General features: G+C 67.8%; 54 protein-coding genes (1 of these 54 running past the window's edge). 21 read left to right on the forward strand and 33 right to left on the reverse strand.

The window, feature by feature from the left end; all coding sequences use genetic code 11:
* Positions 1–73: 73 nt before the first annotated feature.
* Positions 74–982: a DMT family transporter gene (locus ACIIOY_RS11295; protein WP_411034765.1), complete on the reverse strand. Its 909-nt coding sequence runs from the start codon at positions 980–982 to the stop codon at positions 74–76.
* A gap of 164 nt (positions 983–1,146) precedes the next feature.
* Between ACIIOY_RS11295 and ACIIOY_RS11300 the strand changes: the two genes are divergently transcribed.
* Complete coding sequence (locus tag ACIIOY_RS11300; RefSeq protein WP_411034766.1) at positions 1,147–2,931, forward strand: IlvD/Edd family dehydratase; 1,785 nt, start codon at positions 1,147–1,149, stop codon at positions 2,929–2,931.
* A gap of 6 nt (positions 2,932–2,937) precedes the next feature.
* On the opposite strand, the gene ACIIOY_RS11305 is transcribed toward ACIIOY_RS11300, so the two are convergent.
* From ACIIOY_RS11305 to ACIIOY_RS11335, 7 genes are all read right to left on the reverse strand, one after another.
* Entirely contained in the window at positions 2,938–3,816 is an 879-nt protein-coding gene (locus ACIIOY_RS11305) for a DMT family transporter (protein ID WP_411034767.1), read from the reverse strand.
* Between the two features lie 263 nt (positions 3,817–4,079).
* On the reverse strand, positions 4,080–5,513 hold the full coding sequence (locus tag ACIIOY_RS11310; protein WP_411034768.1) for an aldehyde dehydrogenase family protein: 1,434 nt from the start codon (positions 5,511–5,513) through the stop codon (positions 4,080–4,082).
* A 12-nt stretch (positions 5,514–5,525) separates the two neighbouring features.
* A complete protein-coding gene (locus tag ACIIOY_RS11315) occupies positions 5,526–6,257 on the reverse strand; it encodes an MBL fold metallo-hydrolase (protein ID WP_411034769.1) in 732 nt (243 codons plus the stop codon).
* 1 nt (position 6,258) lies between these two features.
* Positions 6,259–7,350, reverse strand: a complete 1,092-nt coding sequence (locus ACIIOY_RS11320; protein ID WP_411034770.1) for an ABC transporter ATP-binding protein — start codon at positions 7,348–7,350, stop codon at positions 6,259–6,261.
* On the reverse strand, positions 7,351–8,136 hold the full coding sequence (locus tag ACIIOY_RS11325) for an ABC transporter permease (protein WP_411034771.1): 786 nt from the start codon (positions 8,134–8,136) through the stop codon (positions 7,351–7,353).
* 2 nt (positions 8,137–8,138) lie between these two features.
* On the reverse strand, positions 8,139–9,002 hold the full coding sequence (locus tag ACIIOY_RS11330; RefSeq protein ID WP_411034772.1) for an ABC transporter permease: 864 nt from the start codon (positions 9,000–9,002) through the stop codon (positions 8,139–8,141).
* 212 nt (positions 9,003–9,214) lie between these two features.
* Positions 9,215–10,291 carry an ABC transporter substrate-binding protein gene (locus tag ACIIOY_RS11335; protein WP_411034968.1) on the reverse strand — a complete coding sequence of 359 codons (1,077 nt, stop codon included), beginning with the start codon at positions 10,289–10,291 and terminating at the stop codon, positions 9,215–9,217.
* 131 nt (positions 10,292–10,422) lie between these two features.
* On the opposite strand from ACIIOY_RS11335, the gene ACIIOY_RS11340 reads away from it, so the two are divergent.
* The 3 genes from ACIIOY_RS11340 (at position 10,423) to ACIIOY_RS11350 (ending at position 11,758) form a co-directional block, all read left to right on the forward strand.
* A complete protein-coding gene (locus ACIIOY_RS11340) occupies positions 10,423–11,049 on the forward strand; it encodes a TetR/AcrR family transcriptional regulator (RefSeq protein ID WP_411034773.1) in 627 nt (208 codons plus the stop codon).
* Positions 11,050–11,120: 71 nt separating this feature from the next.
* The gene (locus tag ACIIOY_RS11345) at positions 11,121–11,357 is read left to right on the forward strand and encodes an antitoxin (RefSeq protein WP_411034774.1); all 237 of its coding nucleotides are present in this window, start codon (positions 11,121–11,123) and stop codon (positions 11,355–11,357) included.
* Positions 11,357–11,758 (forward strand): type II toxin-antitoxin system VapC family toxin, encoded by a 402-nt coding sequence (locus tag ACIIOY_RS11350; protein ID WP_411034775.1) that lies wholly within the window; start codon positions 11,357–11,359, stop codon positions 11,756–11,758. The genes ACIIOY_RS11345 and ACIIOY_RS11350 overlap by 1 nt, the downstream gene beginning before the upstream one ends.
* A gap of 2 nt (positions 11,759–11,760) precedes the next feature.
* On the opposite strand, the gene cueR is transcribed toward ACIIOY_RS11350, so the two are convergent.
* The 6 genes from cueR to ACIIOY_RS11380 form a co-directional block, all read right to left on the reverse strand.
* Positions 11,761–12,168 (reverse strand): Cu(I)-responsive transcriptional regulator, encoded by a 408-nt coding sequence (cueR, locus tag ACIIOY_RS11355; RefSeq protein ID WP_411034776.1) that lies wholly within the window; start codon positions 12,166–12,168, stop codon positions 11,761–11,763.
* Positions 12,165–14,648, reverse strand: coding sequence for a heavy metal translocating P-type ATPase (locus tag ACIIOY_RS11360; RefSeq protein ID WP_411034777.1), 2,484 nt, complete (start codon positions 14,646–14,648; stop codon positions 12,165–12,167). Before ACIIOY_RS11360 ends, cueR begins: the two co-directional genes overlap by 4 nt.
* A gap of 74 nt (positions 14,649–14,722) precedes the next feature.
* A complete protein-coding gene (locus tag ACIIOY_RS11365; RefSeq protein WP_411034778.1) occupies positions 14,723–14,938 on the reverse strand; it encodes a heavy-metal-associated domain-containing protein in 216 nt (71 codons plus the stop codon).
* Positions 14,939–15,011: 73 nt separating this feature from the next.
* Entirely contained in the window at positions 15,012–15,479 is a 468-nt protein-coding gene (locus ACIIOY_RS11370) for a MarR family winged helix-turn-helix transcriptional regulator (protein WP_411034779.1), read from the reverse strand.
* A 220-nt stretch (positions 15,480–15,699) separates the two neighbouring features.
* Positions 15,700–16,872, reverse strand: a complete 1,173-nt coding sequence (locus ACIIOY_RS11375; protein WP_411034780.1) for an aminotransferase — start codon at positions 16,870–16,872, stop codon at positions 15,700–15,702.
* An 18-nt stretch (positions 16,873–16,890) separates the two neighbouring features.
* Positions 16,891–17,904 (reverse strand): LysR substrate-binding domain-containing protein, encoded by a 1,014-nt coding sequence (locus tag ACIIOY_RS11380; RefSeq protein WP_411034781.1) that lies wholly within the window; start codon positions 17,902–17,904, stop codon positions 16,891–16,893.
* Positions 17,905–18,083: 179 nt separating this feature from the next.
* On the opposite strand from ACIIOY_RS11380, the gene speB reads away from it, so the two are divergent.
* From speB to ACIIOY_RS11410, 6 genes are all read left to right on the forward strand, one after another.
* Positions 18,084–19,136, forward strand: coding sequence for an agmatinase (gene speB / locus ACIIOY_RS11385; RefSeq protein ID WP_411034782.1), 1,053 nt, complete (start codon positions 18,084–18,086; stop codon positions 19,134–19,136).
* Between the two features lie 66 nt (positions 19,137–19,202).
* The gene (locus ACIIOY_RS11390) at positions 19,203–20,291 is read left to right on the forward strand and encodes an ABC transporter substrate-binding protein (protein ID WP_411034783.1); all 1,089 of its coding nucleotides are present in this window, start codon (positions 19,203–19,205) and stop codon (positions 20,289–20,291) included.
* An 81-nt stretch (positions 20,292–20,372) separates the two neighbouring features.
* Positions 20,373–21,407: an ABC transporter ATP-binding protein gene (locus ACIIOY_RS11395; RefSeq protein WP_411034784.1), complete on the forward strand. Its 1,035-nt coding sequence runs from the start codon at positions 20,373–20,375 to the stop codon at positions 21,405–21,407.
* Positions 21,404–22,258 (forward strand): ABC transporter permease, encoded by an 855-nt coding sequence (locus ACIIOY_RS11400; protein WP_411034785.1) that lies wholly within the window; start codon positions 21,404–21,406, stop codon positions 22,256–22,258. Before ACIIOY_RS11395 ends, ACIIOY_RS11400 begins: the two co-directional genes overlap by 4 nt.
* On the forward strand, positions 22,255–23,052 hold the full coding sequence (locus ACIIOY_RS11405; RefSeq protein WP_411034786.1) for an ABC transporter permease: 798 nt from the start codon (positions 22,255–22,257) through the stop codon (positions 23,050–23,052). The genes ACIIOY_RS11400 and ACIIOY_RS11405 overlap by 4 nt, the downstream gene beginning before the upstream one ends.
* 12 nt (positions 23,053–23,064) lie before the next feature.
* Positions 23,065–23,847, forward strand: coding sequence for a carbon-nitrogen hydrolase family protein (locus tag ACIIOY_RS11410; RefSeq protein ID WP_411034787.1), 783 nt, complete (start codon positions 23,065–23,067; stop codon positions 23,845–23,847).
* A 147-nt stretch (positions 23,848–23,994) separates the two neighbouring features.
* Here ACIIOY_RS11410 and ACIIOY_RS11415 read toward each other — a convergent pair whose 3' ends face one another.
* The 6 genes from ACIIOY_RS11415 to ACIIOY_RS11440 form a co-directional block, all read right to left on the reverse strand.
* Positions 23,995–25,665: an amidohydrolase gene (locus ACIIOY_RS11415; RefSeq protein WP_411034788.1), complete on the reverse strand. Its 1,671-nt coding sequence runs from the start codon at positions 25,663–25,665 to the stop codon at positions 23,995–23,997.
* A gap of 20 nt (positions 25,666–25,685) precedes the next feature.
* Positions 25,686–26,867, reverse strand: coding sequence for a serine hydrolase domain-containing protein (locus tag ACIIOY_RS11420; protein ID WP_411034789.1), 1,182 nt, complete (start codon positions 26,865–26,867; stop codon positions 25,686–25,688).
* A 75-nt stretch (positions 26,868–26,942) separates the two neighbouring features.
* Positions 26,943–27,977: an extracellular solute-binding protein gene (locus tag ACIIOY_RS11425; protein WP_411034790.1), complete on the reverse strand. Its 1,035-nt coding sequence runs from the start codon at positions 27,975–27,977 to the stop codon at positions 26,943–26,945.
* A 17-nt stretch (positions 27,978–27,994) separates the two neighbouring features.
* The gene (locus tag ACIIOY_RS11430; protein ID WP_411034791.1) at positions 27,995–28,807 is read right to left on the reverse strand and encodes an ABC transporter permease; all 813 of its coding nucleotides are present in this window, start codon (positions 28,805–28,807) and stop codon (positions 27,995–27,997) included.
* Positions 28,800–29,726: an ABC transporter permease gene (locus ACIIOY_RS11435; RefSeq protein WP_411034792.1), complete on the reverse strand. Its 927-nt coding sequence runs from the start codon at positions 29,724–29,726 to the stop codon at positions 28,800–28,802. Before ACIIOY_RS11435 ends, ACIIOY_RS11430 begins: the two co-directional genes overlap by 8 nt.
* Before the next feature lie 2 nt (positions 29,727–29,728).
* Positions 29,729–30,826 (reverse strand): ABC transporter ATP-binding protein, encoded by a 1,098-nt coding sequence (locus ACIIOY_RS11440; RefSeq protein ID WP_411034793.1) that lies wholly within the window; start codon positions 30,824–30,826, stop codon positions 29,729–29,731.
* A gap of 257 nt (positions 30,827–31,083) precedes the next feature.
* Here ACIIOY_RS11440 and ACIIOY_RS11445 point away from each other — a divergent pair, with 257 nt between their 5' ends.
* The 5 genes from ACIIOY_RS11445 (at position 31,084) to ACIIOY_RS11465 (ending at position 35,410) form a co-directional block, all read left to right on the forward strand.
* The gene (locus tag ACIIOY_RS11445; protein WP_411034794.1) at positions 31,084–31,770 is read left to right on the forward strand and encodes a GntR family transcriptional regulator; all 687 of its coding nucleotides are present in this window, start codon (positions 31,084–31,086) and stop codon (positions 31,768–31,770) included.
* A gap of 214 nt (positions 31,771–31,984) precedes the next feature.
* Positions 31,985–32,833 carry a MetQ/NlpA family ABC transporter substrate-binding protein gene (locus ACIIOY_RS11450; protein ID WP_411034795.1) on the forward strand — a complete coding sequence of 283 codons (849 nt, stop codon included), beginning with the start codon at positions 31,985–31,987 and terminating at the stop codon, positions 32,831–32,833.
* 86 nt (positions 32,834–32,919) lie between these two features.
* A complete protein-coding gene (locus ACIIOY_RS11455; protein WP_411034796.1) occupies positions 32,920–33,987 on the forward strand; it encodes a methionine ABC transporter ATP-binding protein in 1,068 nt (355 codons plus the stop codon).
* Positions 33,968–34,624, forward strand: coding sequence for a methionine ABC transporter permease (locus ACIIOY_RS11460; protein WP_411034797.1), 657 nt, complete (start codon positions 33,968–33,970; stop codon positions 34,622–34,624). Before ACIIOY_RS11455 ends, ACIIOY_RS11460 begins: the two co-directional genes overlap by 20 nt.
* A 159-nt stretch (positions 34,625–34,783) precedes the next feature.
* Entirely contained in the window at positions 34,784–35,410 is a 627-nt protein-coding gene (locus tag ACIIOY_RS11465; RefSeq protein WP_411034798.1) for an RBBP9/YdeN family alpha/beta hydrolase, read from the forward strand.
* Here ACIIOY_RS11465 and ACIIOY_RS11470 read toward each other — a convergent pair.
* Complete coding sequence (locus tag ACIIOY_RS11470) at positions 35,403–36,449, reverse strand: AraC family transcriptional regulator (RefSeq protein WP_411034799.1); 1,047 nt, start codon at positions 36,447–36,449, stop codon at positions 35,403–35,405. The two genes, ACIIOY_RS11465 and ACIIOY_RS11470, sit on opposite strands and share 8 nt — an antisense overlap.
* 130 nt (positions 36,450–36,579) lie before the next feature.
* Between ACIIOY_RS11470 and ACIIOY_RS11475 the strand changes: the two genes are divergently transcribed.
* From ACIIOY_RS11475 to ACIIOY_RS11495, 5 genes are read left to right on the forward strand one after another with little or no spacing between them, the layout of a single operon-like run.
* The gene (locus ACIIOY_RS11475) at positions 36,580–37,440 is read left to right on the forward strand and encodes a sugar phosphate isomerase/epimerase family protein (RefSeq protein ID WP_411034800.1); all 861 of its coding nucleotides are present in this window, start codon (positions 36,580–36,582) and stop codon (positions 37,438–37,440) included.
* Positions 37,437–38,954 carry a sugar ABC transporter ATP-binding protein gene (locus ACIIOY_RS11480; RefSeq protein ID WP_411034801.1) on the forward strand — a complete coding sequence of 506 codons (1,518 nt, stop codon included), beginning with the start codon at positions 37,437–37,439 and terminating at the stop codon, positions 38,952–38,954. Before ACIIOY_RS11475 ends, ACIIOY_RS11480 begins: the two co-directional genes overlap by 4 nt.
* Entirely contained in the window at positions 38,951–39,928 is a 978-nt protein-coding gene (locus ACIIOY_RS11485) for an ABC transporter permease (protein ID WP_411034802.1), read from the forward strand. The genes ACIIOY_RS11480 and ACIIOY_RS11485 overlap by 4 nt, the downstream gene beginning before the upstream one ends.
* Positions 39,925–40,908 (forward strand): ABC transporter permease, encoded by a 984-nt coding sequence (locus ACIIOY_RS11490; RefSeq protein ID WP_411034803.1) that lies wholly within the window; start codon positions 39,925–39,927, stop codon positions 40,906–40,908. The genes ACIIOY_RS11485 and ACIIOY_RS11490 overlap by 4 nt, the downstream gene beginning before the upstream one ends.
* Positions 40,909–40,961: 53 nt before the next feature.
* Positions 40,962–42,092, forward strand: coding sequence for an ABC transporter substrate-binding protein (locus ACIIOY_RS11495; protein ID WP_411034804.1), 1,131 nt, complete (start codon positions 40,962–40,964; stop codon positions 42,090–42,092).
* A gap of 40 nt (positions 42,093–42,132) precedes the next feature.
* Here the strand turns inward: ACIIOY_RS11495 and ACIIOY_RS11500 are convergent, their stop codons facing one another.
* From ACIIOY_RS11500 to ACIIOY_RS11510, 3 genes are all read right to left on the reverse strand, one after another.
* Positions 42,133–43,221 carry a tyrosine-type recombinase/integrase gene (locus ACIIOY_RS11500; protein ID WP_411034805.1) on the reverse strand — a complete coding sequence of 363 codons (1,089 nt, stop codon included), beginning with the start codon at positions 43,219–43,221 and terminating at the stop codon, positions 42,133–42,135.
* Positions 43,222–43,303: 82 nt separating this feature from the next.
* Complete coding sequence (locus ACIIOY_RS11505) at positions 43,304–44,725, reverse strand: MFS transporter (RefSeq protein WP_411034806.1); 1,422 nt, start codon at positions 44,723–44,725, stop codon at positions 43,304–43,306.
* A 22-nt stretch (positions 44,726–44,747) separates the two neighbouring features.
* The gene (locus ACIIOY_RS11510) at positions 44,748–45,095 is read right to left on the reverse strand and encodes a DoxX family protein (RefSeq protein ID WP_411034807.1); all 348 of its coding nucleotides are present in this window, start codon (positions 45,093–45,095) and stop codon (positions 44,748–44,750) included.
* Between the two features lie 160 nt (positions 45,096–45,255).
* Here ACIIOY_RS11510 and ACIIOY_RS11515 point away from each other — a divergent pair, with 160 nt between their 5' ends.
* The gene (locus tag ACIIOY_RS11515; protein WP_411034808.1) at positions 45,256–45,855 is read left to right on the forward strand and encodes a TetR/AcrR family transcriptional regulator; all 600 of its coding nucleotides are present in this window, start codon (positions 45,256–45,258) and stop codon (positions 45,853–45,855) included.
* Between the two features lie 52 nt (positions 45,856–45,907).
* On the opposite strand, the gene ACIIOY_RS11520 is transcribed toward ACIIOY_RS11515, so the two are convergent.
* The 9 genes in view from ACIIOY_RS11520 to ACIIOY_RS11560 are tightly spaced (at most 27 nt apart) and all read right to left on the reverse strand, a layout consistent with a single transcriptional unit that may run on beyond the window.
* On the reverse strand, positions 45,908–47,011 hold the full coding sequence (locus tag ACIIOY_RS11520; protein WP_411034809.1) for a M24 family metallopeptidase: 1,104 nt from the start codon (positions 47,009–47,011) through the stop codon (positions 45,908–45,910).
* 15 nt (positions 47,012–47,026) lie between these two features.
* Entirely contained in the window at positions 47,027–47,839 is an 813-nt protein-coding gene (locus ACIIOY_RS11525) for an aspartate/glutamate racemase family protein (RefSeq protein WP_411034810.1), read from the reverse strand.
* A 27-nt stretch (positions 47,840–47,866) separates the two neighbouring features.
* Positions 47,867–49,531: a hydantoinase B/oxoprolinase family protein gene (locus ACIIOY_RS11530; RefSeq protein WP_411034811.1), complete on the reverse strand. Its 1,665-nt coding sequence runs from the start codon at positions 49,529–49,531 to the stop codon at positions 47,867–47,869.
* Between the two features lie 12 nt (positions 49,532–49,543).
* Positions 49,544–51,616 (reverse strand): hydantoinase/oxoprolinase family protein, encoded by a 2,073-nt coding sequence (locus ACIIOY_RS11535; RefSeq protein WP_411034812.1) that lies wholly within the window; start codon positions 51,614–51,616, stop codon positions 49,544–49,546.
* On the reverse strand, positions 51,613–52,110 hold the full coding sequence (locus ACIIOY_RS11540) for a GAF domain-containing protein (RefSeq protein ID WP_411034813.1): 498 nt from the start codon (positions 52,108–52,110) through the stop codon (positions 51,613–51,615). Before ACIIOY_RS11540 ends, ACIIOY_RS11535 begins: the two co-directional genes overlap by 4 nt.
* Entirely contained in the window at positions 52,103–52,915 is an 813-nt protein-coding gene (locus ACIIOY_RS11545) for an ATP-binding cassette domain-containing protein (RefSeq protein ID WP_411034814.1), read from the reverse strand. The genes ACIIOY_RS11540 and ACIIOY_RS11545 overlap by 8 nt, the downstream gene beginning before the upstream one ends.
* Complete coding sequence (locus tag ACIIOY_RS11550) at positions 52,912–53,802, reverse strand: ABC transporter ATP-binding protein (protein WP_411034815.1); 891 nt, start codon at positions 53,800–53,802, stop codon at positions 52,912–52,914. The genes ACIIOY_RS11545 and ACIIOY_RS11550 overlap by 4 nt, the downstream gene beginning before the upstream one ends.
* A complete protein-coding gene (locus ACIIOY_RS11555) occupies positions 53,799–54,632 on the reverse strand; it encodes an ABC transporter permease (RefSeq protein WP_411034816.1) in 834 nt (277 codons plus the stop codon). The genes ACIIOY_RS11550 and ACIIOY_RS11555 overlap by 4 nt, the downstream gene beginning before the upstream one ends.
* Positions 54,629–55,112 carry the final stretch of an ABC transporter permease gene (locus ACIIOY_RS11560; RefSeq protein WP_411034817.1) on the reverse strand. Its footprint extends 542 nt past the window's final position, so 484 of the gene's 1,026 nt are visible here — the last part of the coding sequence; its start codon lies beyond the right edge, outside the window — the gene reads right to left on this strand; it ends in the stop codon at positions 54,629–54,631. The genes ACIIOY_RS11555 and ACIIOY_RS11560 overlap by 4 nt, the downstream gene beginning before the upstream one ends.

Here is a 55,112-nt window from a genome sequence, read left to right on the forward strand (position 1 = left end):
CTAGCAACAAACTATCTCGCAGCCATCGCTCTCGTTTCAGCAGTCATCGCATGGGTTTGAATGAGTCCTCATCCTAGGTATTCCGGCTGCGCCGCTTCAGCTGCTGCTCGCGGAAGAAGATGAAGAGGCCGGAGGCGACGATGAAGCCGGCGCCCACCAGCATGGCGGGGCGTGGCGCATCGCCGAAGAAGATCCAGCCGAAGATCACCGCCCAGAGCAGCAGCGTGTATTGCAGCGGCACGACCGTCGCCGCGTCCGCCAGCTTCAGCGAGCGGTTGACCAGCATGTGCGCGCTCATCGCGACGATGCCGAGCAGGCTGAGCAGGCCGAAATCGACGCCGCTCACCGGTGCCCAGCCGGCGGGGTCGGCAAGGCACCAGATGCCGGCGAAGACCGCCGCGCCCGCCACCTGCCAGAAGACCAGCGTCGTGTCCGGCGCCGCGCGCAGCGACCGGCCGAGCACCATGGCAAGGCTGAAGGCGAGGCTGCCGGCGAGCGCGATGAGGGCGGGCAGCGTGAACGTGTCCTTCGAGGGCTCCAGCGCGATGAGCACGCCGACGAAGCCGACGACGATCGCCGTCCAGCGCCGCCAGCCGACCTTCTCGCCGAGCATGAGCGGGGAAAGCGCGGCGACGTAGATCGGCGCGGCGAGCCAGTAGGTCATGGCGTCTGCGAGCGGCATGTAGGCGACGGCGAAATAGAAGCCGGACGCCTCGAAGGCGAAGAGGGCGGAGCGCAGCAGGTGCAGCTTCGGCCGCTCGACATCGACCAGCCGGCGCCAGCCGACCCGCCAGAAGAACGGCGCGAGCACCACCATCGCCGCGACGCTGCGGATCAGCATGAGCTGGCCGACGGAATAGGTCGCCACCAGCCATTTGCCGAGCACATCGTTCAGCGAGAACATGACCATGCCGAGCAGCATCAGCAGAACGCCGAGGCGGGCGGAGCCGGAAACGGACGGGGAGGCGGCGATGTGGGTCATGGCGGAAACTCGGCTCAGGATACGGGAGGCTGTGACACATTCCATCCGGCCGATCCAGTCAGCAATTTTGATAGCTGCATAAAGCGGAACACTGGGTATCTGACCGGTTGAACCCGGGCGGCAGCGGTGAAAGAGTGGCCCGGACATCTTGCGAGGCATATTCGATGACCAACGGAAAGACAGGCAGGCGGCGGCTGCGCTCCCAGGACTGGTTCGACAACCGCGACCATATCGACATGGCCGCGCTCTACCTCGAGCGCTTCATGAACTACGGCATTACGCCGGAGGAGCTGCGCTCCGGCAAGCCGGTGATCGGCATCGCCCAGAGCGGCAGCGACCTGACGCCCTGCAACCGCCATCACGTCGACCTGGCGAAACGGGTGCGCGACGGCATCCGCGATGCGGGCGGCATCCCGATCGAGTTCCCGACCCATCCGATCTTCGAGAACTGCAAGCGGCCGACCGCCGCGCTCGACCGCAACCTCGCCTATCTCGGCCTCGTCGAGATCCTCTACGGCTATCCGCTCGACGGCGTCGTGCTGACGACGGGCTGCGACAAGACCACGCCGTCCGCGCTGATGGCCGCCTCCACCGTCGACATCCCGGCGATCGTGCTTTCCGGCGGGCCGATGCTCGACGGCTGGCACGAGGGCGATCTTGCCGGCTCCGGCACGGTCATCTGGCGCTCGCGCCGCAAGCTCGCGGCCGGGGCGATCGACGAGGAGGAGTTCCTGCAGGCCGCGATGGATTCCGCGCCCTCCATCGGCCATTGCAACACGATGGGAACCGCCTCGACCATGAACGCGCTGGCCGAAGCGCTCGGCATGTCGCTGACGGGCTGCGCGACGATCCCCGCGGCCTATCGCGAGCGCGGCCAGATGGCCTACCGCACCGGCCGGCGCGCGGTGGAGCTGGTGCTGGAGGACATCCGCCCCTCGTACATCCTGACGCGGCAGGCCTTCCTCAACGCCATCCGCGTCAACTCGGCCATCGGCGGCTCGACCAATGCGCAGCCGCACCTGATGGCCATGGCGAAGCACGCGGGCATGGAGCTCGCGCCGGAGGACTGGCAGGTGCACGGCTACGACATCCCGCTCCTCGCCGACGTGCAGCCGGCCGGCCGTTTCCTCGGCGAGCGCTTCCACCGGGCGGGCGGCGTGCCGGCGATCATGCGCGAGCTGCTCGATGCGGGAAAGCTCGACGGCACCTGTCCCACCGTCACGGGCCGCACCGTCGCGGAGAACCTCAAGGGGCGCGGAGCGACCGACCGCGAGGTCATCCGGCCCTACGGCGAGCCGCTGAAGGAGCGGGCGGGCTTCCTCGTGCTCAAGGGCAACCTCTTCGATTTCGCCATCATGAAGACGTCGGTGATCTCGCCGGAATTCCGCCTGCGGTATCTCAGCGAGCCGGGCCGCGAGGGCGTCTTCGAGGGCAGGGCCGTCGTCTTCGACGGTTCGGAGGACTACCACCGCCGCATCAACGATCCGGCGCTCGGCATCGACGAGCGCACCATCCTTGTCATCCGCGGGGCCGGCCCGCTCGGCTGGCCGGGCTCGGCGGAGGTCGTCAACATGCAGCCGCCGGACCACCTCCTGAAGCGCGGCATCGCCAGCCTGCCGACGATCGGCGACGGGCGGCAGTCCGGCACGGCCGACAGCCCGTCGATTCTCAACGCCTCGCCGGAAAGCGCGGCCGGCGGCGGGCTCGCCTGGCTCCGCACCGGCGACACGATCCGCATCGACCTCAACACGGGGCGCTGCGACATGCTGGTGGACGAGGCGGAGATCGAAAGGCGAAAGGCGGACGGCATTCCGCCGGTGCCGGCGGATGCGACGCCGTGGCAGCGGCTCTACCGCCGGACGGTCACCCAGCTTTCGGACGGCGCCGTCATCGACGGCGCGGCCGATTTCCGCAGGATCGCGGAAACGCCGCCCCGGCACAATCACTGAGGGCGGTCAGCCCCGCCGGGCGACGAGGATGCCGAGTAGCACGATCGCCCCGCCGACCGCCTGCATCATGCCGACAGGCTCGGACAGGAGGAGCCAGGCGAGGATGGCGGCGACGACCGGCTGGAGAAGCAGCGTCAGCGAGGAGAAGGCGGTGGGCAGATAGGCGAGCGCATAGGTGACGAGCCCCTGGCCTCCGACATGGCTGATGAAGGCGAGGCCCAGCACCATCGCCCAGCCGAAGAGCGTCGCCGGCACCATGCCGCCCTCGAAGAAGAAGGCGAGCGGCAGCATGCAGACCGCGGCCGAAAGGGTCGTCCAGACCATGATGCGCAAGGTCGAGAAACGCGCGCGCACATGGCCGAGCGACAGCATGTAGCAGGCATAGAAGATCGCTGCGACCACGGCCGTCGCGTCCCCCGCAAGCTGCCCGCCGCCGATGGCCGCCGGCCCGCCCTTCAGCACGACGACGCCGAGGAGGGCGAGCGTCAGGCCCGTCAGGAAGACCGGCGTGATGCGCGTGCGGAAGATGAGCCAGGAGCCGAGCGTCACGAAGACCGGCGCGAGGTTGGCGAGCAGCGTCGCGTTGGCGACGGAGGTCATGTGCAGCGAGATGTGCCATGCCGCGAGGTCGACCGCCAGGAACACGCCCGGCAGCAGCAGGAAGAGATGGTCGCGCAGGCCGGAAGGCGTTTCGTCGCCCTGCTTCGCCACGCGCGAGATCAGGAGAAACGGCAGCAGGGCCAGCGAGACGCGCCAGAAGGCGGTCGCCATCGGCCCCACCTCCGAAAGGCGCACGAAGATCGGCGATCCGCCGATGGCGGCGCCTCCGACCAGGAGGGCGATCAGGGCAAGGCGGGCATGGCGGGAGGCGGCGATCGGCGACAAGGGAGCGGTCCGGAGAAGGCAAACGCCAGCCAGCTATCAGACCGCGCCGCTTTGAACCAGACGGGCGCCGCTAAATTAGAGGAAAACTTTGCGTGCTTTCGGCTGCAAGCGCCCGAGGGTGACGGCGGGGAGGAGAGGCGGCCTGCCTATCGGACGGTAAGGCACGCGGCAACGCCATTGCCGCTTGCCCGCTCCTCTCTTCTTTCGTCATCCTCGGGCTTGCCCCGAGGAGCCCACCCACACCCGGAACGCCGGCAGCGTCCTTACGCCGCCTCGGGCCGGTGGACGGTCTTCACCTCCAGGAAATCCTCCAGCCCGAAGATGCCGCCCTCGCGGCCGTTGCCGGACTGCTTGTAGCCGCCGAAGGGGCTGCCGTAGCGGTGCGGCCCGCCGTTGATGTGCACCATGCCGGCGCGAAGGCGCGCGGCGACGCGCTCGGCCCGCTCCGGGTCGCCGGTCTGGACATAGGCGGCAAGGCCGTAATTGGTGTCGTTGGCGATGGCGATCGCCTCCTCCTCCGTGTCGAAGGGGATGATCGAGAGAACCGGCCCGAACACCTCCTCGCGGGCGATGCGCATGTCGTTCTTGACGTCGGCGAAGATCGTCGGCTTGACGAAATAGCCGGTCTCGAAGCCCTCCGGCTTGCCGGGGCCGCCGACGAGAAGGCGCGCGCCCTCGGTGACGCCCGCCTCGATCAGCGCCTGCACGCGGCCGAACTGGATGTGCGAGACGAGCGGGCCGATGTGCCCGCCCTCCTCCTCCGGATTGCCGACCTTCGCCTCCCGGCCGACCCGCTCGGCGATCTCCAGCACCTTGCCGTAGACGGAGCGCTCGACGAGCATGCGGGTCGGCGCGTCGCAGGACTGGCCGGAATTGTTGAAGCATTCGCGGATCGAGCCGGCGACGCGGTCCTCGAGGTCCGCATCGGCGAAGACGATGTTCGGCGACTTGCCGCCGAGCTCGAGCGTCACGCGCTTGACCGTGTCGGCGGCGTCCTTGCTGACGGCGATGCCGGCGCGGGTGGAGCCGGTGAAGGACATCATGTCGACGTCCCTGTGCCTGGAGAGCGCTGCGCCGCATTCGGCGCCGTCGCCGTTGACGAGGTTGAAGGTGCCCGCAGGGAAGCCGGCCTCGTCCACCATCTCCGCATAGAGCATGGCGTTGAGCGGCGTGAACTCGGAGGGTTTCAGCACGCAGGTGCAGCCCGTCGCCAGCGCCGGCACGACCTTGAGCGCGATCTGGTTGATCGGCCAGTTCCAGGGCGTGATGAGGCCGCACACGCCGATCGGCTCGCGGCGCACGACGTCGCCGTTCGGCAGCACCTCGCGGCTCTTCAGGCGCTTCAGCGCGTCGATGAAGCCCTGGAGGTGGCCGACGCCGACATCGGCCTGCTGCTCGGTGCTCATGGTGATCGGCGCGCCGAGCTCCTGCGTGATGGTGCGGGCCATCTCGTCATAGCGGCGCTTGTAGATTTCGAGCAGCTTTTCGAGCAGCGCCAGGCGTTCCTCCACGCTGGTCTGGCTGTAGGTCGCAAACGCCTTCCTGGCGGCGGCCACGGCGCGGTCGATGTCGGCGGCGGTGCCCATGGAGATGACCGCGATCGGCTTTTCCGTCGCCGGGTTGAGCACGGAAAGGTCGTTGGGCTTCAGCGGGTCGACCCACTGGCCGTCGATGTAGAACTTGCGCTTGTCGAGCATGCTTTTCTCCCGTCACTTCTTCTGTTTTTCATCGAGCCAGCTGCGGATGAGCTGGCGGTAGCGTTCCCCGCCGAAGCTTGGAAAATGGCCGCCATGCACCAGCCGCACCGGCAGGGTCATGAGCCGCTCCATCGAGGCGATATAGTCCGCCGCATCGGAATGGTAGGTGTCCTCGATCAGCGGGCCATCGTAGAGGATGTCGCCCGAGAAGAGAATTTCGGTCGCCTTCTCGTAGAGTGCAATACCCCCCGGGGAGTGGCCCGGCGTATGGACGACCTCGAAATGCCGGTCGCCGAGGTCGATCACGTCGCCGTCTTGAAGGATGCGCGTCGCCGGCGCCCCCTTCACCGCATAGCACTTCGAGCAGTAGGGCTCCGGCGGCGGCGCGTCGAAGATCTCGTCGGTGACGTAAGGGTCGGCGAGCGTGTTCTGCCGCGTCGGGTTGGCGAGGAGGTCGGCCTCGGCCGCATGTACCGCCCGGCACTCGAATTCGTGGTGGCAGCCGATATGGTCGAAATGGGTGTGGCTCGCCACCGCGATCAGGTCGCGCTCCGTCACGAGCGGCACCCATTGCCTCAGCGAGACGACGCCCATGCCGCTGTCCACCAGCATGTCGCGGTCGCGCCCGCGCACGTGCCAGATGTTGCAGCGGTAGAATTCCTGGATATAGGGCTCGGAAATGAAGGTCACGTCGTCGTCGAGGCGACGCACGCTGTACCAGTCCTGCGGGCGGATGCGCTCCATCTTACCCTACCGTTCCCGCTCCGTCCTGAAGCACGACGATGCTATCCGCCTTCAGCCGCAGGTCAAGCTCGGCGCCGGCCTGCGGATCGTCCGTCTGCGGCAGGTGCGCGGTCAGCACCGTTTCCCCCGCCGCCACATGGCAGCGGTGGTGCGTGCCGAAGAAGGCACTGCCCGTGATGCGCCCGCGGCCGAGCGAGACGGTCGGCACGGCGGCGCTGGCGCTGCGGAAATGCTCCGGCCGGATGCAGAGCGTGACGCCGGACCCCGCCGCCGGCAGGCCGGAAACGAAGGCGGAGGCGGGCAGGGCGACCCGGCCGAGCGCGGTCTCGACCTCCGTCTCGCCGCCCGCCGTGCCAAGCACCCTGGCCGGCAGGAAATTGGCCTCGCCCATGAAACCGGCGGAGAAGAGCGAGCGCGGCCGCATGTAGATCGAGGCCGGCGTGCCGACGTCCTCGATGCGCCCCCCGTTCATCACGACGATGCGGTCGGCGATCGCCATCGCCTCCTCCTGGTCGTGGGTGACATGCACGAAGGTGGTGCCGACGCGCTTCTGGATGGCTTTCAGTTCGTCCTGCATCTGCCGGCGAAGCTTCAGGTCGAGGGCGCCGAGCGGCTCGTCGAGCAGCAGCACGTCCGGATCGACGGCGAGCGCGCGGGCGAGTGCCACGCGCTGGCGCTGGCCGCCGGAAAGCTCGTGCGGTTTCTTGGCGGACGAGGCCCTGAGGCCGACGAGGTCGAGATAGGAGAACGCCTTCTCGTAGCGCTCCGCCTTGCCCATGTCGCGCATCCTGAGGCCGAAGCCGACATTGTCGCGCAGGCACATGTGCGGGAAGAGCGCATAGTCCTGGAACATGGTGGTCGTCGGCCGCTTCGCCGGCGGCACATGCGTCATGTCCCGCCCGCCGATCGAGACCGTGCCGGAGGTCGGCTCGATGAAGCCGCCGAGGATGGAGAGCAGGGTCGTCTTGCCGCAGCCCGACGGGCCGAGCAGCACGATGAACTCGCCGGCGGCGATGTCGAGCGAGACGTCGTCGAGCGCCCGGAACGAGCCGAACACCTTGGTGGCATTGCGGATGGAGACATCGGCGGTCATCTAGGATTTCCCGGTTTTTCGGAAGACGGCGAGCTCCATCACGACGAGGAACGCGACCGAGACGAGGAAGACGACGCTGCCGATGGCGTTGGTCCTGGGGTCGAGGCCGGAGCGCAGCATGCTCCAGATCTCCACCGGCAGCGTCACGTCGAAGCGCGACAGCAGGAAGGCGACGATGAACTCGTCCCAGCTGAAGGTGACGGAGAGGAAGAAAGCGGCAAGGATCGACGGCATCAGCATGGGCGCGGTGACGAGCAGCATCACCTGCCAGTCCTTCGCCCCGAGGTCGCGCGCCGCCCGCTCGATGTTCACCTGGTGCCCGCCCATCGAGGCGTAGATGACGGCGAAGCAGAGCGGCAGGTTGATCACTACATGGCCGATGCCGACCGTCCACAGCGAAAGCCGCATGCCGGTGACGTTGAGCATGGAGAGCAGGCCGAGGCCGATGATCAGCGTGCTCACCGTCATCGGCGCGACGAGGAGGCCGCGCAGCAGGCCCGAGGCGGGCAGCGTGTAGCGCGCGAAGGCATAGGCCGCGAGGAAGCCGAGGAGGCAGGCGACGGCGGAGGAGAGAATGGCGACGACGAGCGAATTGCCGAGCGCGGCCATCAGCTTGCCGTCGGAAAAGACCGCCGCGTACCAGCGCAGCGTCAGCCCGTTCAGCGGCGGCACCGGCAGCGTGCCGTCCTGGAAGGAGAACAGCACCAGCACGACGACCGGCAGGAAGATGAAGAGATAGAGGAGGCCCGCATAGAGCACGGCAAGCGCGGTGGAAAAATGCCGCATGGTCACGTCCTCTCCATCTTCAGCCAGCGCGCGCAGGCGATGTAGGCGAGCGTGACGACGGCCATCAGCACCAGCGAGAGCGCCGCCGCCATCGGGAAATCCGCCCGCCGTCCGAGCTGCAGCATGATGACCTGCGGCAGCACCAGCTCGTTGTTGCCGCCGAGGATCTGCGGCGTAATGTAGTCGCCGATGCACAGCACGAAGGTCAGGAACGCGCCGACCATGATGCCCGGCAGCGTCAGCGGCAGCACGACGTGCCGGAAGGTCTGGAAGGCGTTCGCCCCGAGGTCCGCAGCCGCGCGGCGGTAGTTCGGCGAAAGCTGGATGAGGTTGGCATAGATCGTCAGCGTCAGGAGCATGACGAAGAAGTGCACGAAGCCGATGATCGTGCCGGCGCGGTTGGCCGAAAGCTCCAGCGGCTCAGAAATCACGCCGAGCCAGAGCAGCGCCTGGTTGACCACGCCGCCCTTGGAAAGCACCAGCAGCCAGGAATAGGAGCGCACCACATAGGAGGTCCAGAAGGGCAGGATCGCCATGACGAGGGCGAAGCGCTGCCACTTCCTCGGCACCCGCTCGGCGATGATCCAGGCGAGCGGATAGGCGAGCAGCACGGAGATAATTGTCACGGCCGCCGTGATCTCCAGCGAGACGACGAGCCCCTTGAAGAAATGCGCCTTCGTGAAGAAGGCGACGTAGTTGTCCAGCGTCCAGGTCGCGACGATCTCGCGCCCCTGCCGCGTCCAGAAGCTGATCGCCGCCATGTAGGCGAAGGGCACGAGGAAGAACAGCGCGGTCCAGATGAGCCCCGGCAGGGCAAAGGCCCAGGCCTTGCGGCGTTCGGCGCGTTCGAGGGCGGTGGCGGTCATGGGGGGTGATCTCCGTTCGCGCTTCATGCTGGTGCCGCCCCTCATCCCCCTGCCGGGACCTTCTCCCCGCAAGCGGGGAGAAGGGGTATGCCGCACTCTTTTCCCCGATCGTGACCGGTTGGCAGGGCAGGTCCCCTCTGTCTGCTTGCGGGGAGAGGGTTAGGGTGAGGGGCAAATCCTTGGCGCAAATCCCTGAATGGCGGACTGAAGCTCTACTGCTGCAGCATCTCCGTCCACACGTCCTGCATCGCCGCGTCCATCTCGGCATCCGCCACCGGGTAGAGCTGCGAGTTCTTCAGGTATTCCGGCTGCCTGTCCCAGCGCAGCGCCGTCTTCTGCTGGTCGGTCAGGTGCTCGCCCGCCTTGGCGTTCGCCGGCATCGCCCAGTAGCAGGACGAGGTGGCGAGCCGCGCCTGCCCCTCGGGGCTGACGATATACTGCACGAATTTCAGCGCGAGGTCCTGCTTTTCCGAATCCTTGAAGACGCCGATCGACTGGGCCCAGCGCAGCGCGCCCTGTTTCGGGATCGTCCAGTCGAGGTTCGGCTTTTCCGCCGAAAGCCCGGCCGTCAGCCATTCGCCGCCGCCCACCACGATGTCGACCTCGCCGGTCGCCAGCGCGGTCTGCGAGGCCACCACGTCGCTGACCTGGCGGGAGACCTTCTTCATCTCGAAGAGCTTTTCCTTGATCGCCGGCAGGTCGTCCCTGGTGAGGTCCGCCGTCTTCTTGCCGATGCCGATCCCCGTCAGGCCGACCATCGGCAGGTAGTAGTCGTAGAGCGCGATGCGGCCCTTGTACTTCTCCGACCAGATGACGGAGAGGTCCTCCATGTCGGCGGGGTCGACCTTCGTCTTGTCGTAGGAGATCGTGTTGTAGCCGAATTTCTCCGTGACGGCGTAGACCTTGCCGTCCTTGGTCGTCGTCTCCTCCATGCGCACTTCCGGGAAGAGGTCGGCGAGCGGCAGCTGGTTGGCGGGCATCTCGCCGAGGATGTCCATGTCGATGGCGCGCGGCACGTCCACCGCGTCGATCACCAGCACGTCCCAGTCGCCGGGGCGGGACTGCTCGATGATCGAGATCGCCGCGCCCGTGCCCTCGTATTCCTTGAGGTTGACCTTGACGTCGTTGGCCTTCTCGAAGGGCTCGACCAGCGCCGGGTCGGTGTGGTCGCACCAGACGAGCGCGTTCAGTTCCTCCTGCGCCGCCGCGCCGGCGGGCGAAAGGGCGAAGGTGGCGGCGGTGGCAAGCAGCATGCGGCGGAAGAGGCCGCCGGAAACGGTGTTCTTCATCATCTTTCCCTCTGGCTGAAGGCTTTCGGCCTTGGCATATGGCACTCGTTCGCGGTGCCTTGAGAAAAAGATTGAACGAGTTCATTTTTTAAGTCAATCTCATTTTTGAGGGGATTCCAATGGAGGTGCCGATGGCCGGATTGCGGGCGAAACAGAAGGCGGACAGGACCCGCCGCATCCTCGAAGCCGCCACGACGCTGTTCCGCACGGAAGGCTACGACAGCGCCCGCATCGAGGACATCGCCGAGATGGCCGAGGTCTCGGTCGGCACGCTCTACAACTACTACCAGAACAAGGGCGACATCCTCGTCGCCACGGTCGCGATGGAGGTGACGGAGGTGCTGGAGGGCGGCGCGCGCATCGTCGCCAACCCGCCGCTCAACGTCGCCGAGGCGCTGCGCACGCTGATCGAGCAATATTACGACCACTCGCTCGTCTATCTCTCCAAGGAGATGTGGCGCGCGGCGATGGCGATCTCCATCCAGCAGCCGGAAACGCCGCTCTCGCGCCGCTACACCGAGCTCGACGGCCAGCTCTGCGCCCAGGTCGTGCGCCTCGTCGAGACGCTGAAGGTGCGCGGCGCGGTCCACGCGAACGTCGACGCGAAGGCCATGGGCGAGGTGTTCTTCAACAACCTCAACATGATGTTCATCGAGTTCTGCAAGGTGGAGGCCATGCCGCTCGAAGAGCTGAAGGCGCGCGTCAACGCCCAGCACGAGCCCATCGCCGCCCTCATCAGCACCGTCAAGGCCGTTTGACGCCCGAGGTACACACTGTGTGTGTACATTTGACCGCCCGTGTGCTATCCTCCCGTCGAAGGAGTATGCCCATGCACAGGACGCGTGTCTTCAGGAACGGCAATTCGCAGGCGGTCCGCATCCCGTCGGACCTTGCCTACGAGCGCACCGACATCGAGGTCGAGATCGAGCGCATCGGCGAGGAACTGCGCATCCGCCCGGCGCGGCGCTCGCTCGCAGGCGTCCTCGAGCGGTTCGCCCGCTTCGCGCCCGATTTCATGGCGGAAGGCCGGGGCGGGCAGGAGCAGGCGGAGCGGGACCCGCTCTGATGCCGCGCTACATGCTCGACACGAACATGTGCATCTACCTCATGAAGAACCAGCCGGAAGAGGTCGCCCGCCGGTTCGCCGCTTGCGAGGTCGGCGACGTGGTGATGTCCGCGATCACCCATGCGGAGCTGCAATACGGCGTCGCCGCCGCGCGGGACCCGGCGCGCGAGCGGGACAACCTTTCCGGCCTGGTCGAGCTGATCCCGGTCCTGCCGTTCGACACGGCGGCAGGCATCGCCTACGGGCCGGTGCGCATGGCGACGCGCGAGTGCAAGGCCGACCATCTCGACAAGCTCATCGCCGCGCAGGCGATCGCCGCCGACGTCGTGCTCGTCACCAACAACGTCCGCGACTTCGCCGCCTATTCCGGCCTCGTCATCGAGAACTGGCTCGACCCCTGAGGTCAGCAGCACGCCTCCGTCCCGCCGGTTGCGAGCCGTTCGAGGATCGGGCAGTTCGGCCGGTCGTCGCCGTGGCAGTGGGCGGAAAGGTGCTCCAGCGTGTGCACCATGTCTTCGAGCAGGCGCATCTTCGCCCTCATCTCGTCGATATGCTCGCTGGCGATGCGCTTGACGTCCGCCGAGGCGCGGGCGCGGTCCTGCCAGAGGGCGAGCAGGTCGCGGATCTGGGCGATGGAGAAGCCGAGGTCGCGCGCTCTGCGAATGAAGGAGAGCGTCGCAAGGTCCTTCGGCCCGTAGACGCGGTAGCCGGAGCCCGTGCGCCCGGCCTCGGGGATGAGGCCGATCTGCTCGTAGTGCCGGATCATCTTGGCGGTGACGCCCGTCGCCTCCGCCGCTTCGCCGATGTTCATGTCCTTTCTCCCTTGAAGGCCGGGCGGAAGCGCTTCAGCCTGAGCGCGTTCGAGACGACGAAGACGCTGGAGAGCGCCATGGCGCCGGCCGCCAGCGCCGGCGAGAGCTGGATGCCGAAGGCGGGATAGAGCAGGCCCGCGGCGACCGGGATGAGCGCGACGTTGTAGCCGAAGGCCCAGAACAGGTTTTCGCGGATGTTGCGCATGGTCGCCCGCGAGAGCGCGATGCCGGTCGCCACCCCCCGCATGTCGCCCGCCATCAGCACCACGTCGGCGCTTTCGATGGCGACGTCCGTGCCCGTGCCGATGGCGATGCCCGTATCGGCGGCGGCGAGCGCCGGCGCGTCGTTGATGCCGTCGCCGACGAAGGCGACCTTCTTGGTGCCGTCCGCAGAAAGCTCGCGCACCGCGGCGACCTTGCCGTCCGGCAGCACCTCGGCCATCACCCGGTCGATGCCGAGCTTCTCCGCCACCGCCTCGGCCGTGCGGCGGTTGTCGCCGGTGATCATCGCCACCTTGATGCCGAGCGCCTGGAGGGCGGCGACCGCTTCCTTCGTCGTCGGCTTGACCGGGTCGGTGACGGCGAAGAGCGCGGCGAGCCGCCCGTCGACGGCGGCATAGAGGGGCGAGGCGCCCTCTGCCGCCAGCCGCCCGGCATGGGCGGCGAAGGGCGTGACGTCGAGGCCGCGCGCCGCCATGAAGCCGGCCGAGCCGGCCTCCACCTTCCGGCCGGAAACCTCCGCGGAAATGCCCTGGCCGGTGGCCGTGACGAAACCCGTCGCTGCCGGAAGGTCGATACCTTCGGCCACCGCCGCCTCATGGATGGCGGCGGCGATCGGATGCTCGGAATGCACCTCCGCCGCGGCGACCAGCGCCAGCACCTCGCCGCGCGCAAACCCCTCCGCCGGCACGATCTCGGTCAGCGTCGGGTGGCCGAGCGTCAGCGTGCCGGTCTTGTCGACGGCGACGATGTCGGTGCCTTCCAGCGTCTGGAGCGCCGTGCCCTGGCGGAAGAGCACGCCGAGCTCGGCCGCCCGTCCCGTCCCGGTGATGATCGAGGTGGGCGTCGCAAGGCCCATGGCGCAGGGGCAGGCGATGATCAGAACGGCGACGGCGTTGACCAGCGCATGGGCGAGCACCGGGCTCGGCCCCAGCGCCAGCCACAGGCCGAAGGTGAGGAGCGCGACCGCGATGACCGCCGGCACGAACCATTGCGTCACGCGGTCGACCAGCGCCTGGATCGGCAGCTTCGCCGCCTGCGCGTCCTCGACCATGCGGATGATCTGCGAGAGCACCGTGTCGGCCCCGACGCGGGTGGCGCGGAAGGTCAGCGAGCCGGTCGTGTTGACGGTGCCGCCCGTCACCGTGTCGCCCGCCTTGCGCGCGACGGGCATCGGCTCGCCGGTGATCATCGATTCGTCGACATAGGAGCTGCCCTCCGTCACCTCGCCGTCGACCGGCACCTTCTCGCCCGGCCGCACCAGCACGATGTCGCCCGGCACGACGCTTTCCAGCGGCACGTCCTCCGCTTTCCCGTCCTTCAGCACGCGGGCGGACTTCGCCCTCAGCCCGGCGAGATGCCGGATCGCCTCGCCGGTGCGGCCCTTGGCGCGCGCCTCCAGGTAGCGTCCGGCGAGGATCAGCGTCACGATAACGGCCGCCGCCTCGAAATAGACGTTCGCCGTGCCTCCCGGCAGGAGGCCGGGCGCGAAGGTCGCGACGGTGGAAAAGCTCCAGGCGGCGAGCGTGCCGATGACGACCAGCGAGTTCATGTCCGGCGCAAGGCGCGCGAGGGCCGGAATGCCCTTGCGGAAGAAGCGCAGGCCCGGCCCGGCGAGCACCAGCGTCGCCAGCACGAACTGGACGATCCGGCTCGCCTGCATGCCGAGCGTCTCGTGGATGTAGTGGCCGAAGGCGGGGAAGGCGTGCGCGCCCATCTCCATCACGAAGAGCGGCGCCGTCAGCACCGCGGCGATCGCGAGGTCGCGGCGCAGCGTCCTTGCCTCGGCGGCCCGCCGGTCCTCCTCGGGCGCGCCGGCACTCTCGCGGATGGCCTTGTAGCCCGTGCGCTCGATGGCGGCGGCGAAGTCCTCGAAGGAGGCCGCGCCCTTGAGGAAGCGCACGCGGGCGCGCTCCTGCGCAAGGTTGGCCGTCGCGTCGAGCACGCCCGAAACCGCCTTCAGCGCCTTCTCGACCCGCCCGATGCAGGAGGCGCAGGTCATGCCCTCGACGGGAAATTCCAGGACCTCCTCCGAAACCCCGTAGCCGGCCTTGCGCACCGCCTCGGCGACGGCCGCGGCATCCGGCGCGCCGGCGAAGGTCACGTCGGCCTTCTCCGTCGCCAGGTTGACCGCCGCGCCGGCAACCCCCGGCACTTTCTCGATGGCCTTCTCCACCCGGCGCACGCAGGAGGCGCAGGTCATGTCGGAGATGGAAAGCTTGATGGTCTGCCGGTCCTTCGGCTCTGTGGTGGTGAGCATGGTGCACCTTTCGTCCTATGTCGGACAGATCGTGCACCTTCCCACCATGTCAAGGTCAAGCGGCTTTTTGCCGCTCACGCCGCATCGACCGGCGAATAGCCTTCCGCCTCGATGATGGAGGCGACGGCCGCGCGGTCGCCGGCGTTTTCGATCGAAACCCGCTTGGCGGCGAGGTCGATGTCCACCTTCGCATCCGGATAGGCGGCGAGCACCGCGCCGGTGATCGTCCTGACGCAATGGCCGCAGGTCATGTCGGGAACGGTGAAGGCAAGGGGCTTGTCGTTGCTCATGGGGCAGTCTCCTGATCGATGCCTTCTTCCTGAAGCCTTCCCCCGTGGCAAGGTCAAGGGCCGAAACGAAAGCTCACGCGGAGAGGCGTCCGAGCAGGGTGAGGAACTGGTCGCGTGCCCGCGCGCCGCCAAGCCGCTCCAGGCAGTCCGCCTCGAAATCCGCCTCGGCGCGGCGCGCCTCCGCAAGCAGGCTTTCCCCGGCGGGCGTCAGGTAGAGCGCGTGCGACCGCCTGTCGTTCGGCGGCCTGCGGCGCTCGGTCAGACATCGCCGTTCGAGATCGTTCATCAGCGCCACGAAATTCGCCCGCTGGATGCCGAGCGCCGCCGCAATCTCCGATTGTTTGCGGCCCGGGTTCTCCGCGATCAGCACCAGGGTGCTGAACTCGGCGGGCCGCAGGTTCACCCGGGAAAAGTGCAGGAGGAAACGCTGGAGGAACTGGCCGTGCGCCCGCCGGAGCTGATGGGCGAGACTGTGCGACACGGCAGAGGCGTCGAGATTGCCCGCCGCGGCGGTTCCGTGCGTTTCGTTTGTCTTTCCCATGCCTTGGCCATCCCTCCCGGCATCTAAGTAGGGTCCGATGCGCGGCTTGCCGGCGGACGATAAGAACGGAAGGAATGCGCGCAAGAGCGGATTCGCACGATTGCAACAATTTTCCACACGCAATTATGAGGTGAGGAATGATTTCGCTGGATTGCGTGTCGGGCTCGATCCCTGAAGTTTATTTCAGGACAGCTTCACTCAATCAAGGTTTGTGGCCTGCTCAGTCGAGCGCGAATCGGCCGAGGCGGTCCGCCAGCTGCGATATGGTCGCGGCGTCGGCATTGGCGAAGGCGAAGCGCAGGTAGCTCTCCTGCCGCGCGCCGAAATAGCTGCCGGGCAGGCAGAGGATGCCGGCTTCCCTGGCGAGCTTCTCCGCCACGCGGGCCGAGGGGGCACCGCCGAACGGATGGCCGATGAAGGCGAAATAGGCGCCGACCGCGCCGACCCGCCAGGCGGGAACGCCTGCCATGGTCGCACGCAGGGCCTCGACGCGTCGGGCGATCTCGCGGCGGTTCTCCTCGCGCCAGCCGGCCAGCAGCGGCAGGGCGGCCGCCACGGCCGCCTGGGCCGAACGCGGCGGGCAGATCTGCAGGTTGTCCATGATCTTCGCCACCTGCTCCACCACGGCCGCGCCCGCCGTGATCGCGCCGAGGCGATGGCCGGGAATGCAGAAGGACTTGGAGAAGCTGTAAAGGCCGATCAGCGTGTCTTCCCAGCCCTTCCGGCCGAACAGGTCGTGCGGCCGGCCGGCGCCTTCCGGCAGGAAGTCGCGGTAGGTCTCGTCGAGGATGAGCCAGATGCCGCGCGCGGCGCAGAGATCGTAGACCGCCGACAGCAGGTCCGGCGGGTAGACGGCGCCGGTCGGGTTGTTCGGCGAGACGAGCGCGACAGCCCGCACGTCCGGCGTGATCGCGGCGGCGAGCGCCGCCACGTCCGGCAGGAAGCCGTTCGCCGGATCGCAGGGGGCGAACCGCGTCCCGACGCCCAGCATGGCGAGCGTCGTTTCCTGGTTGAAGTAATAGGGATCGGTCATCAGCACGGTGTCGCCCGCGCCCGCCACCGCCATGGCGGCGCAGATGAAGGCCTGGTTGCAGCCCGCCGTCACATGGACGTTGCCGCCCTGAAGCGGAGTGCCGTAGACCTCGGACAGGTGCGCCGCATAGGCCGTGCGCAACACGTCCTCGCCCTCGATCGGCCCGTAGCCGGTATAGGCGCGGGATGCGGCATATTCCCCGAGCAGCCGCAGCATCTCCGGGTGCGGCGGATAGCCCGGCACGGCCTGCGACAGGTCGATCATCGGCCCGCTGCGGCCGTCATAGGCCGCGCCCCAGGCGAAGACGGAAGGGATCGGCGGGGCGGCGAGGGTTTCGACGAGCGGGTTGAAGCGGGGCATGGTCGTTTCCGTGGAGGGTCAGGCGCGGGACTTGCGCTGCGGGGCGGGGGTGGTGCGGCGCTCGGCGGGGGCCGAGACCGGACGGAAGGCGTCCGCCGTGCGGCCGCGCCCGCGCAGCAGCATGCGGGCGGAGGCCTGCGGGTCGGGAAGGGTCTCCTCCAGCGCGGCGAAGAGCCAGTCGATGAACACCTTGACGATCGGCGTCTGGCGCGCCGCCTGCCGGCAGGCGACATAGAAGGCGTCGTTCGCTGGCACCGTCAGGTCGAAGGGTACGACGAGCTCGCCGCGGGCGATCAGGTTGCTGGCGGTGATCGTGTCGCCGAGCGCGATCCCCTGGCCGTGCAGGGCCGCCTCGGTGGAAAGGCGCGCGTCGCTCATGAAGTGCTGGCGGCCGCGCACCATGTCGAGCGCGTCCGCCGCGGCAAGCCAGGTGTTCCATTCGCGCCCGTCGTCGCCGTGGAACAGCGTGTGATCGCAAAGGTCCCGCACGGAGCGCAGCGGCCGGCTGTTGAGCAGCGTCGGGCTGGCGACCGGGAAGAGCTTGAGGCGCGACCACAGGCGCGTCCAGTAGTCCGGCCAGTTGCCGTCGCCGTAGAGCACGCAGACATCCGCCTCGAGCGAGCGCAGGTGGTCCGGATCGTTGGAGGGGATCAGCGTCACGCGCACGCCGGGATACTGGTCGGTGAAGGTGTTGAGGCGCGGGATCAGCCAGAGCGAGAGCAGGGCCGGCACGCAGGTCACGATGAGGTCGCCGCGCGTCTCCGGCTGCTTCATCAGCGCGGTCGCGGCCGCGATCTCGTTGAAGGCGCTGGTCACGGCCGGCAGCAGCAGCGCGCCCTGCGCCGTCAGCTTCAGCCGCTTGCCGCCGCGCTCGAACAGCGCCGTGCCGAGCGATTCCTCCAGCGCGCGGATCTGGTGGCTCACCGCGCCGTGCGTGACGTTCAATTCGCGCGCGGCGGCCGAGACGGCGCCCCGGCGGGCGGTCGCCTCGAAGGCGCGGAGCGGATTGAGCGGCGGCAGGCGCGACGTCATGCGGCGGAACCGGGATTGTGAATTTTTCTCACGGCGAGTGCTATAACAATGCCAATTGATTTTCCAGACCGTTTGCAACGATACTGCGAAAAACGAGGGCGGAGCCCCGGGGGAACCTATCGACATGCTTTTGCACCGGCCCCCGGTCCGCCCGCATTTCCAACGGATGAGGCAGGACGATGGGCAGCAGCAAGCTCGATGAACTGAGGGCGAAATACGGCGAAAGCCGCGGCGGCGAGATGTTCGACCCGGCCTTCCGCAAGGTCGCCGACAAGATCTTCACGAAGAACGGGACGCGCGTCGCGCCTTATGCCGGCGTGCCGACCTTCCTGTCCGCGCCCTACAGGCCCGTCGAGGCGGAGAACCCGGATTTCGGCGACCTCCAGGTGGCGATCACCGGCGTTCCGATGGACCTCGGCGTCACCAACCGGCCGGGCTCGCGCTTCGGGCCGCGCGCCCTGCGCTCGATCGAGCGCATCGGCCCCTACAACCACGTGCTGGGCTGCGCGCCGGTGCAGGAGCTGCGCGTGGCCGACATCGGCGACGTGCCGTTCCAGAGCCGCTACCGCCTGGAGCTCAGCCATGAGGACATCGAGAAGCGCTTCGGCCAGATCGTCGATGCCGGCATCGTCCCGCTCGCCGTCGGCGGCGACCATTCGATCACCCATCCGATCATGAAGGCGGTCGGCAGGAAGCAGCCGGTCGGCATGATCCACATCGACGCCCATTGCGATACGGGCGGCCTGTTCGACCAGACGAAGTTCCACCACGGCGGCCCGTTCCGCAACGCGGTGCTCGACGGCGTGCTCGACCCCGCCCGCACGATCCAGATCGGCATCCGCGGCTCGTCGGAATACCTCTGGGAATTCTCCTACGATTCCGGCATGACCGTCATCCACGCCGAGGAGGTGAGCGGCCTCGGCATCCCGGCGATCATCGAGAAGGCGAAGGCCGTCGTCGGCGACGGGCCGACCTACCTCTCCTTCGACATCGACAGCCTCGACCCGAGCTTCGCGCCCGGCACCGGCACGCCGGAGATCGGCGGGCTGACCACCCGCGAGGTGCTGGAGCTCATCCGCGGCCTCAAGGGCGTCAACCTCGTCGGCGGCGACGTCGTGGAGGTCGCCCCGCAATACGATGCTACCACCAACACCGCGCAGGCGGGCGCCCAGGTGCTCTTCGAAATTCTGAGCCTCATGGTATTCAGCCCTTCCGTGGCGCGGACGGCCTGACGTAGAATACACCAAAGGGAACGAACCGGCCCGGATCGACCGGCCGGCAAAAAGGAGAAAATGACGATGCGTGACATCCTCAAGACCAATGTCAGCCGCCGCGCCGTACTCGGCGCGGGCGTCGCCGGCGCCTCGCTGCTTGCCATGCCGGCCGTGCTGCGCGCACAGGACAAGTCGCTGAAGGTCGGCGTCTACGGCGGCTACTTCAAGGATTCCTTCGACAAGAACATCTTCGCGGACTTCACCAAGGCGACCGGCATCGCGGTGGAATCGGTCGCCGAGCCCACCGGCGAGGCCTGGCTCGTCCAGCTCGAGCAGGCGGCAAGGGCCGGCCAGGCGCCGGCAGACGTCTCCATGATGTCGCAGGTCGCCATGCTGAAAGGCCAGTCGACCGAGCTCTGGGCGCCGCTCGACGTCGCCAAGATCCCGAACGCCTCGAACCTCATCGACCACTTCGTCAACAAGTATCCGGACGGCCGCGTCGCCGGCATCGGCGCCGTCGCCTGGTACATCACGCTCGTCACCAACACCAATGTCTACAAGGAGGCCCCGACCTCCTGGAGCGCGCTGTGGGACCCGGCGAACGCCGACAAGCTCGGCCTTCTGGCGCTCGTCTCCAACTCCTTCCTGCTGGAAGTGACCGCCAAGACCCATTTCGGCGGCACCAACGCGCTCGACACCGAGGAAGGCCTCCTCAAGGCCTTCGAGAAGCTCGCCGAGGTCAAGCCGAACGTGCGGCTGTGGTACCGCGATGAGGCGCAGTTCGAGCAGTCGCTGAAGTCGGGCGAGATCCCGATGGGCCAGTATTACCACGACGTGACGGGCCTTGCCGCGGCCGACGGCCAGCCTGTGCGCTCCACCTTCCCCAAGGAGGGCGGTATCCTGGATTCGGGCTGCTGGGCGCTGTCGCGCGCATCGCAGAAGGTCGAGGAGGCCCACACCTTCATCAACTACATGAGCCAGCCGCCGATCCAGGCGACGCTGTCGCGCAAGGTGGGCACCGCGCCGACCGTCAAGCGCGACCTGCTCGACCTCACCGCCGAGGAGTTCGCCGCCGTCTCCTCCGACATCGAGCCGATCATCCCGCGCTACGATCTCTACACCTCGAAGGCCGACTGGCTGAACCAGAAGTGGACGGAGATGATCGCGGGCTGATAAAAGCCCGATACGACCTCCGGCCGCCCGCTGATCCGGGCGGCCGGAGCCGAAACGTGAAGCGCGCCGAGCGGAGACCCGATGTCCGGACTGACCCTTGAGAACGTCACCAAGCAATTCGGCACGTTTACGGCCGTCAGGGATGTCCGGCTGACCGTGCCGCACGGCACCTTCGTCTGCCTGCTCGGCCCTTCCGGCTGCGGCAAGACCACGCTGATGCGCATGGTCGCCGGCCTCGACCTGCCGACCAGCGGCGCGATCCGGCTCGACGGCAGGGACATCACCAACGTCCCGACCCACAAGCGCGACCTCGGCATGGTCTTCCAGTCGCTTGCCCTGTTCCCCCATCTCACCGTCGGCGAGAACATCGCCTATTCGCTGCGCATCCGCGGCGTCGGCAGGGAGGAACAGAAGAAGCGCGTCGACGAACTGCTGGCGATGGTCCACCTGACGGGCTATGCCGACCGCCCCGTATCAAAGCTCTCCGGCGGCCAGCGCCAGCGCGTCGCCATCGCCCGCGCGCTCGCCATCTCGCCGAAGCTCTTCCTGCTCGACGAGCCGCTCTCCGCCCTCGACGCGAAGCTGCGCGAGGCCATGCAGGTCGAGCTGCGCCAGCTCCAGCAGCGCCTCGGCATCACCACCATCGTCGTCACCCACGACCAGCGCGAGGCCATGACCATGGCCGACACGGTCGTCGTCATGAACGGCGGCGAGATCCGCCAGGCCGCCCCGCCGGTCGAGATCTACCGCCGCCCGGCCGACACCTTCGTCGCCGACTTCATCGGCATGACCAACCTCATCGACTTCAAGGCGGAGGGCGCGGGCGCGAGCGTGCTCGGCGCGTCGGTCCCGGGCCTTCCCGTCCCGGCCGGCCTCGCCTCCGGCGTCCTCTCCGTCCGCCCGGAGGACGTGCACCTTGCCGCCCCCGGCGAGGGCGCGATCACCGGCACCGTCACCTTCATCCGCGACCTCGGCGGCACGATCGAGACCTTCGTGGAGGCGGGCGGCAAGCAGATCGTCGCCGTCTCGATGCCGAACGCCCGGCCGGACGTCTCCGTCGGGCAGTCCGTCGGCATCCGGCTCGACCCGGCCGATTGCGTGGTGCTGAAGTCATGAGGCGCGAGGCCCCGCAGAAGCTTTCCGACTACGGCCCGCTCGTCTTCCCGGCGGGCATGCTGACCGTCTTCTTCGTCGTGCCCTTCGCCACGATGATCGCCGTCTCCTTCTTCCGGCGCGATCCGGCCGGCTTCTACTCGGCCGATTTCGTCTTCGACAACTATGCGCGCTTCCTCAGCCTCTTCTTCGGCAAGGTGCTCGGCTTCTCGCTGTTCCTCGCCGTCGCGGTCGCCATCGCGTGCGTCGTCATCGCCGTGCCCTTCACCTACCTGCTCTCGCGGGCGAGGCGCCGCACGCAGGTGCTCTGGCTGGTGGCGCTGCTCTCCATCCTGTCGCTCTCGGAGGTCATCATCGGCTTTGCCTGGTCGACGCTCTTCTCGCGCACCGCCGGCATCACCAACCTCCTCGTCACGCTCGGCCTGATGAACGAGGCCGTGGCGCTCAACCCGAGCCTCGGCGCGGTGCTGACCGCCATGGTCTACCAGGCGCTGCCCTATACCGTGCTCGTGCTCTACCCCGCCCTCGTGCGGCTCGATCCGACCCTGACGGAGGCGGCGCGCACGCTCGGCGCCTCTCCGGTGAAATCCTTCTTCACCGTCGTCGTGCCGGCGCTGAGGAACACCATCGTCGCCACGCTGATCATGGTCTTCATCTTCGCGCTCGGCTCCTACCTCCTGCCGCAGATCCTCGGCCGGCCGCAGCACTGGACGCTCTCCGTGCTCATCACCGACCAGGCCATCTACCAGTCCAACATGCCGTTCGCCGCCGCCATGGCCGTGTTCCTCGTGCTGGTCACGCTCGGCCTCGTCGCGCTCACCGTCTATGCCGGCCGCAAGGGAGAAGCCGCATGAACACGCTGCTGCAACGGCTCTATCTCGGCCTCGTCGGCCTATTCCTTTCCCTGCCGATCATCGTGGTGGCCGGCGTTTCGGTGAACGAGAAGCAGACCCTCGCCTTCCCGCCGCAGGGCTTCTCGCTCGGCTGGTACGGCGAGATCTTCACCAATGCCGAATGGCGCAATGCCCTCGTCGCCTCGGTGACGCTCGCGGCGCTGTCGGCGGCCGTGGCGCTTGCCATCGCCCTGCCGCTCGCCTGGTTCCTCTGGCGGCGCCACGCGCCCTGGGCGAACGTCTTCCAGGTGCTCGGCATCGCGCCCTTCACGCTGCCGCCGGTCATCACCGCGCTCGGCCTGCTCACCTTCTGGGCGACGACCGGCTTCTACGGCCAGCCGGCGACGGCGGTCGTCAGCCACGCCATCTTCTTCGTCACGCTGCCGCTGGTGACGCTCTCGCTCGGCTTCTCCTCCATCGACCGCTCGCTGGTGGAAGCCGCTGCGACGATGGGCGCGGACGACCGTACCGTCTTCCGCACCGTGGTCCTGCCGCTCATCCTGCCCTATCTCGTCTCCGGCTATGCGTTCGCCTTCGTGCTGTCGCTCAACGAGTACATCGTCGCCTACATGACGGTCGGCTTCACGATGGAGACGCTGCCGATCAAGATCTTCAACGCGCTGCGCTACGGCTACACGCCGACGATGGCCTCGGTCACGGTCCTGTTCGTCGGCATCGCCGCCGTGGTCTTCGGCCTCGTCGCGCGCTTCGGCGACCTGCCGAAGCTGCTCGGCGCCATGTCGTCGCGGGATTAGGAAAGACAGACCATGCGGATCGCCGCCCTCCAGATGCATGCGATCGCCGGCGACGGCGAGGCCAATATCGAGCGTATCGCCGCCGCTGCCGCCGATGCGGCGGCGGGCGGGGCAAGGCTCCTCATCGTGCCGGAGCTCGCCGTCACCGGCTACGGGGCGGGGGAGGCGGCCTTCGGCCGGCTCGCCTCGCCCGCGACGGGTCCGGTGGCGGAACGGCTCAGCGCCATCGCGCGGGAACATGCGCTCGCCATCATCGCCGGCTTCGCCGAGAAGGAGGGCACGCATATCTATAACAGCGCGCTCTTCACGGACGGCATCGGCACCAACGCCGTCTACCGCAAGTCCCATCTTTACGGCGATTACGAGCGCGACGCCTTCCATCCCGGCGTTCCGGCCTCCGTCATGGTGGAGCTCGGCGGCATCCGCCTCGGCATGCTGATCTGCTACGACGTGGAGTTTCCGGAAAACGTGCGCCGCCTGGCGCTCGCCGGGGCCGATCTCGTCGTCGTGCCCACGGCCCTGCCGAAAGGCCCGTCCGGCACCTTCATCGCCAGCCACATGATCCAGGTCCGCGCCTTCGAGAACCAGGTCTTCGTCGCCTACATCAACCATTGCGGCGCCGACGACCGCTTCACCTATGCCGGCCTCTCGCGCATCGCCGCCCCGGATGGCAAGCTCCTGGCCGAAGCGCCAGCCGAGGGCGAAACCCTCCTCTTCGCCGAAATCCGCCCCGAGGACTACGCCAGGTCCCGCGCCGAAAACACCTACCTCGTCGACCTCGGCCGCCAAGCTTGAGACGCGCCGCGGTTGTGGGGATCCTCGGGTCAAGCCCGAGGATGACGGGGGGAGGAGGTTTCGGGCCTATCGAACGGCGCGGCGCGCGCAACCGCCGCGTGGGTGGTGGTGTTGCCGGATCCGGCGGGCGGCGCTCGCCGCACCGCCTCACGCCTGGTAGGTGATGCGCCCGTCGCACATGGTCACGACCGGGCGGATGGCGGAAAGGTTCGCGAAGTCCGCCGCCTCCACGTCGTCGGAGAGCACGACGATATCCGCGAGATAGCCGGGCTTCAGCACGCCCTTGCGGTCCTCCATGAATTCGACCCAGGCGCCGTTCCTCGTATAGGCGGCCAGCGTCTCGTGCAGGGAAAGCCGCTCATCCTTCATGCCCTCCTTCCAGACCGTGCGCGTCATGGCGCACTCGATGCAGTGCATCGGGTCGAGCGGGGAGACCGGCCAGTCGGTGGCGAAGACGATCGGCACGCCCGCGTCGACCAGCGTGCGCCAGGCGAAGGCATAGGGCCAGCGCTCTTCGCCGATATAGGAGAGGTAGGGCTCGGTCGGCAGGCCGGCGCTGCCCGGCGGATGGGTCGGCTGCATCGAGGCGACGGTGCCGAGCTCTTTGAAGCGGGGAATGTCGTCCGGGTGCACGACCTCGATATGCTCGATGCGGTTGCGGCTGTCGCGCTTGCCGTTCGCCCTGATGGCCGCCTCGTAGCCGTTCAGCACCATGCGCACCGCGCCGTCGCCGATGGCATGGACCGCGACCGGCAGGCCGAGCCTGTCGGCGGCGATGGCGATCTCGTCGAAGTGCGCCTGCGAGAACAGCGGCTCGCCCTTCCAGCCCGGCTGGTGGCAATAGTCGTCGACGAAGACCGCCGTGCCCGATTCCGTCACGCCGTCCATGAAGAGCTTGACGAAATCGCAGCGCAGGCGATCCGAATTGAAGCGTGCGCGCCAGGCCGCCGCCTTGGTCTCGAGGTCCGACAGCGGCATGAAGTTCTTCATGTGGAAGGGCATGCGCACGCGCACCGGCAGGCCGTCCGTCCGCTCGATCTCGTCCAGCATCTCCAGCTGGTAGAGGCTGCCGTCCATGTTCTGCAGCGAGGTGATGCCGAGCGAGGCGACATAGGCGAGGCCCTCCTTGAGGATCCCGATGTCGCCGGCCCGCTCCGCCGCCGTCACGTGCTCCGGGTCGCCGCCCGTGCCGACGCCGAGCATCTCGCGCCCGCCGGTTTCGCCGAGCGCCGAGACCGGGCGGATAGCGTTGCTCTCGCGCAGCTCCCCGTTGGCGAGCCCGTCCTCGCCCATGACGATCTCGTTGCCGACGCCGACGTCGCGGCCTTCGAGGATGCCGCCCATCTTCAGCGCCAGCGTGTTGGCCCAGGCGGTATGGTGGTCGGGCGCGAAGATCAGCACGGCGCGGTCCGGCAGGATGCGGTCGAGGTGGTGGCGCGTCATGCGCTCGTCGTCGGAAAGGATGGTGTAGTCGGCATGCTGGGCGATCAGCAGCTTTCGCTCCGGATACTGCGCCGCATAGGCCTTCAGCGCCGCCGCGAGCGCGTCGAAGCCCTTGACGCCCATGAGCGAGAGCTCGCGCAGCTCGGCCGAGCCGCCGAAGATGTGCATGTGCGCCTCGTTGAAGCCGGGCAGGACCGTGCCGCCCCCGGCGTCGATCACATGGGTGTCGGGGCCGGAAAAGGCGTCGATCTCGGCCTCGGAGCCGACGGCGAGGATGCGGGTGCCGGAGACGGCAACCGCGCCGGCGCGCGGGTTCGCCTCGTCCATGGTCAGCACCCGCGCGTTGCGGATGATAAAGCTCGCTTCGGTCTGCATGGCGTGTTCCCTCGGTGTTGTCAGATGGACCGGCGGCAGAGCGCCCGGAAGAAGGTGAAGATGTCCTGGTTCTCCTCGTCGCCCAGCGGCTCGGGCTGGGAGGAGAGCTTGACGATGACGGTCTCCGCGCTCGGGTCGACATAGAGCCACTGGCCGTGGATGCCGATCGCGCAGAAGGCGCCGTCCGCCTCGCCGGACTGGTACCACTGGCTGCGGTAACGTCCGTTCGGCAGGTCGACATTGCGGCCCTCCTGCCAGGCCTGCCGGTCGCCGTTCTCCTGCATGTCGCGGATCCAGCCTTCGGGAACGACCTGCCGGCCGCCCCTGACGCCGTGGTTCCTGAGGAGTTCACCGAGCCGGGCAAGGTCGCGCGCCCTCATGGAGACGCCGCCGGCCGTGCGCGGTGTGCCGACCGCGTCCACCGTGACGTCCGCGTCGCCCTTCGCGCCCATCGGCTTCCACAAGAGCTCCGAGGCGAGGTCGGCGAAGCGTGCGCCGGTGACGCGCTCGATGACGACGCCGAGGAGGTCGGCATTGGGCGAGGCGTAGTAGAACGGCCCGCCATGCGGCCGCTCGGCCTTCCGAAGGGTGAGCAGGAAGGAGGCCAGCGTCTCCGGCTCCGCGTCCTTGATCGGCGGGTTCCACAGCATGGCGCGGCGATAGCGCGCGAACGCGCCGTGGGGATCGAGATAGGCCTCCTCGAAATCGAGGCTGACGCGCATGTCCAGCACGTCGCGATAGGTGCAGTCGCCGTAGACGCTGCCCTTTGCCTCCGGCAGGTAGTCCGTCACGGGCCGGCCGGGGTCGATGAGGCCGTCGGCCTCCAGGATGCCGGAGATCACCGCCGTCAGGGATTTGGAGATGGAGAAGACGAGATGCGGCGCGTTGGGATCGGCATGCGGCGCATAGTATTCCGCGACGATCTCGCCCCGGCGCATCATGACGAAGGCGTCCGTATGGGCGGACTCCAGGAAGGCGCGGGCGTTTTCCGCGCCGGCAAGCCCGGTCTCCATCGGCGCGTCGAGGAAGGCGTCGCTGACGAGCGGCACCTCCGGCGCCGGAACCTCCGCGGCGATCACCGCCGTCGGCACGAGGTCGCGGACGTTCTGGAAGGTCCAGCGGCTATAGGGAGCGGTGCGCCAGTTGGCGAGCGTGACGTCGGCGCGGGAAAAGCCGTGCCTGTCCTTGAAGGTCCTGATCATTGCCATTCCAGCCGGAGCGCGGGAAGGCGGATGCCTTCCCGCGTCCGGCAGTCCTCTTCTTGCGGGCTGGGCCGCTTACTTCTGCAGTTCGGTCCAGATCCTGGTGTAGAGCTCCTGCACCTCCGGCGGGCAGGCGAGGTTGAACTTGCCGGCGGCCTTCAGCTCTTCGGGAACGACGATCTCCGGCGCGTCCTTCATGTCCTCGGGCATGAAGGGCTCGGAACCCTTGATGCCGTTCGCATAGCGGGCGAAGGCCGACAGCATGGCGGCGTTTTCCGGATCCATGATGAAGTTGAGGAACAGCTTGGCGTTCTCGACATTCTTGGCGTCCTTGAGGATGGCGGCATTGTCCATCCAGACCGGATAGCCTTCCTTCGGGTAGCCGTAGATGACGTCGGGGTTCTGCAGGCGGGCGCGGAAGGACGCGCCGTTCCAGTTCACGCCGGCGCCGAGGTCGACCTTGGTGTACTTCTCGATGTTGCCGTAGTCCATCGAGATCCATTTCGGCTTGGCGGCGGTCAGGATGTCGCGCGTCTTCTTCAGCACCTCCAGGTCGCCGGTGCACGGCTCGCCGCCCGCATAGGTCACGGCCATGTGCATGACGTCCGACATTTCCGGCACGACGTTGACCTTGCCGACGAGTTCGGCCGGCGGATCGAGGAAGATCGCCGACGTGTTCGGGTCGCCCGCGTAGATCGACTTGTTGACCGTCACGCCCGTGGTGCCCCACAGCCACGGGACCGAATAGTGGCGGCCCGGATCGAACGGCACGTCCACCCATTGCGGATCGACGTTCTTGAAGTTCTCCATCTGGTCGGGCCGCGATTCGAGCAGCAGGCCTTCCGATATCCAGATCGGCATGACGCTTGCCGACGGCACGACGATGTCGAAGCCGTGGCCGCCCTGGCGGATTTTCGCGAGCGCGGTGTCGTTCGAATCGTAGTCCGTGACGGTCACCTTGACCTTGTGGGCTTCCTCGAACTTCTTGATCATCTCCGGGCTGGTGTAGTTGCCCCAGTTGAAGATGTTGAGTTCGCCCTCCGCATGCGCGATGGCGGTGGAGGCCATCAAGCCGGCGGCGAGCGCGATCAGTCCCAGTTTCGTTTTCATCGGCTGTTCTCCTTTATCTATTCGTTGTCTCCCTGAGGCGGACGGCTCAGGAAGAAGAAGAGGGTGACGATCGCCAGCGACAGCACGAGGAAGGCCGTCGAGATGGCGTTCATCTCCGGCGTCACGACGCGCCGCAATTGCCCGAGCATGTAGGTCGGCAGCGTGTCCTGGCCACCGGACTTGACGAATTCGGTGATGACGACGTCGTCGAGCGAGATGACGAAGGCGAGCATCAGGCCTGCGAGGATGCCGGGCCAGAGCAACGGTAGCGTGACGTAGCGGAAGGTCTGGAAGGGCGAGGCGTAGAGATCGGCCGCGGCCCGCTCCAGCGAAAGGTCCATGCTTTCCAGGCGCGCGCGGATCGGCATGTAGGCGAAGGGCACGCAGAAGGCCGAATGGGCGACGATGAGGTAGCCGAGGCCGGAATAGCCGGTCCACACCTTGACGCGCGAGAAGAGGATGAGCAGCGCCACCGCCGTCACGATCTCCGGCACGAGAAGCGGCATGTTGATGATGGAATATTTGAAGGTGAGGCCCCGGTAGGGCGCCGTGCGCGTGGTGGCGATGGCCGCCAGCGTCGCGCAGGCCGTCGCGATGACCGCGGCGACGGCCGCGATGCGCAGCGACCGCCAGGACGCCTCCATGACCTGCTGGTTGTTCCAGGCACTTTCGAACCAGCGAAGCGAAAAGCCTTCCCAGGTGGCGATCGACGTGCCCGAGTTGAAGGCATAGACAACGAGGGTCGCGATCGGCAGGTAGAGCAGGAAGAAGCAGAACATCGCGATCGTCGCGAAGCCCGGCTGGCGCTTGATCGAGAAGGACCTAGCCATGGGCGCCGCCTCCGGTCTTCGATGCGTTGCGGACGTAGTAGAGCATGGCGAAGAGGACGATGATGACGAGGGTGACGGAAAGGGCGGCGCCGAGCGGCCAGTTGCGTCCCTGGCCGAACTGCAGCTCGATTAGGTTGCCGATCATCAGGTTCTTGCCGCCGCCGAGGACGCGCGGCACGACGTAGGACGAGAGGGCCGGCACGAAGACGAGGATGGATCCGGCGATGATGCCGGGCTTGACCAAGGGGATGATGATGCGCCGCAGCACGCCGAAGCGCGAGGCATAGAGGTCGTAGCCCGCCTCGATCAGGCGGAAGTCGAGCTTTTCGAGGCTCGCGTAGAGCGGCAGCACCATCAGCGGCAGGAACACGTAGGTCATGCCGAGCATGATGGCGAAGTCGGTGAACATCATCTGGATCGGCGCCGAGATGATGCCGATCTTCATCAGGAGCGAGTTGACGATGCCTTCGCTGCGGATCACCTCCTGGATCGCGAAGGTGCGGATCAGCATGTTCGTCCAGAAGGGGATGGTGATCAGGAACAGCCAGAGCGAGCGGTTGCGCGGCGCGCGCGTCGCGATGAAATAGGCGGTGGGAAAGCCCAAGACCAGGCAGAGCACCGTCGTGGCGAAGGCGAGCTTGACACTGCGCCAGAAGATCGAGAAATGCGCGTCGGCGAGCGAGACCGTCTCGTCGAAGATGTCGCGCGTGAAGAGGACGTTGAACCAGCCCTCCGTCGAGAACTCCCATTTCACGTCGCCGTAGCTGCCCGGCGCGAGGAAGGAATAGAGCACCACGATGAGGAGCGGGCCGACGCCCGCCGCCAGGATGAGGAGGAGGGCGGGAGTGCTGAGCAGCCAGCGATCCCGGATGTCCTTCTTCTGCCGTTGTTCGTCGACGTCCCGGGCGCTGACCGTCATGTCTAGTCCCTCAGGATCTGGGCGACGTCGTCGTTGATGGCGATACCGACGCGTTCCTGTTCGGAGAAGCCGCACGGGCCGCTCTTGGCGTTCTGCTGGCGCACGATGAAGGTGCCGCCGCCATCCACCTTGACGTGGAAATGATTGTCCGTGCCGAGATAGACGATGTCGTCCAGCACCCCTTCAAGCACGCCGGAGCCCGGCGGGCCGAGGCGGGCATGCTCGGGACGGATGACGATCGTGACCTTGCCGCCGGGGGTGATGTCTTCCGGATAGGTCGCGGAGATTTCCGCGCCGGAGGACAGGCGCACGCGGGCCCTGTTGCCGGCAACCGAGACGACGTCGGCCTCCAGGAAGTTCGTCTCGCCGATGAAGTCGGCGACGAAGCGCTCGGCCGGGCGGTCGTAGACGTCCCAGGGCGAGCCGACCTGGCGGACCGTGCCCGTCGACATGACGGCGATGCGGTCGGACATGGTGAGCGCTTCTTCCTGGTCGTGCGTGACGAAGACGAAGGTGATGCCGGTTTCCCATTGCAGGCGCTTCAGCTCCATCTGCATGGACTTGCGCAGCTTGAGGTCGAGCGCGGAGAGCGGCTCGTCGAGCAGCAGCACCTTGGGCCGCGGCGCAAGCGCCCGGGCGAGCGCAACGCGCTGCTGCTGGCCGCCCGAAAGCTGCGTCACCGGATTGTTGCCGCGCCCTTCGAGGTGCACGAGCTTGAGTATGTCCTTCACGACCAGGTCGATCTCCGCCTTCGGCTTGCCGAGCATCTTCAGGCCGAAACCGATGTTCTCGGCGACGGTCAGGTGCGGGAAGAGGGCGTAGTTCTGGAAGACCGTGTTGACCGGCCGCTGGTTCGGCAGGAGGCGGGAGATGTCCGTCCCGTCGAGCAGGACCCGTCCCTCGGTGGGCAGCTCGAAGCCGGCGATCATTCTGAGCAGGGTGGTCTTGCCGCAGCCCGAAGGGCCGAGAAGGGTGAAGAACTCGTTCGAGCGTATGTCCAGCGTGACGTCGTCGACGGCCTGGAAGGTGCCGAACCATTTCTTGATGCCGTGCATGCCGATGGCGCCGCCATGGGGCGCGGTCGTTCGGGTATCAGTCATCGCTTCCCCGTTCTTCGACCGGCGTCCCGAGCTTCCTCTGCCCAAACCGCCGGCTGTTTCTGTCCGGCCGCTGATCACGGCTCTTATGTGATAGGCTTGTCTTGCTTATGATCACAACAAACCATAATTTGATCAAATCTGTAAAGGGCGATTTTGGGCTTTGCGAATTTAACCGCGCTGCGTGCAGGCGCCCGTGCAATTCAGCCCAGGGACGACGAGCCGGCGCAAGACCGGGTCTGCGGAGGGAGGATTTCAGCATGCTTGTTGCGACCGGCCGGGAGGCTTCCGAATCCGCCAAGCAGTGGGTCTACCGCGTCCTGCGGCGGGGCATCATGACCGGCCAGTTCGAGCCGGGCGACCCGGTGACGATCAACGGCCTTGCCGAAGCGCTCGGCGTCAGCGCCATGCCGGTGCGCGAGGCGCTGCACCGGCTGGTCTCGGAAGGCGCGCTGGAACTGCTCGACAATCGCCGCGTGCGCGTGCCGGATCTCGATCCCCAGAGTTTCGAGGAGGTGCTGGAAGCGCGCGTCGCCCTCGAGACCCGTGCGGCCGAAAGGGCCATGCCCTTCGTCGACGACATGCGGCTCGCCCGCATGCGGGCCTTCGACCAGCAGGCCGACCAGGCATTGGCGGCCGGCGATTTCGGGCGGCTGGTCGAGGCCAATTTCGACTTCCACCGTTGTCTTTACGAGGCGCGGCCAGGCACCGTCATGCTGCCGCTCATCGAATCCCTGTGGCTGCGGCTCGGCCCCTTCATGCGCCGGGCCGGCGAGACCTTGTCGGAGACCTATCAGGTCGATCGCCATGCCGAGGCGCTGGCCGCCATCCTCAAGCGGGACGCCGAAGCGCTGAAGGCCGCCATCGCCGCCGACATCCGCGATGGCGCCGGCCATCTCGGCCGCGGGCATTTCGAGCGCGTCGCCGCGCTCGGCAGGACGGGCTGAGCGGGCGGCGTTCCGCGGCGACGCGGGTATGCGTATAATCCATAAAAGCGATGGAAAATATTTCCGCCCGGTGCCTGCGCGATAGAGGGAAAGTTCCCGTTCTTCCTGCCCAATAAATCGCCATTCGTTGTCCGGAAAAGCGGCATTTGCGATTTTGCTTTCAGAAACAACGGTGTTTCGCAGTCGATCCTCCCAATCGCGAAAGCAGGCCAGAATGTCGAAAATCAGCAAAACCCTCCTCGAAACGACGCTCCTCACCCGGCGGTCCGCGCTCGCGGCATTCGCGGTGGCTGCGGTCGCCCTTTCCGCGTTCCCCGCGCCGGGGCCGGCCCTTGCCGAAGACAAGAAGGAACTGAAGGTCGGCATCATCTCCGGCGAGGACGAGGACGTCTGGCGCGTGGTGACCTCCGAGGCCGCCAAGAACGGCCTCACCATCGAGACCGTCGTCTTCAACGACTACACCCAGCCGAACGAGGCGCTGGCGCGCGGCGAGATCGACGCAAACGCCTTCCAGCACCTTCCCTACCTGGAAAACCAGGTGAAGACGCACGGCTACAAGATCGTTCCGGTCGGCTATACCGCCGTCTGGCCGATCGGCCTCTACTCGAAGAAGCACGCCAAGGTCGCCGACCTGCCGGACGGCGCCGTGATCGGCGTGCCGAACGATCCGTCGAACGAGGGCCGCGCGCTGCGCGTGCTCGAGAACGAGGGCCTGATCAAGCTGAAGGAAGGCACCGGCATTCTCGCGACCATCGCCGACATCGCCGAGAACCCGAAGAACATCGAGATCAAGGAACTCGACGCCGGCATCGTCGGCCGCTCGGTGGACGACCTCGATGCGGCCATCGTCAACACGGACTGGGCGCTGAAGAGCAGCCTCACCCCGGAAAACCGGATCGCGCAGGAGCCGGTCGAAGACAATCCGTACCGCAACTTCATCGCGGTGCGCGAGGAATCGAAGGACGAGCCCTGGGTCAAGCCGCTCGTCGCGGCCTACCAGAACGATGCCGTGAAGGCTGAATTCGACCGCGTCTACAAGGGTACGGGCATCAGCGCCTATTAATGAGGCATGCAACGATCGATCGGGACAGCCCGCGACGCGCTTCCGGCCGTCGCGGGCTGTCTTTCCGTTTCCGGAAGGAAGACTGAATGAACAAGCATGTAACCTGGAGGCCGGCGGCGACGGATGCCGGACAGGATGTCATCCGCCTTGCCGATGTGCGCCGGCGCTTCGGCGAGACGGCGGCGCTGGACGGGGTCTCGCTCGATGTGCGCCGCGGCGAGATCCTCGGCATCATCGGGCGAAGCGGCGCCGGCAAGTCGACGCTGATCCGCTGCCTCAACGGGCTGGAACGGCCGGACAGCGGCAGGATCGAGATCGAGGGGCGCGAGATCACTGGGCTCGGCGAAGCCGAACTGCAGCCGCTGCGCCGCCGCATCGGCATGATCTTCCAGCATTTCAACCTGCTCTCCGCCAAGACGGTGGAGGAGAATGTCGCGCTGCCGCTGAAGATCGAGGGCTGGTCGAAGGAAAAGCGTCTTGCGCGGGCCGCGGAGCTGCTCGACCTCGTCGGCCTTTCCGGCAAGGCGAAGGCCTATCCGTCCGAGCTTTCCGGCGGCCAGAAGCAGCGCGTCGGCATTGCCCGCGCGCTTGCCGCGCGCCCGGCGCTGCTGCTTTCCGACGAGGCGACCTCCGCGCTCGACCCGGAAACGACCCGCGCGATCCTGGCGCTGCTGAAGGACATCAACCGCAAGCTCGGCCTCACCATCCTGCTCATCACCCACGAGATGGAGGTGGTGCGCACCATCGCCGATCGCGTGACGGTGCTCGACGCCGGCCGCGTGGTGGAGGAGGGGCCGGTCTGGCAGGTCTTCTCGCAGCCCCAGGCGGAAACGACGAAGAGCCTGCTCAGCGGCATCCGCCCGCAGCTTCCGGCCCATATCGCGGAGCGGCTTTCGGCGGATGTGGCCGGCGAGGCGGTACTCGGCATAGACATAGCCGGTCCCGCGGCGACGGGGCCGCTGTTCCAGGAGCTTTCCGCCGCGTTTCCGGCAGGCTATCGCCTGATCCACGGCGGCGTCGACCATATCCAGGAGCAGGCTGTCGGCCGCTTCTTCCTTGCGGTGCTGGTCGATGACGCGGCGCGCTTCGTTTCGTTCGCAGAGCGCCTCGGCGCGCAGGTGGAGGTCCTCGGCCATGTCGCCGGTCATGCTTGAGCTTCTTCTTCGCTCGCTTTGGGAAACCGTGCTGATGACGGCCGCCTCCGGCATCATCTCGCTCGTCTTCGGCCTGCCGCTCGGCCTTGCGCTGGTGGCGACCGCCCGCGGCGGCATCGCGGAAAACCTCTGGGTCAACCGGGTGCTCGGCGCCGTGATCAACGGCTTCCGCTCCGTGCCCTTCATCATCCTGCTCGTCGCGCTCATCCCGGTCACGCGCCTCATCGTCGGCACGTCGATCGGCACCTGGGCGGCGATCGTGCCGTTGTCGATCGCGGCGACGCCCTATTACGCCCGCATCGCCGAGGTGTCGCTGCGGGAGGTGGACCGCGGCCTCATCGAGGCCGTGCGCGCCATGGGCGGCAACCGCTGGACGATCGTGCGCGAGGTGCTGATCCCCGAGGCGCTGCCGGGCATCGTCGCGGGCTTCACCGTGACGCTGGTGACGCTGATCGGCGCGTCCGCCATGGCCGGCGCGATCGGCGCGGGCGGGCTCGGCGACCTTGCCATCCGCTACGGCTACCAGCGCTTCGAGACGGCGGTGATGGTGGCGGTCGTCGCCGTGCTCATCGTGCTCGTCTGCGGCATCCAGTGGCTCGGCGACCGGCTCGTCGCGCGGCTCGACCATCGCGGATAGAGGCATCGGGCGGCTGGCCCGCCCGATGCCCCGCATCCCGGCCTGCGATGCAAAGAATTTTTATGGATTTTGAAGACTGTAGCAGCGTCTTCCTTACGATTCCGGCCCGGCGCGCGCATCATCCGGGGCATATCCGGTTTGCGAAGGAAGGCCGCCGCCATGCCGTCAATCGATATACCCGTCGACACGCTCATCCTGCCGGGCCTCAACGGCTCGCCGGAAGCCCATTGGCAGCGCCACTGGGCGCGCGACAATCCGGAAAGCCGCGTCGTCGAGCAATATGACTGGACCTGCCCCGAGCGCGAGCTCTGGCTTGCGCAGCTGGAGCGGCAGGTCGACATGATCGGCAGGGGCGTCTGGCTCGTCGGCCACAGCCTCGGCTGCGTGCTGGCGGCGCATTTCGCCGAGAGCCGGCTCGCCGCGCGCATCCGCGGCGCCCTGCTCGTCGCGCCCTGCGATCTCGACGCGACGGAGAACCTGCATCCCTGTATCGTCAAGTTCGGGGCCATGCCGTTGAAGCGCCTGCCGTTTCCCTCGCTCGTCGTCGGCAGCCTCAACGATCCCTACATGCCCGTCGACCGGCTGCGGCGGACGGCGCGCGCCTGGGGCAGCGACCTCGTCGACATCGGCGAGGCGGGCCATATCAATGTCGCAAGCGGCTTCGGCCGCTGGCCGGCCGGCTACGACTTCCTTGAGCTCCTGAAGGAGCGCACGGCCCTCGGCCCGGCGCAGGACGGCCGCATCTTCACCGCCGCCCTCGCCGGCGGCGGGCTGGCCCTCAACTGAATGTCGCCGCCGCGCGTTCGGGGCAGCGGCGGCTGCTCGGCGGATATCCGTACCGCTTCTTGAACGCGTTGGAGAAATACTGGCTGGAGTTGAAGCCGCAGCTGAGCGCGATCTCGGTGACGCTGGCGCTGCGCGGCTCCTGGAGGAGGCGCGAGGCCTCTTCCAGGCGCAGGTGCTGGAGATACTGGCGCGGCGCCATGTTGGTGAGCTTCTTGCAATAGTCGGAGAAGCGGGTGCGCGAGAGTCCGCATTCCTCCGCCATGCCTTCGAGGGACCAGTCCTCCTCCAGCGCGTAGGCGAGCCGGCGCAGGAAGATCGCGACGGTGTGCTGCGAGGTGGAGAGGTCCGGATCGAGCGTCGGAACCTGTTCGCTCATGCGGTCGATCAGGCTGAGCATCACGGCGTTGATCGCCACCTTCAGGCGCGTCTCACCGTCCTGCGGGCTGCGGTCGAGCAGGATGGAGGGGATCGCCTCGAAGGCGCGGCAGAGCTCGGCGCCGCCGTCCCAGACCGGCTGGTTGTTCTGCGTCAGGATATCCCCGAGCCGCGCCGCCTCGTCCTTGGAGAAGACGAGCCAGTCCGGCCAGTCCGGCGTCTCGCTCGGCCGGCGCAGGCCCGCATCGAGGATGATCCAGAGCAGCCGGCTCGGGCCGACATTGGGACTGCCGATCGAGTGGAGCTGCCAGGGGCGGATGACGATGAACTGGCCCTGCTTCAGCGCGTAGGTCTTCTCGTCCACCGCAAGGTCGAGGCTGCCGCGGGCGAGATAGGCGATCTTGAAGCCCTCGTTGCAGTGCCGGCCGAGCCCCCAGGACTGGCCGTGGCGCGCGTCCCAGAAGCCGACGGTGCGGATGCCCGGCAGGCGCTCGCCGAGCGAAATGCCGGGATAGCTGCCGCGCGTCCAGGCGTGGAGCTCCACCTCGCCCCGCCTCGCGGCGGCCTGCAATTCCTTGCAATTGTCCGCATACATCACCGAATCGGGCTGGCGGAAAACCGAGGGCCGGCAGCCGGCCGGGGAAATCACCGCATGTCTGTTCACTTTGCGCCTCCCAACACAACGACTTAAGAAATTTACCACTGTTGTCGTCCGCAAGAATTGCCGAGTCAAGCCTGCCATTGTGCCTGCGTCGCGGTCGGCCCCGGAAGTGGCCGGCGCAGGGAGGACGTTCGTGAAGGTCGCATTCAATCTGCTCGTCATCGGCGCGGACATCGGCACGCAGCATGCGCGCCAGCTCGAACGGCTGAAGGCGCTCGGTTATGACGCCGTGGAGGTCCCGGTCTTTTCCGGCACGCCGGAGCACTATGCGGCCCTCGGCCGGCTGCTTTCCGGCATCGGCCTTTCGGCGGGAGCGGCCGCCGTCGCCACGCCCGAGGCGAACCCGGTCAGCCCCGACCCCGCGATACGCGCAAGGGCGCGCGACCATCACCGCTGGATCGTCGACTGCACGGCGGCGATGGGCGGCGAGATCATCGCCGGCCCGATCCATTCGCCCGTCGGCGTCTTCACCGGCTTCGGGCCGACCGGCGAGGAGTTCGGCCGGTGCGTCGAGGCCATGCACGCGATCGCGGACTACGCGGCGCCGGCCGGCATCCGCATCTCGGCGGAGGCCGTCAACCGCTTCGAATGCTACATGATGTCGACCATCGCGCAGGCCTCGGCCATTTACCGCGCCGTCGACCACCCCAATTACGGCTACATGTTCGACACGTTCCACGCCAATATCGAGGAAAAGGACCCGCCGGCGACCTATGAGCGCTATCACGGCGAGATCAACCATTTCCATGTCTCGGAGAACGACCGCGGCGTGCCGGGCTCCGGCCACGTGCCCTTCGCGGCGCATTTCGATGCGCTGCGCCGCTGCGGCTACGACGGCTGGCTGACGGTGGAGTCCTTCGGCCGCGCCCTGCCGGAGCTCGCCGGCGCCACCCGCGTCTGGCGCGACCTGTTCGACGACCTCGACAGCCTCTTTGCCGAGAGCGTCGCCTTCATCCGCCGCGAATGGGCGGCGGCCGGAGAGCGGCTGGCATGACGGCCGTTCCCGCCCTCAGCATGTCCGGCATCAGCAAGGCCTTTCCGGGCGTGCGCGCGCTCGACGGCGTCGATTTCGACTGCCTGCCCGGCGAGGTCCACGCGATCTGCGGCGAGAACGGCGCGGGCAAGTCGACGCTGATGAAGATCCTCGGCGGCAGCTATAGGCCGGATGCCGGCGACATCCGCCTTGCCGGGGAGACGGTGCACTTCACCCATCCGCGGCAGGCGGCCGAGGCGGGCATCTCGATCATTCACCAGGAACTGAGCCTGCTGCCGCACAGGACCGTGGCGGAAAACATCTTCATGGGCCGCGAGATCGCCCGGCGCGGCATCCTCGACAGGACGGCGATGCGCAAGAAGGCGGCCGCGCTCCTGCGCCGCATCGGCGCCGAGATCGATCCGCAGGCGCTCGTCTCCTCGCTCTCCATCGCCATGCAGCAGCTCGTCGAGATCGCCAAGGCGCTCCTTCTCGACGCGCGCATCCTCGTCATGGACGAGCCGACCGCGGCGCTCGACGAACGCGACAGCCGCACGCTCCTCTCGCTGGTGCAGGGCCTCAGGAACGAGGGCGTCTCGATCGTCTACATCTCCCACCGCATGCCCGAGGTGACGGCGATCGCCGACCGGATCACCGTCCTCAAGGACGGCAAGAGGATCTGGACGCGGCCGCGCGATGCCGCGCCCATCGGCGAGATCGTTCGGGCCATGGTCGGCCGCGACCTCAAGGACTTCTATCCGCCTCCGCCGTCCTCGGCGCCGGGCGAGGTCCTGCTCGACGTGCGGGGCGGGGGGAATGCGGCGGTGCGCGACATCGCCTTCGACGTCCGTGCCGGTGAGATCGTCGGCATCGCGGGCCTGGAGGATTCCGGCAAGGGAGCACTGGCGCAGGCGCTCGTCGGCGATGCGCCGTTCTCCGAAGGCACGGTCACGCTCCGCGGCAGGCCCGCCGCCCTGCGCTCGCCCCGGCAGGCGACGGCGGCCGGCATCGGCTACCTGCCGGGAGACCGCAAGCGCGAGGGCCTGGCGCTGCGCCAGTCCGTACGCGACAACGCGCTGCTGACGCTGCGCGCCATGGCCGGCCTTTTCTCCCGGCCGCGGGCCGGCGCCTTCGCCGGCGATGCCATCGACGAAAGGCTGCGCGCGATGGACGTGCGCGCGGCGGATTTCGGGCAGGAGGTCGGCACGCTTTCCGGCGGCAACCAGCAGAAGGCAATCATCGTGCGCTGGCTGGCGCAGGCGTCCGACATCCTCGTCTTCGTCGAGCCGACGCGCGGCATCGACATCGCCGCCAAGGCCGCGATCTACGAGACGATGCGCCGCTTTGCCGATTCCGGCCGCGGCATCGTCGTGGTGTCTTCCGACATGCCCGAACTGATCGGCGTCGCCGACCGCATCCTCGTCATGCACCAGGGCCGCATCTCCGGCGAACTGCCGAGAGGCGCGGGCGAAGAGGATATCATGCATCTCGCCCTCGGCCTTCCGGGCGCGCCGCAAGAGGAGGCCGGCGCATGACGACGGACATCGTGAAGCCGAAGCCGGCCGCTGCGGGCCTGCCCATCGCCGTCCTGCTTGCGGGGCTTTCCATCGCGTTCTTCGTCGTGATCGCGCTTGCGACCGGCGAGGTGGCGCAGCTGAGCGGACAGGGCGTCGCCGGCCTCATCCAGCGCATGGTCGCCCTCGGGCTCGTGGCGCTCGGCCAGACCTTCGTGATCCTCGTCGGCTCGATCGACCTTTCGGTCGCGGCCCTCATCAGCGCCGTCGCGGTGCTGGCGTCCCACATCATGCAGGGCGATGCGGCCATGATCGCGCCCGCCGTGCTCGCGTGCCTCGGCCTCTGCCTTGCGGTCGGCCTCGTCAACGGCACCCTCGTCGCCTATGGCGGCATCAACCCCCTGATCGCCACACTCGGCACGGGGCTGATCATCCAGGGCGTGCTCGCCGCGTCGTTCGGGGCCTTGCAGGGCGCGGTCGCGCGTGAATTCCAGGTCATCGCCTATGGCGGCGTGCTGGGCGTGCCCTATTCGATCCTGCTGCTTGCCCTCCTGTCGCTCGCCGCGGCCTTCGTGCTCGGCCGCACCCTGTTCGGCGCGCGCATCTATGCGGTCGGCGGCAATCCCGACGGGGCCCGGCTCGCCGGCATCCGCACGGAAAGGGTCGTCCTGTCCGCCCATGTGGTCGCGAGCCTCTTCGCCGGCGCGTCGGGGCTCTATCTCGCCGCGCGGCTGCAATCCGGCACGCCCTGGATCGGCCGCGACGGGATCTACGACCTCGAATCCATCGCCGTCACGGTCATCGGCGGCACGATCCTCGCCGGCGGCAAGGGCGGCGTGGCGGGCACGCTTGCGGGCGTCCTGCTCTTCGCCAGCCTCGACGCGGGCTTCAACATGCTCGGCATCGACGCCTTCCTGAAGCAGGTGCTGCGCGGCGCCATCGTGATCGCCGCCGTCGCCGTCCACGCCGTCCGCTACAAGGGGCACGTCGCATGAGCACCGTTCCGCAGGGGTCTGCCGCCATCCGCCGCTCCGCCGGGATCGCCGTCAATGCCGGCCTCGTCATCTTCGTGGCCCTCTACGCGGCGATCGCCGTCCTCCAGCCCAACTATCTGGAGCCCGGCCTCTTCATGAACTTCCTGCGGCGCGCCGCGCCGCTGATCATCCTCGCCTGCGGGCAGCTCTACGTCATCCTGACGGGCGGCTTCGACCTGTCGATGGGGGCGGTCGCGACCCTGGCGGTGCTGGCCGCGTCGATCCTGATCAACGGCGATCCGGACGCCACCTGGGCCGTCATCGGCGCGCTCTACGTGATGGGCATCGCCGTCGGCCTCGTGAACGGTCTCGTCGTCGCCTTCCTCAAGGTGCCCTCGATCATCGCGACGCTCGGCGCGATGCTGTCCGTCAACGGGCTGGCGCTCGCCTGGTCGGGCGGGGCGGCGCGCGGCGACCTGCCGGAGAATTTCCGCAATCTCGGCCGCCTCGTCTGGCGCGATGTGCCCCTCGTCGGAACGCTGCCGCTCGCGGTGCTCGTGCTCGCCGGCTTCGTCGCGCTTGCCTGGTGGGGGCTGAACGGCACGCTCTACGGCAAGCGGGCGCTCGCCGTCGGCGATAACCCCCGAGCAGCCGAGCTTGCCGGAACGCCGGTCGCGGCGACGCGCATCCTCGCCTTCGTGGTGTCGGCGGTCTCCGCGGTGACGGCCGGCATCCTGCTCGGCGGCTTTTCCGGCGTCTCCGTCAATGCCGGGGAGGGGCTGGAGCTCCAGGCGATCGCCGCCTGCGTCATCGGCGGCGCTCAGCTCCTCGGCGGGCGCGGCTCGATCTGGAGCGCGGTCTTCGGCGCGCTCAGCCTCTTTGCGCTCTTCACCCTGCTCAACCTCCTGGGCCTGCCGCAGGCGCTGCGCGACAGCATCCAGGGGGTGATCCTGATCGCCGCGGTCGGCGCCAGCCTGTGGCGCGGCCGCCGGCGGACCTGAAAGACCATTCGACATCAACCGCCGGCAGAGCCGGCCTTCCGGAGGAGGAAAACATGAAATCGAGGACACTTCTGGCGACGACCGTGGCGCTCACGTTCGCCGGCCACGCGCTGGCGCAGGACTTCAACGATCCGGCCGAGTTCAAGAAGCAGCGCGAGCAGCTGTCGATGACGCCGCAGGGGCCGGAGGGCCAGCCGTGGGCACAGCACCTCGGCGACGGCATGGTCGACACGGCCAAGTACAAGAAGGAGGGCCCGGTCACCCTCTGCTTCTCCAATGCCGGCGTCTTCAATCCCTGGCGCGTGGTCGGCCTCAACAACCTCAACGCCGAGGCCGAGCTGCACAAGGACCGCATCAAGGAGCTCATCGTCGTCGATGCCGAGGGCAAGGACGACAAGCAGATCTCCGACATCGAGGCGCTCGTCAGCGGCGGCAAATGCGATGCGCTGATCGTCTCGCCCAACACGACGGCGGCGCTCACCCCGGCGGTCGAGGCGGCCTGCGGCAAGCTTCCGGTCATCGTCTTCGACCGCGGCGTCAACACGCAATGCCCGGTCACCTACATCCACCCGGTCGGCGGCTACGGCTTCGGCATCACCTCCGGCGAGTTCATCGCCGGCAAGCTGAAGAAAGGCGACAACGTGCTGGCGCTGCGCATCATGCCCGGCGTCGACGTGCTGGAGACACGCTATTCGGCGGCCAAGACCATCTTCGACGAGGCCGGCATCAACGTGGTCGGCTCGGAATTCACCGGCAGCGACCGGGCGAAGACCAAGTCCATCGTCGAGGATTACATCAACCGCGGCGAGAAGATCGATGCGGTCTGGATGGATGCCGGCGACACCGCGACGGCGGCGCTCGAAGCGTTCGAGGACGCGGGCCTGCCCTATCCGGTGATCAGCGGCGAGGACCAGCAGGACTTCCTGCGCAAGTGGCAGTCGGAAAAGCTGACGGCGATCGGCCCGTCCTACCCGACCTACCAGTGGCGCACGGCCGTCATCGCCGCCCTCGACGTGCTGGACGGCAAGGAGGTCCCCGGCCCCGAATGGGTGTTGCCGCAGCCGGCGATCACCGAGGACGTGCTTGCCGACTATGTCGACGAGCGCATGCCGCCGCTGCACTACAGCCTGTGCGGCTGCCAGGAACTGCCGGGCTATCCGGAACGCTGGGGCGGCAAGAAGTAGGCCGCGCAACGGAGGGGGCGGGTTCCGCCCCCTTTCCGTCTCAGAGCCCGGCCGCCTTCGTCATGTTGACGCGGAACCGGTCCCTGCGGCGCTGGTAGCGGCGGGTCATCTCGGCCGAGGCGTGGCCGAGCTGCTTCTGGACGTAGCGCTCGTCGACCTCGGCGGAGGAGGCGAGGCCCGCGCGCAGGGAATGGCCTGCGAACTTGCTTGCCCGCTCGGCGTCGGACAATTCGCCCCGCACGCCTGCGGCAAGCGCCGTCTTCTTGACGAGGCGCGCCACCTCCCTGTCGTTGAGCCGGTCCGCTCCGACGTTCCTGCCCTTTCCAGTCACGCGGCGGAAGAGCGGGCCTCTGGCGATCCTGGCGAATCTCAGCCAGGTCTCCAGTGCGGCGACCGGGCAGGTGGCATCGGACGAGCCGCGGCCGATCTCCACCTCGCGCCAGCCGGTCTTGCCGCGCAGCGTCACCAGCGCCCCCTTGTCGAAGATCTCGATCCAGCCGCGGCCGTCTTCGGTCTGATCGCGGCCGAGGTCGAGCCCGACGATCTCCGAGCGGCGGAGGCCGCCGGCAAAGCCGACGAGCAGCATGGCGCGGTCCCTCATGCCGCGCAGCGTGCCGCGGTCGAGGGTTTCCAGCATGGCGATCAGGTCTTCGGGAAGGATCGCCTCCTTCTGCCGCGGCGGGGCGGCGTGCCGGTTGCGGATGCCGGCGAGCACGGTGGCGATATGGCGGTCCTTCCGGTCGAGCGGCATGCCCCGCTGGGCGCAGTTCCAGCCGATGGCCGACAGGCGCCGCTCGATGGTCGAGACGGTGTTCGGCTTGCCGCCGCGCATCGCCGTGCCGGAGGCGCAGGCCGTGATGTAGAGGCCGACCACCTGGGGATCTGGCGGGAGCGGCGAAAGTCCCTGCCGCCGGCACCAGGCGGCAAAATGCTTCCAGTCCGCCGCATAGGCCCGCCGCGTATTGGCCGCGCTCGACGCCTCGACATAGAAGCGGGCGCGGTCGGTGAGGTCCTGAAGGTGGCCCGTGAGGGGAGGCGGCGCGGGTGCGGCGACAGCCCGCGCGGGATCGTCTTGCGGCGGTGCGGCTTGGTCGCGGTCGTCCGGGCTGTGCGGGGTGATTCTGGCCATGCCCCATATTGGACGACGGCACGGGGCATGGCGAGGGCCGAATGCGCCGGCGGGAATGCCGGCGCATTCGGCGGGCGCTCACCTATCGTCTCGTGGCCACGCCGGCCGTGAGGACGCCGAGCAGCGTCAGGAGCGCGATGCCGAGGATGACATAGCGCGCGGCGTCGACGCCGGATTGCCCGCCCGCCGCCATCAGCGTGCCGGCAAGGGCGGAGGTGACGGAAAAGGCGATGAGCTGGGTGGTGGTGATCGCGGCCGCAGCCTTGCCGCCTTCGGCCGGATCGCTGGCGCTGCTCATGGCGGCAACGCCGAGCAGCGGCCAGGCGAGGCCGATCCCCGCGCCGGCGAGCGCGAGCACCGCGGCCCAAAGGCCCACCATGGCCGGACCGGCGCCTTCGGCCTGCAGCAGGCCGTAGGCGATGAGGCCGGCCGTCAGCAACAGCGGTCCGAGGCGAACGGCGCGCCGCCGGGCGGCCTCGGACGAGACGGAGACGACGAAGAGCTGTGCGACGACCCAGGCGAGCGAGAGCACGGCGCCGAGCAGCCCGGCGATGAGCGGGCTCGCGCCGGCGAGCTGCTGGGCGAAGAGCGGTATGAAGGTCTCGACCATGACGCCCGCGCTCAGGGCGGCGACCGTCAGGTAGACCCACTTCAGCGAATTTCCGCGCCGGTAGGTGATGCGCGGGAGAATTGTGTCGTGCGCGCGCCGCTCGACGGCGACGAAGAGCCCGAGCAGCACGAGGCCGGTGCCGATCATCGCCAGCGTGGGCCAGCCGATCGGGACGAGGGCGCTGAGGCTGATGGCGACCGCCGCGAGCACCAGTGGGATGAGGGAGGCCACGGGCACCGGCGTGCGGCGTCCGGAACCGGCCGTGCCGGCGAAGGCGCGCTGCGCGACGATGGCGAAGAGCAGGGCGACGGCGGCAAGCGCGCCATAGGCCCAGCGCCAGAGGCCGAGCTCGGCGAACAGGCCGCCGAGTGCCGGCCCGAACAGGGTGCCGACGCCCCACATGGCCGAAACCGCGCCGGTGGCCCGCGCCCAGTGCCGCTCGGGCAGCGCCGTGCGGATGACCGCATAGCCGAGCCCGGCCAGCAGGCCGCCGCCAAGGCCCTGGACCACGCGGCCGAGGATGAGCGGCTCCATGGCCGGGCTGGCGGCGTTGCCCGCCGCGCCGAGCGCGAAGACGAGGAAGCCCAGCACATAGGCGGCGCCCGCGCCCTTCCATTCCAGCATGCGGCTGACGAACAGCGAGGCGACGATAGCGGCGATGACGAAGGACGTCGTCACCCAGGCGTAATACTGCCGGCCGCCGATCTCCGCGACGATGGAGGGCATCAGGGCGGCGGTGAAGTAGAGGTTCATGGCATAGAGCAGGACGCCGCTCGCCAGGACGCAGACGATGGCGAGATGGCGGCCCGACAGGAGGTCCGGCCAGGTGTCCGGATGGGCTATGGGCGCGTTCGGGTGATCGGCCGGGCGGGCCGATGTCAGCGGTTCTTTCATGGCAGTGCTCCGTGGGAGAGGATCAGGCGGTCGCGCGGCGCGCGGCAAGGGCCAGAACGACGAGCGAAACGAGGAGGACGGCAACGGGCGCGGCGGTATGCGCATAGTCGCGGTTCACGAGCGTGGTGGCGGTCGCCGCCGCCATGATCGCGGCCCCGAGCCCGGCGCCATAGGGACGCGACGGCCCGCGGACCAGCAGCACGGCGGCCGTCAATTCGAGGGCGGCGGTGAGATAGGGGAACCAGTCCGGATAGCCCCAGCGCCGATAGGCGGCTGCGTATTCGGGGGAGATGAAGGCGTTTCCATAGGCACCGAACAGGAAGAACGCGGCCAGGGGCCAGGCCAGGATGGCGGATGGGGAGAGGCGCATTTGGATCGTGACGCTCCGTTTTTTCGGCAAGGCGGCCCCTTCCGGCCGGCACGATGCTGGACGGGAAGGGCGTTTCGCCATAGATTGAGTGATCATTCTAATAATGATCCGGTCGCCGTCAAGATAGATAGAGCGATCATTCTATTATTTTGGAGGTCCCTTGGCCCGCAAGCTTGTCCCCGAGCAGCACGAAGGAAAACGGCACGAGATCCTGGAGGCCGCGCACCGCTGCTTCCTGCGGCACGGGCTGCAGGGCGCGTCGATCTCGATCATCTGCAAGGAAGCGGGCATCAGCCCCGGCCACCTCTACCACTACTTTCCGAGCAAGGAGGCGATCGTCGAGCAGATGGCGGACGAATACCTTGCCAGGCTGCACACCTATTTCGGCCGGCAGCAGGGAACCGACGACGTCGCGACGGTCCTCCTGTCGGAGATATGGAACATGGAGGGCTGGGACGATGCCGCCCATTGCCGCATCCTGTTCGAGCTTCTGGCGGAGGCGGGACGAAACGAAAGGATCCGCGATATCCTGGCCCGCAACACCGACGGCGTGCGCCGCCTGCTGGCGGGGACGCTGAAGGCGGGGCAGGCGCGCGGCGAGGTCGATCCCGGCCTCGATCCGGAGCACACGAGCGCGGTGCTGATCGCGATCGTCGATGCCGCCCCCATGCTGCCGCTGATGGTTCCCGGCATCCGGTTCGAGGAGAGCCGCAAGCTCATCACGACGATGATCCGGCGGTTCCTGAAACCCGAAGGATAGGCCCCGAGCCTTCTCCTCCCGCGAGAGGAGAAGGCGTCTCCGAGGACATGCCTCAGGCCGGCGCGACGTGGACGGAACGCGGCAGCGAGGAGAGGATCTCCGGGCCGTCCTCGCGCAGGATGACGATGTCCTCCAGGCGGATGCCGAAGCGGCCGGGCAGGTAGATGCCGGGCTCGATGGAGAAGACCATGCCTTCCTCCAGCACCGTGTCGGAGGTAGCGGTGATATAGGGCGGCTCGTGGCCGTCGATGCCCATGCCGTGGCCGGTGCGGTGCACGAAGTATTCGCCGTAGCCGGCATCCGCGATGACCCTGCGGGCGGCCGCGTCGACCTCGCGGGCGGGAACGCCGGGACGGGCCGCCCTCAGCGCCGCCTGCACGGCCTTTTCCACGATGGCGTGGATCTCGCCGTAGCCCTCCGGCGGCACGCCGACGACGGCCATGCGGGTGATGTCGGAGGGAAAGCCCTGCTTGCGCCCGCCGATGTCGATCACCACCGCGTCGCCTTCCTTGATGACGCGGTCGCTCGCCGAATGGTGCGGGAAGGCGCCGTTGCCGCCGGCGCCGACGATCCAGAACTGCGGCGAAGCGCCCTCGGAGGAGAAGTGCGCGCGGATCTTCGCGGCGAGCTCCTTCTCCGTCATGCCCGGCCGGATGGCGGCAAAGGCCGCCTGCATGGCGCGGTCCGCGATGCCGGCATTCATCTTCAGCTTTGCATATTCGCCGGCGTCCTTGCGCATGCGCAGGCCCCCGAGCGTCGCCGGCGTGAAGTCGCGGCGCGTCCCGGCGGGCAGCGCATCAATGAGCAGCAGGGCGAAGTCGGCACGCATGGTCTCGTCGAGCGCGACGAGGCCGGGCGCCTGCGCGCCGATCGCCGAAAGCGCCGCGCGAAGGGCCGCGTCCGGGCCGTCCTCGTCCGCCCAGGTGTGGAAGGCGATGTCGGTGAACTCGCGGCTTCCCTCCGCGTTCAGCGCCGGCATCAGGAAGGCTTCGCGTTCCGGGCCGATCAGCAGCAGGCAGGGCCGCTCGTCGGGATGCGGATGGAAACCCAGCACCCAGTCCATGTGGGAGCCGGGCGCGACGGCGACGAGGCCGGTGCCGGTCTCGGCCATGCGCCGGCGCAGGGCCTTCAGGCGATTGGCGGTCTGTTCGTTCATGGTTCTCGTCCTCGTTCAGGCGGCGGGAAGGACGATGCGGCTGCCGAAGACCGGCCCGTCGTCCGCAAAGGCGTTGAAGGCGGAAAGCTCGGCTTCGGAGGGCGCTTCGCAGGAGCCCTTCCGGCTCGGCACCCAGCCGCACTGGCGCTTGAGAAGCGCGGCATATTCCGCGCGCTTCAGGGCGGCGATGGAGGGGTCGATGACAGGGACGCCGAGCTCCTTCTCGATCTCCCTGTAGAAGCCGATCTCCATCGTGCAGCCGAGGATGAGCGCTTCCGCGCCGCCTTCCTCCACGGCCTTGCGTCCGGCGGCGAGCAGCCGGCGGTTGGTCTCCGCGTGGTCCTTCTGGAAGTCGTCGACGCCGAGGCCGACGTCGTAGAAGCCGGCGAGGCGTCCGGCGTGACCGTATTCATGCACGGTCGACTGCATCTGGTGAACCCATTTGCGCCGGCCGACGATGATGCCGAAGCGGTTTGCGAGGCTCGCGGCGACCTCGCAGGAGGCGATGCAGGGAGCGGTGACGACCATCGCGCCGGAAATCTCCCGCGCATCGTGCAGCGCCGTGTCGTAGAAGCAGCCGATGGCGAGCGCGTCGAACCCTTCCAGCGCAGCGGTGCGCACCGCGCGCATGATGCCGCGGGTCACCAGCGCCTCGTAGGTGCGGAACTCGATATGGGAGAAGCCGTAGCGGGCCTTCGGCAGCGCCGCCACATGCACTTCCGTGCCGGGCAGCTTGTGGTCGCGCGCCATGGCGGCGAAGATCGCGTCGACGCCTTCGTTGTCGGCGACGGGATTGAGATACATGATCTTGAGCGGTTGCGTGCCCATGCGTGTCCTCCGTTGGTTTCCTTGCGTTTACAGGCCGGCGCCGTAGACCTCGCGGGCGCGCTCGGCGGTAATGTAGCCGTTGCGGACGTCCTCGCGCACGAGGGCCGGGTCGCGTTCCCTCGGGTTGCCGACGCCGCCGCCGGCGCCGGTGATCACGCGGATCACGTCGTCCTTGTCGACGCGGATGCCGGAGGCGAAGGCGTAGCGTTCCGACGTGCCGTTCTTGCGCAGCACGAGCGCATAGTTGGCCGAGCCCTCGTTGCCCCCGTCGAGCGACCAGGGCAGGATGCGCGAGCGGGTATAGCCGAGCGTCAGGAAGGAATCGTCGCGGCGGATGCGGTAGTCGAGCCGGATGCCGTGGCCGCCCCGCCACTTGCCTTCGCCGCCGGGATCGGTGTTGAGCTCCATGCGGTCGACGAAGAGGCCGTTGCGGGCTTCGGAGATCTCGGCCGGGCAATTGTAGGTCTCGCCGTGCACGCCGGAGAAGATTGCCGAATTACCGTCGCGGCCGTTGGCGGCGCCCCAGCCGCCGATCTGCGGCTCGATGATCGTGTATTGCCGTCCGGTATCGGGATGGATGCCGCCGATGAAGGTGCCGGCGATGGAGGAGAAGTGCCCGGCCGGCAGCTTCTCCGGCATGTGCGGGGCGAGGCAGCGCCAGACGAGGTCGTAGCCGCGGATGCCGATCTCGTAGTAGAAGCCGATGGCGGCCGGTTCCCTGGCGTGGAAGCAGGAGCCCTCGCGCGTCAGCACCTTGAGCGGGCGGAAGGAGCCTTCGTTGGCCGGCGAGGCGGGGTCGGTCAGCGCCTTGAAGATGACCTGCATGCTGACGAGCGTATCGTCGTAGCTCGCGTTGGAGGGGCCGCTGTCCTGGTCCGGGTTGTCGCGAAGATCGACGACGAATTCCGTCCCGGAGATCGTCACCTTGACGTTGAACAGGCGCCCGTCGTCCTGCTCCTCCGTCAGCTCGAAGGTGCCGTGCGGGAGTTTGGAAAGTTCGGCGAGCGCGATCTTCTCGCCGTGGTCCATGAAGCCTGCCATCGCCGCCTCGAAGGTGGCGACGGAGTATTTTTCCGCAAGCTCGGCAAGACGTTTCGCCCCGATGCGCACGGAGGCGATGGCGGCCCAGAGGTCGCCTTCGAGGAAGTCGGGCATGCGCGAATTGACGGTGATGATGTCGAAGATGCCGGGGATCGCCTCGCCCCTGGAGATCATCTTGATGGCGGGAAGGCGCAGGCCCTCCTGGAAGATCTCCGTCGCATCCGCCGAGAGCGAGCCCGGAGACTTGCCGCCGACATCCGAATTGTGGGCGATGTTGGCCGTCCAGGCGATCAGCCGGCCGCCGGAAAAGACCGGCATGCACACGACGAGGTCGTTGAGGTGCGTGACGCCGCCGTAATAGGGGTCGTTGGTGATGAAGACGTCGCCGGGCTGGATGTCGCCGGGCTTGGAGAACTTCTTCAGGAGCACCTTTACCGACTTGTCGAGCACGCCGATGAAGCCGGGAATGCCGGCGCCCGAGGAGGCGAGACGGCCTTCGGCGTCGGTGATGCCGGTGCCCATGTCGAGCACTTCGTAGATGATGGAGCTCATCGCCGTCTTGCGCATGGCCGCGAACATCTCGTCGGCGGTCGCCTGCAGCGAGTTCTGGATGATCTCCAGCGTGATCGGGTCGTGGGAAGCTGTCGTCATGTCCCGCACTCCTCAGGCTTTCAGGTGGATGTGGATGTTGCCGAAACCGTCGACCTCGACGCGGTTGCCGGGGTGGACGACGATCGTCGTGCCCGGGTCCTCGATGATCGCGGGCCCGGTGAAGGCCATGCCGGGCTCCAGCTTCTCGCCGTCGTAGATCGCGGCCGGATGGACGCCTTCCAGCGCATAGTCGACCTCGCGCTCGCCCTTCCGGGCGGCGGACGCCGGCGTTGCGGAGAGCGGCTTTTCCTGCATTTTCAGCTTGCCGACCTCGGCCGCGGCGACGAGATGGATGCCGACCAATTCGACGGGCGCGTCGAGGCGGTAGGTGTATTCCCGCTCGTAGGTCTCGTGGAAGGCGGCCTCGATGGCGGCAAGGCTCTCGTCGGTGATCGCGCCCTCGACGAGGACTTCCGTCGTGTGCTCCTGGTTCTGGTAGCGGAACTTGCCGTAGCGCAGGAACCGGACCCTGCCCCTTTCGACGCCTTCCTCGGCGAATTGCCGGTGGGCCAGCGCTTCGGACTCGGCGAACAGGGCCTCGATCCCGGCGGCCGCGCCGGGCTTGAGGTCCGCGAGCTTCGTGACGAAGTAGTCGCGGCGCAGGTCCGACATCATCATGCCCCAGGCGGAGAACACCGAGGCGCCGGCCGGGATGACGACCTTCTTCACGCCGAGCTCCGTGCCGAGCGCCGCCGCATGCATCGCCCCGCCGCCGCCGAAGGCGACCAGCGTGAAGTCGCGCGGGTCGAAGCCGCGGTTGAGCGAGACGAGCTTCAGCGCGTTGACCATGTTGTTGTTGGCGATGCGCACGATGCCGCGCGCCACGTCGTCGGCCGAGACGCCGAGCTTTTCGCCGAGGTCCGAAAGCGCCTTTTCGGCCGCCGCCATGTCGGCGACGACCGAGCCGCCGCAGAAATAGTCGCGGTTGATGCGGCCGAGCCAGAGATTGGCGTCGGTGGTGGTCGCGTTCGTGCCGCCGCGGCCGTAGGCGGCCGGGCCGGGCACCGCGCCGGCCGATTTCGGGCCGACATGCAGCTTGCCGAAATCGTCGACCCAGGCGATGGAGCCACCGCCGTTGCCGATCTCGACGAGGTCCACCACCGGCACCATGATGGGATAGCCGGCCGATGTGCGGTCGCGCTCGATCCAGTAGTCCGTCATGATGCGGACCTGGCCGTTCTCGATCAGCGAGCACTTCGCCGTCGTGCCGCCGATGTCGAGGGCCAGCACGTTCGGCTCGCCGATCAGCTTGCCGAGCTCGGCCGCGCCCCAGAAGCCGGAGGCCGGGCCGGATTCGACCATGGTGATCGGGATCTTCCTGACCGATTCGAGCGAATCCACGCCGCAGTTCGACTGCATGACGAAGAGGTTGCCGGCAAAGCCCTTGCCCGCGAGGCCGTCGTTGAGGCGGCTGAGGTAGCGCTCGGCCGTCGGCTGCACGTAGGCGGACATGACGGTCGTGTTGGTGCGCTCGTATTCGCGCCATTCGCGGGTGATCTGGTGCGAGGCGACGGTGGCGATCTGCGGCCACAGGCGCGCGATCTCGGCGATCGTCGCCTGCTCGTGGCTCGGGTTGGCGTAGGAATGCAGGAAGCAGACGGCGATCGCCTCGACGCCGTCGGCACGGAAGTCGTCGAGGATCGCCGGCAGGCCCGAGAGGTCGAGCGGCTTCATCTCCGTGCCGTGATAGTCGAAGCGGCCCGGAAGCTCGCGGCGCAGATACCGCGGAACGAAGGGTTCCGGCTTCCTGTAGTGCAGGTTGAAGAAGTCCGGCCGGTTGCCGCGGGCGATCTCCAGCGAATCGCGGAACCCCTCGGTGGTGATCAGTCCGACCTTGACGCCCTTCCTCTCGGTCAGCGCGTTGATGACGACGGTGGTGCCGTGGGCGAGGAAGTCGACGGTCTTCGGGTCGACGCCGCCCTTTTCGAGCACGTTCAGCACGCCCTGCTCGAAGTCGGGCGGGGTGGTGTCGGATTTCGCCGTGGTGACGCGGAATTCGCCGGTGGCATGGTCCGTCTCGAAGCAGACGAGATCGGTGAACGTGCCGCCGACGTCGGTGGCGACGCGGATGGTCTTCCGGCTCATCGGCTTTCCTCCCTCTTCTCAAGGGCGTGCAGCAGCATGCAGACGGCGCCCGGCAGTTTCAGCGCGTCGGCGGCGCGGATGCGGTCCTCGGTGTAGTAATCCCGGTCATGCAGGCAGTTCAGCGTGCCGACGACCTCGCCGCCGACGGTGATCGGCACGTTGATGACCGACTGGCAGCCGAGCGAGAGGATCATCTCGTGGTCGTCGAAGACCTTGGCGATGTCCTCGATCGTGTTGGCGACGAAGGTCTCCTTGCGGTTCAGCGTGATCTCCGACCATTCGGTCTCGTTGTAGGGCTTGGTGCCGGAGACCGGATAGACGTCCGGCATGCTGGAATAGATGCGTTCGGAGACCTTGTCGGTCGTGTCCGAGGTCATGATGGTGAAGAGTTTCACGCCGACGACGTCCTTCACCAGCTTTTCCAGCGCCGCATAGGCCTTGTCCGGCTGGCCGCCGGCGGCCACGGCTTCGACGAAGGCTGTGTAATCAGGCATTTCCATTCTCTTGCTCCATGATGTGGTCCCGGAGCGCCGCTTCTTCCGAGCTGACGACGGGAACGGCGCCGATGAGCCGGCGCGTGTAGGGATTTTCGGGTCGGGTGAAGATCGCGCCGGTCGTGGCAAGCTCGACGAGCCGGCCCTTCTCGAAGACGGCGACGCGGTCGGCGATGTTGCGCACGACCGAAAGGTCGTGGGTGATGAAGACGTAGGTCAGCCCGCGGCTTTCCTTCAGCGCCTTCAGGAGCTTGAGCACGCGCGCCTGCACGAGCACGTCGAGGGCGGAGGTCGGCTCGTCGAGCACGACGAGCTCCGACTGGCAGGCGAGCGCGCGGGCGATGGCGACGCGCTGGCGCTGGCCGCCGGAAAGGGCGGCGGGCGCGCGGGTGCTGAATTCGGCGGGAAGGCCGACCTCCTCCAGGAGTTGCCCGGTGCGCGCGGCGCGGCCCGCCTTGTCGCCGATGCCGTGGACGTCGAGCGCGAGGCGCAGCGACGCGCCGATCGACCGGCGGGGGTTGAGCGAGGAGAGCGGGTTCTGCTGCACGAGCTGGATCGCCCGGCGGTGCTCCTGCGTGCGCCTTGCCGGCAGCGCCTCGCCCTTGAAGGTGAGGTCGCCCGCCGTCGGCCCGTAGATGCCGAGGATGATATTGGCGACGGTCGACTTGCCGGAGCCGGATTCGCCGACGATGGCAAGGCATTCACCCTTCTCGACATTGAAGGAGACGCCGTCGAGCGCCTTCACGGTGCGCCCGCTGACCTCGAAATGCTTGGAGACGTTCGAGACGGAAAGGAGCGTGCTCATGAGAGGAGTTCCTTCTCGCTGTAGCCGTCATGGGCGACGAGGGGCGCGCGGAATGCGGCCGGATCGTCCTCGATGTCGGGAATGCCGCCGCCCGTGATGCGCGGCACGGCGGCAAGCAGGGCGCGCGTATAGGGATGGCGCGGATCGGAAAAGAGCGCGGCGGTCGGCCCCTGCTCGACGATATTGCCCTTGTAGATGACGTAGACCCGGTCGGCGAATTCGCGCACGACGCCGAGATTGTGCGATATGAAGAGCACCGAGGTGCGGTGCTTCTCGACGAGCTCGGACATCAGCCTGAGCGTCTGCGCCTGCACGGTCACGTCGAGGGCCGTGCCGGGTTCGTCGGCGAGCAGCAGCGCGGGGTTGTTGGCGAGCGCCATGGCGATCATCACGCGCTGGTTCATGCCGCCGGAAAGCTGGAAGGCATAGGATTCCAGCACGCGCTCCGGCTCGTTGATGGCGACGTCGGCGAGCGCGGCGATCGCCTTGCGGCGGGCCGTCTCCTCGTCGATGCGGGGCTCGGCACGCCGCAGCACCTCGCGGAACAGCGTGAAGATCGGATAGACCGGGTTCAGCGAGGAGGTCGGATCCTGGAAGATCATCGACATGGCCGTGCCGCGAAGGGCATGGCGCGAGGCGGGCTTCAGCGTTTCGAGGTTGATGCCCTCGAACTCCACCGTGCCGGAGATGCGGGCGGTCTTCAGCTGCTGGAGCATGCCGAGCACGATGCGGGCCGTCACTGACTTGCCGGAGCCGGACTCGCCGACCAGCGCGACGCGTTCGCCCTTCCGGATGTGCAGCGAGATGCCGTGCAGCACGTCGATCGTGCCGGACCATGTCCTGAAGCCGAGGCGGAGGTCGTCGATCCTGAGGGTAGGGGCCGTCATTGATCCACTCCGAGGATTTCGCGCAGCGCATCGCCGATCAGGTTGAAGCCGAAGACGGCGATGAGGATCGCAAGGCCGGGGAACACGGTGAGCCACCAGCTGTCCGGCAGGTACTTCGCGCCCTCCGCCACCATGGAGCCGAGGTCCGGGGTCGGCGGCTGCACGCCGAGGCCGAGGAAGGACAGCGAGGAGGCGATGAGGATGACGAAGCCGAAGTCGAGCGTCATCTTGGTGATGATGGAGGGCACGCAGTTCGGCAGGATCTCGCGGAACATGACGTGCAGCTTGGAGGCGCCGATGACCTCCGCCGCCAGCACATAGCCCTCCTCCTTCTCGGAGCGGGCGATGTTGTAGACGAGGCGGGTGTACCAGGGCCACCACATGGCCGTCACCGCGATCATGCCGTTGGTGAGCGTCGGCTCCAGGAGGCCCATGATGGACATGGCGAGCACGAGCGGCGGGATCGACAGGAAGACGTCGGTGAGCCGCATCAGCAGGTATTCCGTCCAGCCGCCGAGGTAGCCGGCCGCAAGGCCGATGGCGACGCCGATCGGGACGGCGATGGCGAGCACGACGATGCCGAGAACCAGCGAGATGCGGTAAGCATAGACGACGCGGGTGAAGAGGTCGCGGCCGACGAGGTCCGTGCCGAAGATGTTCGGCCAGTGCGGCGGCTGGTTGAAGTTGGCGAAGTCGACCACGGCGCCGACATGGGCAGGGAAGGGCGTGATGACGTCGGCGAAGACGGCCGAGAAGACGACGATCGCCACGAGGACAAGGCCGATCAGCGACAGCGGATTGCGGGCGAGGATGACGAGGGTCTTCTTCATGACGCCCTCTGCGAAAGCCGGATGCGCGGATTGATGACCGAGACCAGCAGGTCCACGACGATGTTGACGATGAGGAACATGGCCGAGATGATGAGCACCGTGCCGACGATGGCGTTGAGGTCCTTGCGCAGGATCACGGCGACGCCGTAGCGCGACAGGCCCGGCCAGGCGTAGACGGCTTCCACGAGGAAGGCGCCGCCGAGCATGGCGGCGAAATCGAGGCCGATGATGGTGAGCGAGGGGATCAGCGACGGGCGGAAGGCGTAGCGCCGGGCGATGCGCCTTTCCGGGAAGCCGTAGGCCTCCGCCATCTCGATATAGGGCCGCTCGTAGGTCTCCACCATGTTGGAGCGCACGAGCCGGGCGGCCTGCCCGATGCCGGAAAGCGCGAGCGCGAAGGCCGGCAGGACGAGGTGCCAGACGGCATCGGCGAAGGCCCTGAGGTTGCCGGCAAGCAGCGTGTCGACCAGCATGAAGCCG

Source organism: Shinella agrisoli (assembly GCF_046557955.1).
Classification (GTDB): domain Bacteria; phylum Pseudomonadota; class Alphaproteobacteria; order Rhizobiales; family Rhizobiaceae; genus Shinella.

Excerpts from the sequence above, each read along its gene's own strand:
- ACIIOY_RS11535 (WP_411034812.1), bottom strand. The coding sequence starts at position 51,616 with ATGAGCCGGAAGACCATCCGCGTCGCCACCGACGTCGGCGGCACGTTC.
- ACIIOY_RS11525 (WP_411034810.1), bottom strand. The coding sequence starts at position 47,839 with ATGGGCACGCAACCGCTCAAGATCATGTATCTCAATCCCGTCGCCGAC.
- ACIIOY_RS11345 (WP_411034774.1), top strand. The coding sequence starts at position 11,121 with ATGCACAGGACGCGTGTCTTCAGGAACGGCAATTCGCAGGCGGTCCGC.
- ACIIOY_RS11545 (WP_411034814.1), bottom strand. The coding sequence starts at position 52,915 with ATGAGCACGCTCCTTTCCGTCTCGAACGTCTCCAAGCATTTCGAGGTC.
- ACIIOY_RS11520 (WP_411034809.1), bottom strand. The coding sequence starts at position 47,011 with ATGAACGAACAGACCGCCAATCGCCTGAAGGCCCTGCGCCGGCGCATG.
- ACIIOY_RS11390 (WP_411034783.1), top strand. The coding sequence starts at position 19,203 with ATGCGTGACATCCTCAAGACCAATGTCAGCCGCCGCGCCGTACTCGGC.
- ACIIOY_RS11310 (WP_411034768.1), bottom strand. The coding sequence starts at position 5,513 with ATGCTCGACAAGCGCAAGTTCTACATCGACGGCCAGTGGGTCGACCCG.
- speB (WP_411034782.1), top strand. The coding sequence starts at position 18,084 with ATGGGCAGCAGCAAGCTCGATGAACTGAGGGCGAAATACGGCGAAAGC.
- ACIIOY_RS11455 (WP_411034796.1), top strand. The coding sequence starts at position 32,920 with ATGAACAAGCATGTAACCTGGAGGCCGGCGGCGACGGATGCCGGACAG.
- ACIIOY_RS11395 (WP_411034784.1), top strand. The coding sequence starts at position 20,373 with ATGTCCGGACTGACCCTTGAGAACGTCACCAAGCAATTCGGCACGTTT.
- ACIIOY_RS11530 (WP_411034811.1), bottom strand. The coding sequence starts at position 49,531 with ATGACGACAGCTTCCCACGACCCGATCACGCTGGAGATCATCCAGAAC.
- ACIIOY_RS11485 (WP_411034802.1), top strand. The coding sequence starts at position 38,951 with ATGACGACGGACATCGTGAAGCCGAAGCCGGCCGCTGCGGGCCTGCCC.
- ACIIOY_RS11460 (WP_411034797.1), top strand. The coding sequence starts at position 33,968 with ATGTCGCCGGTCATGCTTGAGCTTCTTCTTCGCTCGCTTTGGGAAACC.
- ACIIOY_RS11490 (WP_411034803.1), top strand. The coding sequence starts at position 39,925 with ATGAGCACCGTTCCGCAGGGGTCTGCCGCCATCCGCCGCTCCGCCGGG.
- ACIIOY_RS11330 (WP_411034772.1), bottom strand. The coding sequence starts at position 9,002 with ATGACCGCCACCGCCCTCGAACGCGCCGAACGCCGCAAGGCCTGGGCC.
- ACIIOY_RS11500 (WP_411034805.1), bottom strand. The coding sequence starts at position 43,221 with ATGGCCAGAATCACCCCGCACAGCCCGGACGACCGCGACCAAGCCGCA.
- ACIIOY_RS11430 (WP_411034791.1), bottom strand. The coding sequence starts at position 28,807 with ATGGCTAGGTCCTTCTCGATCAAGCGCCAGCCGGGCTTCGCGACGATC.
- ACIIOY_RS11380 (WP_411034781.1), bottom strand. The coding sequence starts at position 17,904 with ATGACGTCGCGCCTGCCGCCGCTCAATCCGCTCCGCGCCTTCGAGGCG.
- ACIIOY_RS11340 (WP_411034773.1), top strand. The coding sequence starts at position 10,423 with ATGGCCGGATTGCGGGCGAAACAGAAGGCGGACAGGACCCGCCGCATC.
- ACIIOY_RS11425 (WP_411034790.1), bottom strand. The coding sequence starts at position 27,977 with ATGAAAACGAAACTGGGACTGATCGCGCTCGCCGCCGGCTTGATGGCC.
- ACIIOY_RS11320 (WP_411034770.1), bottom strand. The coding sequence starts at position 7,350 with ATGACCGCCGATGTCTCCATCCGCAATGCCACCAAGGTGTTCGGCTCG.
- ACIIOY_RS11495 (WP_411034804.1), top strand. The coding sequence starts at position 40,962 with ATGAAATCGAGGACACTTCTGGCGACGACCGTGGCGCTCACGTTCGCC.
- ACIIOY_RS11350 (WP_411034775.1), top strand. The coding sequence starts at position 11,357 with ATGCCGCGCTACATGCTCGACACGAACATGTGCATCTACCTCATGAAG.
- ACIIOY_RS11405 (WP_411034786.1), top strand. The coding sequence starts at position 22,255 with ATGAACACGCTGCTGCAACGGCTCTATCTCGGCCTCGTCGGCCTATTC.
- cueR (WP_411034776.1), bottom strand. The coding sequence starts at position 12,168 with ATGAACATCGGCGAAGCGGCGGAGGCGACGGGCGTCACCGCCAAGATG.
- ACIIOY_RS11325 (WP_411034771.1), bottom strand. The coding sequence starts at position 8,136 with ATGCGGCATTTTTCCACCGCGCTTGCCGTGCTCTATGCGGGCCTCCTC.
- ACIIOY_RS11555 (WP_411034816.1), bottom strand. The coding sequence starts at position 54,632 with ATGAAGAAGACCCTCGTCATCCTCGCCCGCAATCCGCTGTCGCTGATC.
- ACIIOY_RS11420 (WP_411034789.1), bottom strand. The coding sequence starts at position 26,867 with ATGATCAGGACCTTCAAGGACAGGCACGGCTTTTCCCGCGCCGACGTC.
- ACIIOY_RS11445 (WP_411034794.1), top strand. The coding sequence starts at position 31,084 with ATGCTTGTTGCGACCGGCCGGGAGGCTTCCGAATCCGCCAAGCAGTGG.
- ACIIOY_RS11415 (WP_411034788.1), bottom strand. The coding sequence starts at position 25,665 with ATGCAGACCGAAGCGAGCTTTATCATCCGCAACGCGCGGGTGCTGACC.
- ACIIOY_RS11510 (WP_411034807.1), bottom strand. The coding sequence starts at position 45,095 with ATGCGCCTCTCCCCATCCGCCATCCTGGCCTGGCCCCTGGCCGCGTTC.
- ACIIOY_RS11335 (WP_411034968.1), bottom strand. The coding sequence starts at position 10,291 with ATGAAGAACACCGTTTCCGGCGGCCTCTTCCGCCGCATGCTGCTTGCC.
- ACIIOY_RS11550 (WP_411034815.1), bottom strand. The coding sequence starts at position 53,802 with ATGACGGCCCCTACCCTCAGGATCGACGACCTCCGCCTCGGCTTCAGG.
- ACIIOY_RS11375 (WP_411034780.1), bottom strand. The coding sequence starts at position 16,872 with ATGCCCCGCTTCAACCCGCTCGTCGAAACCCTCGCCGCCCCGCCGATC.
- ACIIOY_RS11435 (WP_411034792.1), bottom strand. The coding sequence starts at position 29,726 with ATGACGGTCAGCGCCCGGGACGTCGACGAACAACGGCAGAAGAAGGAC.
- ACIIOY_RS11370 (WP_411034779.1), bottom strand. The coding sequence starts at position 15,479 with ATGGGAAAGACAAACGAAACGCACGGAACCGCCGCGGCGGGCAATCTC.
- ACIIOY_RS11540 (WP_411034813.1), bottom strand. The coding sequence starts at position 52,110 with ATGCCTGATTACACAGCCTTCGTCGAAGCCGTGGCCGCCGGCGGCCAG.
- ACIIOY_RS11300 (WP_411034766.1), top strand. The coding sequence starts at position 1,147 with ATGACCAACGGAAAGACAGGCAGGCGGCGGCTGCGCTCCCAGGACTGG.
- ACIIOY_RS11410 (WP_411034787.1), top strand. The coding sequence starts at position 23,065 with ATGCGGATCGCCGCCCTCCAGATGCATGCGATCGCCGGCGACGGCGAG.
- ACIIOY_RS11360 (WP_411034777.1), bottom strand. The coding sequence starts at position 14,648 with ATGCTCACCACCACAGAGCCGAAGGACCGGCAGACCATCAAGCTTTCC.
- ACIIOY_RS11505 (WP_411034806.1), bottom strand. The coding sequence starts at position 44,725 with ATGAAAGAACCGCTGACATCGGCCCGCCCGGCCGATCACCCGAACGCG.
- ACIIOY_RS11450 (WP_411034795.1), top strand. The coding sequence starts at position 31,985 with ATGTCGAAAATCAGCAAAACCCTCCTCGAAACGACGCTCCTCACCCGG.
- ACIIOY_RS11295 (WP_411034765.1), bottom strand. The coding sequence starts at position 982 with ATGACCCACATCGCCGCCTCCCCGTCCGTTTCCGGCTCCGCCCGCCTC.
- ACIIOY_RS11465 (WP_411034798.1), top strand. The coding sequence starts at position 34,784 with ATGCCGTCAATCGATATACCCGTCGACACGCTCATCCTGCCGGGCCTC.
- ACIIOY_RS11400 (WP_411034785.1), top strand. The coding sequence starts at position 21,404 with ATGAGGCGCGAGGCCCCGCAGAAGCTTTCCGACTACGGCCCGCTCGTC.
- ACIIOY_RS11440 (WP_411034793.1), bottom strand. The coding sequence starts at position 30,826 with ATGACTGATACCCGAACGACCGCGCCCCATGGCGGCGCCATCGGCATG.
- ACIIOY_RS11365 (WP_411034778.1), bottom strand. The coding sequence starts at position 14,938 with ATGAGCAACGACAAGCCCCTTGCCTTCACCGTTCCCGACATGACCTGC.
- ACIIOY_RS11315 (WP_411034769.1), bottom strand. The coding sequence starts at position 6,257 with ATGGAGCGCATCCGCCCGCAGGACTGGTACAGCGTGCGTCGCCTCGAC.
- ACIIOY_RS11480 (WP_411034801.1), top strand. The coding sequence starts at position 37,437 with ATGACGGCCGTTCCCGCCCTCAGCATGTCCGGCATCAGCAAGGCCTTT.